The following is a 57671-nucleotide window of genomic DNA, read 5'->3' on the forward strand; positions in this document are numbered from 1 at the left end:
TCTGATAAGTACAAAAATCAATAAAACATCTTTCTAAATTGACTTAGTCATTTCGAACGATAGTGAGAAATCTCATTAAAATGAGTAAGTTTTTTTCTTAAGATTAAACACTACTGGAACTTAAGATTTCTCCTTTCGTTACACTTCAGTTCGAAATGACAACTAACAAAACAAAAAAGCTCGGATATCCGAGCTTTTTTTAATCGCAGGGCGATAGCCAAGGATTTAATTTTCTGAGACTTGTATTTAAATCGTTTCTTTTCAATACCTCATGGACTTCTCCCTTGGTAGCTGATAAAGTCTATATTCGTACTTTTGCAAAGATGAAACAGATTAGCAGTACACAAAACGCTTATATAAAAGAGCTTTTAAAGCTTCAAGAAAAATCGCGTGAACGTAAGAAAAAAGGGCTTTTTTTGGTAGAAGGGCAACGTGAAATCTCGTTAGTTCTCAAAGGTGGATATGAAATTGACACTGTGCTTTTTGTGCCTGAACTTTTCTCAGAAGAAAATCTAACTGAAATAAAAAATCAAACAGCTAATTGCATCGAAATTACGAAAGAGGTATACCAAAAGCTTGCCTATCGTGATACTACCGAAGGCATTATTGCTGTGGTAAAAACTAAAAATTTTGAGGTGGAAACTATTGAGTTCTCTACCACTACTCCACTCGTTTTAGTAATGGAAGGTATTGAAAAACCAGGAAATATAGGTGCTATGTTACGTACTGCCGATGCTGCCAACGTGGACGCCGTTTTTATTGCGAATCCAAAATCGGATATATTCAATCCAAACATCATTCGCTCTAGTGTAGGCTGTGTGTTTACCAATCAAATTGGTATAGGAACTTCTGAAGAAATTATTGCTTTCTTACAAAAGCACAACATCAATATTTATAGCGCTACCCTACAAAACTCAAACGAATACCATAAAAACGACTATACAAAAGCTACGGCTTTAGTAGTAGGTACCGAAGCTACAGGCTTAACACAAATTTGGCGAGACGAAGCAACCCAAAACATCAACATCCCTATGCAAGGGGAAATAGACTCTATGAATGTATCGGTTGCCTCAGCTATCTTAACTTTTGAGGCGAAACGTCAACGTGATTTTATATAGTAAGTTTACTTATTAAACCTGAAAAACAATATTATAACCGTACATTTTTGTACGGTTTTTTATTTTGTTTTATATTGGCTAGCGCCAAATAAAAAGAACAAAAATTGCTAAAAACTTCCTTTTTATATTTCCCAAACAAGAAGCTTAGCTATAAAAATAAAAGAACAGTAAAGTACTCTTATACTTCTCTTTTGGTTGTATAACGATGTATTTTATGCTTATATAAACAAGTTGGCAATAATTAAAATAAGAAATGAATTTAAATACAAACACAGGACAAGTAAGTATCACAGGTTTACCAGACAAATGTCCCTTTTGTCATAAATCAATTAGACCAAATCCATTATTCGGATATAAAAACGGGAGAGATTTGGATGTTTTAATGTATTGTCCTGATTCTACTTGCGAATCAGCATTTATTGCTTACTACTATCTTAATTCAAATAATGGGGTTTACAGTTTTTTTGACAAAGTTAGTCAAGGAAAATTAATAGGAAGGGATTTTACAAATACTATATCTGAAATATCACCAATGTTTGTTGAAATTTATAATCAATCCTATACAGCAGAACAACAGAATTTGACAGAGATTTGCGGAGTTGGATACCGAAAAGCTCTGGAATTTTTAATAAAAGATTATAGTATATTGAACCATCCCAGCGAAAAAGAAAAAATTGAAAAGAAATTATTGGGAGCTTGTATAAATGATTATGTTACAGATAGTCGCATTAAATCTGTTGCTAAAAGAGCCGTTTGGATTGGGAATGATGAAACTCATTACATAAGAAAATGGGAAGGAAAAAATTTGAGCGACCTAAAAAAATTAATTGACTTGACGTTGCACTGGGTAGAAATGGAAAAGCTAACGGAAAGTTTTGAAACCGAAATGCCTGATTAAAAACTATTGCCAACACCGGCTATAGTTCATTGCTTCTGACTTTCCTCTCGGAAAGTCCTCGCGGATTTTCACGCAACGAAACCATAGCCAAACACGTAACAATGAGTAAAAAATCATGAAGAAGAGTATTTATATATTAATTATATCCTCAATATTAAGTTGTAGTAAAAATGAAAATTCTAACTTTTCACTAAATGGAAAAACAAAAGGATTTATAGATGGAACTTATGTTTATTTGCAAATAGAAAATGAAACCATAGATTCTACAAGGATTAAAAATGATTCATTTAATTTTAAAACAAAGTTTTCAAATTTACCCATAAAAGCTCACTTAAAAATAAAACAACCTCCACAGTATAAATCAATATGGATAGAAAATAATAAAATGTTATTTGATGCTTCAAATACAGAATTTATAAGATATGCTAAAATAACTGGATCTGAAACTCAGAAAATTGAAGAAAATTTTTACAAAAAAATTCAAAATCTTTCTTATAAAGAATCAGTAGATAAAGAAATGGATTTTGTAAAAAATAATCCAAATAGTATTTTAAGTGCTTATACTCTATCATTTTATTCAACTACTTTTGGAAAAGCAAAAACAGAAGAATTATTTAATCTGTTTTCTCCTGAGAATAAAAAATCTATATACGGCAAACAAATTGTTAATTATTTAAGCTTAAACAAAGATCCAAAAATAGGAGAAGAATTTACCGACTTTGAGATGAAGAATCAGTATGGGCTTAAAAAAAGGTTGTCTGATCTTAGAGGAAAAATCATCTTACTTGAATTCTGGTCTTCATGGTGTGGACCTTGTCGTCAAGAAAACCCAAACCTAGTTAAGACTTATAACAAATTCAAAGATAAAGGCTTTGAAATATTTGCTGTTTCTGTAGATAATAATAGAAGTAGTTGGATTAACGCAATAGAAACAGATAGCTTAAGTTGGGTTCACGTAAACGATCATTTAAAAGGCGATAGAAATATAGCATCATTGATATATGGAATCAATTCAATACCTGATAATTTTTTAATCTCAACTGATGGAAAAATTATTAGTCGAAACTTAAGAGGTAAAGAATTAGATAAGAAACTGAATCAAATTTTTAAGTAATATTCGTTTTGTTGCTAATAGTATATAACCACAATTACGGTGGGTTTAAAATTCACTTATCAAATCTTAAATATATTTTTAAACCGTACATTTTTGTACGGTTTTTTATTTTGTTTTATATTGGCTAGCGCTAAATAAAAAGAACAAAAATTGCTAAAAACTTCCTTTTTATATTTCCTAAACAAGAAGCTTAGCTACAAAATAATAGAATAATAAAGATACACTTATACCTCCTTTTTGGCTGTATAACGACGTATTTTATGCATATATAAACAAGTTAGCACCAATATAAACGAACAATTAACCTAATGAACGAAAATTTAGAAAAGAAATACCTTTTATCAAGTAGAAAAAGACGAATAGCTGCATTTATAATTGACCATTTTACATTCACATTTCTCATAGTAGGAATTGTATTCTTGTCACTTGGAACAAATTTTATGGATGAAAATAATTTCAGTAATCTGACAAGTAAAATGTTACCGACAATGTTAATTGGTTTTCTCATATACTTTGCTAAAGATTCAATAAAAGGTATTAGTCCAGGAAAGTGGGTTATGGGAATTATGGTTAGAGATGAGAATAATCCGTATAAAGTTCCTTCTATTGGCAAATTATTTATTCGAAATCTATTTTTAATAATTTGGCCAATAGAATTTATAGTTCTTGCTTCAAGTCAAGAGAAAAAAAGGCTCGGAGATAAAACTGCAAATGCAATTGTGGTCAAGAATCCTAACAAACCGACAAAACTTCCGAGAGTTTTGGCATTAGTTGGAATTGGAATTGCCTTTTTTGCATTTACATTTTTATTTGCTGGTTCAGCAATGAAAAATTCCGATGCTTACAAAGTTGCTATTTCAGAAATTGAACAAAATGAGGAAATAATATCAGAAATTGGCGGAATAAAAGATTATGGAATGATGCCTACTGGTAGTGTCAATATTTCAAATGGATATGGAGAAGCTCAATTGAGCATAAAAGTTATCGGAAATGAAAAGGATTTAAATATTGGAGTTTATCTAACAAAAGAATCGAATGGAGAATGGAAATTAATAGAACTGAATAAATAAAATACTGGTGCTAACAATGGCTATAAGTAATTACTAGTTATAGCCTACTTACGAAAATCCTCGTAGTTTTTCAGTTTGGTGTGTACTTGCAAAGTCAAACTTTAAATCATGTAACCACTTGTAAAACATATTTTTGTCCGTGATTTAAAACAACATATATAAAATTAAAAATGAGTAAAATAATTTTCGATAGTGGAATATCTCTTGACGGTTTTTTTGCAGGAGATAATAGAAGTCCAAAAAATCCTATGGGTGGTGTGTCAGGGCAAATTCATTCGTGGATGTTTAATCAAAAAGCGTTCTGGGAATATCTAGGAATTGAAGGAGGTAAAGAAGATGGAGATGATGGAAAATTTATTAGAGGCACTATTGATAGAACTGGTGCTTTTATTATGGGAAAACGAATGTTTGAGGAAGGAGAGGTAAGTTGGCCAAATAATCTCTATAAAGCAGACGTTTATGTTTTAACACACGAAAAACGAGAACCTTGGATTCAAGAAGGTACGACAACTTTTTATTTTATTAACGACGGAATAGAGAGTGCACTTGAGAAAGCAATACAATCTGCAAAAGGAAAGGATGTTAGAATACAAGGTGGAGCAAATACCATTCAGCAATTTCTAAACGCAGGACTTGTTGATGAATTTTTTATTCATATCGCACCTGTTTTCTTAGGTAGTGGAATACGATTATTTGACGGAATAGAGAAAAACAAGTATGATCTTAAAATCGCAGAAGTAATTCCTTCTGACTTAACTACTCATTTGAAATATAAACTGATAAAAAAATAAAAAACACCAATAACATTGGCTATAAGTAATTGCTTGTTCTCACCTACTTCCGAAAAATCCTCACGGATTTTCAGTTTAGTCTTTACTTACTAAACTAACTGCTAAACCACGCAACTACTCATAACCTACACCGTTATAAAATTACTATGAAATTAATTCTAAAAACACTCAAATGGATCGCTAAGTTTTTAGCTGTAGTTATACTATTACTAATAATATCAGGAGTATGTTACCGATTGTTTAGCTCAAAGCCAATACCTCCAGGAAAATTAGTTGATGTTAACGGAACAAAACTTCATATAAGAGCTGAAGGTGTAAAAAATGATTTACCAACACTTATTCTTGAAGCAGGTGCAAATAGTCATACAGATATGTTTCATTGGCTTTCGGAAGGATTGATAAAAAACATGAGAGTCATACGCTATGATAGAGAGGGAAAATGGTTTAGCGAATCAAGTAAAGACAGTATTACACCAGAATTTTACGCCCACCAATTACACGAATTACTTGAAAAAAGTGGAGAAAATCCACCTTATATATTGGTAGGTCATTCTATGGGTGGTCCCTACAATCAAATATTCAGAGATCTATACCCTAATGAAGTAAAAGGAATGGCATTTCTAGATTCGAGCCACCCTGAACAATGGGAACGATTAGCTCAAAAAGAATTGATTCCCAAAGGACAAATTAACTTACTAAAATTTATCGCTGTTCTTTCAGATTTGGGAATAAGAGGACTCTATAATACCATAATCAATCCAAAAGCTACTAATGATGGCTTACCTAAAGATTGCCATACACGTAATTTTAATCTTGCTTCTAATTCAGGTAAGGTTTATCGCAGGTATCTAAAAGAAAATAGCATCAACAATGATATTCTTAAACGAGCGAGTCAAGCTAAAAGTTTAGATTCATTACCTGTTTTGGTTTTCACCGCAACTGAGCAATATAGCGAATCTCAAAAAGAAAGATACCGAAAAAAAGGTATTGATCCCGACAAACAAATTCAATTATGGTTCGATATGCAACAAGAACTGAAAGAACTATCTACTAACAGTAAACAAGTTGTTATTGATGGAAATCATGGTTCTATAATTACAAAAAAAAAGAACGCAGAAATAATTAATAAAGAAATACTATTAATGGTTGAAAAAATTGAAAATAAAAATCATCAATAAATATTATACAGCTACGTATAACCGCAATTACGGTGGGTTCTAAACTGATCTATCAAACCTAAAACATCTCTTTTAGCCATACACCATTGTATGGTTTTTATTTTGTTTTATATTAGCTGCCGCTAATAAAAAGAACAAAAATTGCTAAAAACACCCTTTTTATATTTTCTAAACAAGAAACTTAGCTACAAAATAAAAGAATAATAAAGACACGCTTATACCTCCTTTTTGGTTGTATAAGGACGTATTTTATGCATAAATAAACAAGTTATAAGCTATTTTAATAAAAAAAGAGATGGAAAATCAAAATGACAATCAACAAAATGTAGTAAACCAAATTTATGAGTATGCTGCAAGCCTTATGGTAAATGAAAAAAAAAATGCTTTTGAAACCAAAAAGACACTTATTGAACAAGGACTTGATGAAGAAAGTGCTTCAACTGTTGTTAATAATCTTGAACAGCAAATTAAGGATGCGAAAAAGGAAGGAGCTAACAAGGATATGCTCTATGGAGCATTATGGTGTATTGGAGGAATAGTTGCCACTGCTGCCGACATTGGCTTTATATTTTGGGGAGCAATAGTCTTTGGTGGAATCCAGTTCTTTAAAGGTGTTGCTAATTCGTCAAATTGACCTGAATAAGAAAAATGACCTATAACAATGTATACCCCATTAAGGAAAATTAGAAACGCTCCTATAAAACCTGAAAAACAACATTTTAACCGTACATTTTTGTACGGTTTTTTATTTTATTCTATCTTAGACATTCATGAATAAAAATAAAATTGCTACTACTTCCTTTTTTTAGTTCATTAACAAGAAAAATAGCGATAAAACAAAATCCTTGTGGGTTCAAACACAACGAAATTATAACCAAAATCGTTCTACATAATATTGGAATATGAAATACCTAAGAATCATCATCATACTGTCTATAATTACTGGTTGTTCCAGAAAAATAGAGCGTAAACAAATTCAACGAATAGACGGCTCATCAATAGCAAGAGCTAAATTAGACTCTAGTATTAAAACTCTTGTGGATACAGCAAATGTAACAGGACTAACAGTTACCATTTTTAACCAAGACACTGTTACTTATCAAAAAGCATTTGGTTACTCAAATCTTACCCAAAAAGATAGTTTAAGTATTAATCACGTGTTTTATGGGGCTTCTTTAAGTAAAGCTGTTTTTGGTTATTTAGTAACACAGTTGGCTAACGAGGGAATTATTGACTTAGATAAACCTTTACAAGAATATTTTGACGTTCCTATTCCTGAATTACAATTTGAGAAAGAATGGAGAGGTTTTAAAAATCTCACAAACGATGAACGATATAAGAAAATAACAGCAAGAATGTGTTTATCACATACTACAGGCTTTCCTAATTGGCGATGGTTAAGTAGAACTGGAAAATTTACTCCAGAAGGAGATATTCTGTTTTTCTTTGATCCTGGAACTGAATACAGCTATTCTGGAGAAGGAATGATGTTACTACAGTATGCTATAGAACATATAACTGGTAAAGGATTGGAACAGTTAGCAAGAGAGCGTGTTTTTAATCCTATAGGAATGGATATGAGCAGCTATTTATGGCAACAACGTTTTGAAAACAACTTTTGCTATGGGCATACAACCAAACAAAATGTAATTGATAAAGACAAGGCTGATGAAACAGCTGCAGCAGGTTCTATGTCTACAACACCTGTAGATTACTCAAAATTTTTGACTAAAATATTTGATTTATACACTAACAATTCTTCCGTTACCCAGTTGATGTTTTCACCAAACATTCGGATTAATTCAAAAAAGCAATTTGGGCCTCTTTTACTAGAAAAAACAAATGCAAATGATAGTATCAATTTGAATTATGGCCTAGGATGGGGTATTTTAAAATCACCATATGGATACGGATATTTTAAGGAGGGACACGGAGAAGGCTTTCAGCACTATTCTATCCTATTTCCTGAAAAGCATATTGGGATTCTCTTAATGTCGAACAGTGATAATGCAGAAAGTATTTTTAAAGAAGTTCTTAAAATAGGAATCGGAGATATTTACACACCTTGGTACTGGGAAGACTACATTCCGTATGATATAAAATAGAAAAAATCTATCCTCCTATTAACAAAAATTGAAATGGGTATAAATATCCGGAGAGATGCTATTGTAGCAATTAAATATAGGCCATTTGGCAGATAATGTTAATCTTAAAAATGTGTACATTTAGCAAATATAAACGCTAGTCAGGACTAAGATTAAAATGAATAAGCTTACAAGAAAAAGAAAAAAAGACCTCGGATTAGGAGAACTTATTGCGATTGCTTTAGGAGGAATGGTTGGAGGTGGTATTTTTTCCATTTTGGGTATTGCTACAGAAAATATAGGTAATGCAACTCCAATTGCCATCCTGATTGGTGGTTTCTTAGCTCTATTTTCAGCTTATTCTTATGTGAAACTTGCGCTGCTATACAAGGATGAAGGCGCTACTTATTCATTTTTCAAAAAAACTTTTCCAAATAGTGAGCTTGCCTCATCCTTAATTGGATGGTTAATTGTTTTTGGATACATCAGTACCCTAGCTCTGTATGCATTTACCTTCGCATCCTATTTCTGTAGTCAAATTGAAGCGCTAAATAATCCGATTTGGCAAAAAATAATAGCAGGACTTATTATTTCTTTTTTTGCTATCGTCAATTTAGTTAGCGTAAAAGGAATGGGTAAATTGGAGGATATCTTAGTCTATTCAAAGATTATAATTTTATTGTTCATGTCAGGCTTTCTTGCCGGTAAAGGAGAAATTCAGAATCTATTTCCAGTATTTACAACTCAAACCACACTTACAAAAATATTAATTGTTTCAGCCATTACTTTTGTAGCCTATGAAGGGTTTCAATTGGTCATTCACGCTTATAATGAAATGGATGATCCTCAAAAAAATATTCCACGAGCAATTTATTCATCTATTGGAATTGCAACATTGCTATATGTAACTCTTTCAATTGCTGCCTTATCTACCATTCCAAAAGAATTGATAATTGCCGATAAAGAATATGCTTTAGCTGCCGGGGCTAAAACCTATCTAGGAAAATTTGGGCAATTCATAGTCATCTTTGGTGCTTTGTTAGCAACATCAAGTGCAATAAGCGGAACTCTTTTTGGGGCTTCTCGACTAATGGCCGTGATAGCCAATGATGGATTCTTTCCCAAAGCTTTAGGAAAAAAAATTAAAACTCATATTCCGAATAGAGCTATTATAACTATGAGCATTTTTGCTTTTGTGTTATTGGTAACTGGAGGCTTGCAAGTCATATTGGAATTTGGAAGTATTACTTTTATTGTTGTTTCATTTTTAATGGCTTATACCAATTACAAAAAAAGACTTGAGACAAACTCCTCTCTCCTATTTACAATCATCGCTTTATTAGGATTATTTGTAGCCGGCTTACTAATTATATACTTTGAATTCACAGAAAATAAAGAACAGTTTATATATATAATTACCATTTATATACTACTTGGTATAGGAGCTTATTTATATTCTAAAAGAAAAGAACGAATTCCTAACAATATGTAAATTACATTAAAATGAAGAAAATGAAAGCTATTGTTCTTGAAAAAAAAGGATTAGAAGAAAAAACGGATTATTACAAACCTGTAATAACCAAACCATCGCAAATATTAATAAAAATAAAAGCTGCAGCTGTTAATCCGATAGATTTACAGATGTTTCAAGGGAAAAATGAAGCAAAATCTTTAAAATCTGATATTCTAGGAAGAGAACTCTCTGGTATTGTTGAACAGGTAGGTAAAAATGTCAAAAAATTCAGTGCAGGTGACGAGGTTTATTTAGCCGTTTTAGATATGGGTAGTAATGGTGCTTTTGCTGAATATGTAGTTATTGAAGATGAAATAGCTGCTCTAAAACCTTCAAACATAAGTTTTTTGCAAGCTGCTACTCTACCTGTTTCATATGTTACAGCATGGCAAATAGCTACAAGATTAAATCAGCCTAAAACATGTTCTATTTTTATTTTAGGAGCATCTGGAAGTGTTGGAAAAGCTCTAATTAATTTATTACACCACTTTGGCTATCAAAACATCAAAGGTACAGCTGGCAATGAAGAGAGTGTTAAACAATTAATGAAGCAACAGCTCAAAAAAGAAAGTTTAATTTCTTACAAATCAAATAATTTAAAAGATCAGATAATAAAGGCTAACAGAGAGAATCTTTACGATGTTGTTATTGATTGTATTGGCAATGAAATGACAGAAATAGGTGCTCAAATTTTAAAAAGAGAGGGATTATATGTTGATGTAACCAATATGAAAACAACTAACGCTTCTTATATGCTATTTCGTAAAGGAGCCGTTATCATGAATATATCAAGGTATTCAGAACCCGAATTATTTTATAAGTATGGAGAAATTTTAGAGAGCCTTTCAAAATTTATAAGTGAGAATAATTGGTATTTACAAGAATTCATGAATTTAGGAGAGTTGTCCTCAGATAATCTGTACGAAGCATTTAACCTAATAGAAACAAACAGAACCTATGGAAAAAAGATTATTTTAGGTTCTTTAAAATAAAAAGGAAAGTATCCCCTACTAAACACTAAGTCAAAAATACTTATCATAGCTATTTAATGAACTTTATTATAAACCATCCGTATATATCAATAACTATAATTCTACTTATTGTGAATTCTATAATTAAAAAAATTACCCGAGCTGAACATTCCCCACTTGCAAAAGTGTTCTTATTTATAATGGCAATTATTGCCCAAGCCTGTAGTCCTTTTGCGGGTCCGGTTGATAAGTCTGTTTCAGATTCTTTTTATTATTCAAAAACTAAAAGTAACATCTGTTATTCTCCCATGGGAAATTGGTTTGAATTGGGCAACACCAAACTAAATGCCGATGTTAAAAGTTTTAAAGTTTTAGGAAGAAACTTTGGTAAAGATAAAAACCACCTGTACTTTAAAAGCAATATTATAGACAACGAAGTAGATATCGCTACTTTTTATGTTGATAAAGACAATTATATCTGTTTTGATAAAGATCATGTATACATAGCTTTTAACTATTTATCATACGATTTTAACAAAGCCCATCAAGAAAAAAATCTTCTATGGAAAATAGCGAAAGCCAACCCAGAAACATTTCAAAAGATTGATCATAACTGGTCAAAAGATGATAAACATTTTTTTTATAATTATGTTCCAATAGATGTAGATTATACCTCTTTCGAGGTTTTAAATGAAAACTTTGCTAAAGACAAGAACAAAGTTTATTCATTAAAAACGTATGAATTACTACCTGCCTTGACAATAGATCCTGCCACAACCAAAAAAATCAACGATCGGTATATTGCAGATAAAAATAACATTTATGATTTTCAAGAGTATCAAAATAGTGAATTAGTAGATTCACTAATCTCAATACCTTACCAAAATATTGATGATTTAAAAATTTTAGAAGACAAATTTTTGTTGTTTGACAACAATGTTATTTATGATGCGGCTAAAATTGAGAATGCTGATGTTTCGTCTTTTCAAATCATTCAGTTTCCATATTCTAAAGACAAAAACCATGTATTCTATAATGGAGATATTATAGAAAAAGCAGATCCTAAAACCTTCAGTATCTTTGAAACATCTTTTTATTCAAAAGACAAAAACTATGTATTTGTTTATGGAAAACTTTTGAAAGAAGCTGATGTAGCTACTTTTGGTCCTACTAATGAAAAACACTCATTGCTACATAAAGATAAAAATCACACCTATCGAGGCGGTGAAATTGTAGAAGATAACTAACGTTTTTATAAGTTAATTCATTAAAATTTAAAACGAGAACTTACTACCCCTTACAGGATTGAACGATTTTAAAGTAATAAAAGCATAGTAATTATCAATAATTACGGAATCTAAATTTCAACGTATATCATAACTTTACTCTACCCTTTTTCTTCCTTACTTTTTTTACATTCGTCTATAAGTGGTTGAACTAAAATCATATATGATGTTACAACTACAAACAGTAGAAATGTAACTCCAACCAAGGTATAGAGAGTTTTCATCTTACCATTTTTTAAACTTACATTAAAGTTACTAAATAGTTCAGAAACTTTTGCAAAACAGCAGAACCATTTCTTTTGAGGGAAAAACTATACTTTTAAGAATAGCTCTTCTTGATTGCTGAAACAAATTGAAAAAAGGAAAATAAAACCCATGTCGCATAGCACCTTTAAAAAGGCGTAATCATACCCTATAAAACTTTATTTTACAAGCTATCTTTGTTTAAAACCAAATGACAATGAGAAAATTAAAGTTACAAATGCAGATGACCATTAACGGATATGTCGCGCAACGCAATGGAAAAAACGACTGGATGACTTGGAATCCTGATGAAGAACTTATAAGCTTCATGAATTCTATGCTTGATACCTCAGACACTCTTTTACTTGGTAGAAAAACGGCTGAAAGCATTATAAAATTTTGGGAGGATACCGCTAATGAAAACCCTACACATCCTTTTGCAAAAAAAATAGCTTCTATTCCTAAAATTGTTTTTACCGAAACTCTCAATAAATCAAACTGGAACAACACTGCCTTAGCAAAAGAGAATCTTGTAGAAAAAATTACCAACCTAAAAAAACAAAAAGGTAAAGATATCCTTGTTTTTGGTGGTGCTAGTTTTGTTTCATCCCTAATAAAAGAAAATCTTATTGACGAGTATTACCTTATTGTAAACCCAACTGCTATTAGCAATGGTATGACTATTTTTAATTCATTTGACAACGTGCGAAAATTCACCCCCACACAAGCAAAATTATACTCTGGAGGAAAAATTGTATTGAGTTACAAGCCAAATAATGAGTGATCAGATATTTTTTTTACATATAAACAGGTACTAACCATTTTAAAAATCAATACAACAAATAACAAACGAGCTATAAAGTGAAACGACTAATTATAATTTTTGTATTAATGCTTCTCAGTTTGATTTCGTGCAATGAGAAAACACCAACTACTAAAAAAATGAAAACAGCAGCGTCAGAAAAAATGGCTTTTGACAGCGGATATTCCAAAGTAAATCAGCTAAAAATGTATTATGAAATTCATGGGCAAGGGAAACCACTTGTATTAATTCATGGTGGAGGTTCTACAATTCAATCAAACTTTGCTAAAGTTATTCCATTATTCGCTAAAAACAGACAACTTATTGCTGTTGAATTACAAGCTCATGGGCGAACGAACGACAGAAACACAGATTTATCATTTGAACAGGATGCTGACGACATCGCAACACTTCTTAAAAACTTAAACATTGACAAAGCCGACTTTTTCGGTTTCAGCAATGGTGCAACAACAACTTTACAAATTGCTATTAGGCATCCAAAAATAGTTGAAAAAATTGTTCTTGGTTCTGTTCTTGCTAAACGCAGTGGAGTTCCTGGATGGTTTTGGAACTTTATGGGACAAGCAAAATTAGAAAATATGCCAGAACAACTCAAAACAGCTTACAAACAGGTTGCAGCAGACACTAGCGGATTGCAAATTATGCATGACAAAGATGTTAAACGAATGGTAAATTTCAAAGACATTCCAAACAAGCAAATTGAATCTATAAAAGCACCTGCTTTAATTATTATCGGTGACAAAGATATTATTACACCTGAACACGCTATCGAATTACATAGACAAATACCTAATTCTGAATTAGCAATAATTCCAGGCGGTCACGGAGAGTATATTGGAGAAATAACCACAATAAAACCTGATTTTAAAGAAAGTGACCTTTCAATCTCTTTAATTGAGAAATTTCTTAACAAAAAAGAGGAATAAAAACAATATTTATAAAAAAATACATTTTATAGTTTTAGTTTTTGCTCTCTTTTACTTTGATTGTAAAGTTACTCCTATACTAACTTTGCAAACTGCTATTTATCTAAATAGATTAAATAATTATAAAAACTGTTAATACAAAAAAATTATCTTTAATCTCAAGACTAACAACCACATAAGACCCTTACCAACATTATAAACTAACAAAAATGACTCATTTTAGAAAAATACAACGTCCAGAGAAAAATGAATACCCAAACTATTCTCAATATTATTTTGACCTAATCCATACCAACGATGATATTTTAAAATTGCTACACGACAATTTTTTTAAGATTAAGGATTTTATCTACTCGTTACCAGAAGACAAACTAACTTACAGATACGATATAGATAAATGGACAATTAAAGAGATTTTAGTACATAATATTGATGATGAAAGAATTTATTCATACCGAGCTATGAGATATGCAAGAAATGACAGTACTCCTTTAATGGCTTTTGAACAGGATGATTATGTTAAGTACTCAAATGCTAATGAAAGAACCTTAGAAAACATTTTTGAAGAATATTGGTGTGTTAGAGATTCTACCTTGAAATTATTTCAAAATTTACCTGAAGAAGCACTCATAAGAACAGGTAAAAACAGAAACCCAGACAATTCTATTGATAATGAGAGATCTGTTAGAGCTCTTGCTTATCATATTACAGGTCATGAATTACGACATATAAAGATTATAAAAGAACGATATCTTAATATGCAAACCGATGATAAATGCATCATATAGAAAACAAAATAAAGTCAAATACAAGATGGGTTAATTTCAACACTCAATTAGAATGTTGGAATTAACCCCTACTTATCACAATCTAACCTTCTATACATTATAATATATCTTGTTGATTTCTAAACAAGAACGCATAAACTACTTCAAAAGGGTTCCAAGATTTACCTTTAGCAAAATTTATAAAACTACACTATACCAAATCTTACATCATAAACTCAAGATTTTCCATTTTATAGATTTTCATTGTTTTTCAACTTTGCTTTATCAAATTTTTAAACATGAAATCAACTTTAATAAGGTTGTTATGTCTGGCATTTATATCCTGTCAAAATTCTCAACCTAAAATTCAAAACAACATGAAAAATCAAGAGACAAATCAACTTCCAAAAATTGGTATTTTAATCTTTGAAGGCTTTATTGCCAACGAAGTAATCGCTCCTTTAGATGTATTCACCAAAGCTAATGAGCACAAAAAACCCATGTTCAATGTATTTCTAATCGCGGAAACTAATGCCCCATGTGTGAGTGAAGAAGGCTTAACTGTCATTCCTAACATTACCATAGAAGACTGTCCGGATTTGGATGTTTTAGTTGTCCCTAGTTCAATGAATCCGGACAAGCAAAAACAAAACCAAACTTTAATTGATTTTATCCAACGACAAGATCAAAAAACAGACTATATCGCCAGTCATTGTGCAGGTGCTTTCTTGTTAGGTGAAGCTGAAGTAGCTGAAGGAAAACAAATCGTGACGTATTGTGGTGGAAGCGAAACACTTCAAAAAGAGTATCCGTCTCTTTTAGTTCAAGATGATCAAGTTAATTCGGTAGTTTCCGACGGAAAAATTATTTCATCCAATGGTAATCTTGTAAGCTATTTAGCTTCATTAGAACTTTTAGAAAAAATGGCTGGAACTGAGCAAAGAAAACAAGTTGAAAGCGAGTTATTAATCCATAAGCTTTATCAAAATGTACATTAAAAGCTATGCTGAGAAAGAAGTAAAATTATGTGCTACTTGTGGCACTGCGTACCCAACAAATATGGCATCTACAACTTGCATGATTTGTTTAGATGAGAGACAATGGGTACCTCAAAATGGTCAAATATGGATTCCACATTCTGAATTACTAAAAACTCACAGTGTAAAACTAAACCGCATTCAAGAAAACTTTTATGAATTAATAATTAATCCCAAATTTGCTATAGGGCAAAGGGCTTTATTGGTGTTAAGTGAACATGGAAACATTTTATGGGACTGCATACCTTTATTAGATGAATTGACCATAGAGTTTATCAAAGCTAAAGGTGGTTTAAAAGCAATTGCCTTTTCACATCCTCATTTTTATAGTAATATGAACGAATGGGCAGATATATTTGACTGCCCTATTTTAATTCACAAAAACGATGCTGAACATATTATGGTTAAAGAAAAACATCTCATTTTATGGGAAGGCGATGAATTGGAGCTTTGGGACGGAATGAAATTATATTTAATAGGAGGGCATTTTGCAGGAAGTAGTATTTTACATGTTCCTCATTTATCTAAAAAAGGGGCTATCTTATGCGGAGACACCCTTTACCTTTCTCCTAACAAACAACATTTTTCAGTAGTTTGGAGTTCTCCTAATAGAATGCCCTTACCGTTAAGCGAAATACGAAGAATTCAAAATCGTTTTGAACAAATCACATTTGATACCTTTTATGGGTTTGTTAGTATTCAGAACCTTACCAAAAACGTAAAAGAAATTCTTAAGAAGTCGTTTGATAGGTATAAGTAAAACACCTATTGACTACATATATCAAAGTAGCAGATTAAGAATTTAATCTGCTACTTTTTATGTACAAAACTGTGATCTATCATCCCGAATAAATTTCCTAAATTAGATATCCAAATCATGTTACTACAAATAACAATAAATAGCATATGAAATACGGTTATACTATACTTTATGTTGAAAAAGTAAAAGAAACAATTCAATTTTATGAAAAAGCTTTTGGTTTTACTCCCAAATTTATAACACCTGAAGAGGATTATGGAGAACTAATTTCAGGAGAAACCACTATAGCTTTTGCTTCAACCAAATTGGGAAAATCAAATTTTAAAGCAGAGTTTGAAGTTACCAGCAATACAAGAAAGCCTTTTGGGGTAGAAATGGCTTTTGTATCTGAAAACATAGAAATAGATTTCAAAAAAGCACTCGATATGGGAGCGATAGAATTTGAACCACTCACAGAAAAACCTTGGGGACAAAAAGTTGGCTATGTAAGAGATAATAATGGTTTTTTAATAGAAATCTGTACTCCTATTAAAACAGAATAATTTAAGAGTCTAGATATAGAACAACAACCCCCTATTATACACAAGTAGATTAACCATTTATCACTAATTCATCTATTCTTAAATTCTTTCAAACACAAAACTAAGCTATTCTTACACCTTTAACTATATTCGGTAAAATTGTCCATGCATTAACGAAAATAGTCCATTTTATACCGTTTGAATACGTGCCAATTTTGTATTGTCATATTGACAAACAATTTTTAAAACAATTTAAAATGGAAAGTTTAGTTAAAACGGAATTCAGTGTTCCTACAAAGAATGAAGTATCTTCAGTAAACCAAGAAATTTTTGATAACCTAGACAAAGCTTTAGGCTTTGTTCCTAACCTTTATGCTACGATAGCCTATTCTGATAACGGACTTAAAAGGTATTTAGACTATCAAAATGCCAAAACATCGTTATCGAATAAAGAAAAAGAAGCTGTAAACTTAGTTGTTAGCCAAGTAAATGGTTGTATTTATTGCCAAAGTGCACATCTTGTATTGGGAAAAATGAATGGATTTAATGAGCAACAATTGTTAAACATTCGAAATGGAAAAAGTGATAATTTAAAATTAAACTCTTTAGTAAAATTAGCAGCAGATATTACCAATAATAAAGGTAATACCAGTGATGAAAATGTAAAAGATTTTTTTGCTCAAGGCTATACCAAAGAAAATCTTGTTGATTTAATCCTTCAAATAAGCGATAAAACGGCAATGAACTATTTACATAATCTAACAAAAATTCCAGTTGATTTTCCTTTAGCTGAAAGTCTATAATTCTAAAAAAATCAAAGCAGGAATTTTAGAATTATAATTCCTGTTTTGATTTTACTAAAACCACAAATAAATGAATCAAGAAGAAAAAAGACATCCACTTCCTCCTTTTACAATGGATACTGCTCTTGAAAAAGTGCAGAAAGCAGAAGATGCTTGGAATAGTAAAGACCCTGTAAATGTTTCAAAAGCATATACTATAAATTCTGAATGGAGAAATAGAACCCAGTTTATTAATGGACGTGAAGAGATTGTTCAGTTTTTAACCGAAAAATGGAAAAAAGAAAAACATTATAAACTAAAGAAAGAACTTTGGGGATTTAGAGAAAATAGAATGGCTGTTAGATTTGAGTATGAATATCAAGATGAAAACGACCAATGGTACAGAGCCTACGGAAATGAACTTTGGGAGTTTGACAAAAATGGGCTGATGCAAAAACGTTTTGCAAGTATTAATGACTTGAAGATAGACTATAACGACAGAAAACTAACTTGATAAACTATGCTACAAAACAACAAATTAACATTAATGAACCCAAAAACAGGAAACTTGGCTTTCAGAATATACTGTTTTGAAAAAGAAAATCCTTTTGACCAAGTTCAACGCTTAAGCCACTATTCGTTAATTTGGGTGAAAAATGGAACTGGAAAAGTAAAAGCTGATTTTTCTAATTATACTTTTAAAGACAATACATTGTTTTCTTTCTCACCGTATCAACCTTTTAAACTCAATACCGAATCCGAAATAAGTGGTTCAGTAATAAATTTTCATCCAGATTTCTTTTGCATCCACAAACATCATAAAGAGGTAGCTTGTAATGGCGTATTGTTCAATAATATTTACTCCCCTCCTTTTATTCATGTAAATGAGGAAGTTAAAACAACTTTTGACATGGTAATTGATCAATTCAGAATTGAAATGCAAAAACCAGATTTGGCTCAATACGAATTACTAGTTTCATACTTGAAAATATTTTTGATTTCAGCATCTAGATTGAAAACAGAACAGCAAATGGAAATGCAAAAAGAAACTAAAGAAAATGGGATGCCATTTATATTACAAAACCTAAAAAATTACATAGAAGCCAATTACAAAACTAAACACACCGCTAGTGACTATGCCGAAATGCTATCCATTACCCCAAAAGCTTTGACCAAACTAACCAAAACACATTACAACAAAACATTGACTGATTTAATTTCTGAACGCATCGTTATAGAAGCTAAAAGAGAACTATACTTAACTAATAAGACCGTGAAAGAAATAGCCTATGAATTAGGTTATAATGATGAGTATTATTTTAGTAGATTCTTCAAAAAGAATGCAGATGTATCTCCACAACATTATAGAGAAACAGTTGGTTTTGATAAAATTTCATCTGTTTAAAAAAGAACTAAATTCTAAGCATCTAACTAAAAACTAGAAAATAATAAATAAATTTTAGCTATAATCAGTGACTTTGTTTCAAATAAAGTAAAAGTTATGTAAATTTACTAGGCTTCATTAAAAAACAATACTTATGAGTTTATTATCAGAAAATGTAATTCCAGGAAACCACGGAAAAATATTTGGAACCGATGCCAAAGATCTTAGAGACTTAGAAAGAATAAAAGACAGAATTTTATCTGTACACGGAGTGAAAGATGTTATTATTAATTCTGAAGTTTTCCCTAGAGAATTAACAGTACAAACAACAGAATTGATTAATGTAAAAGAAATTGAAGATGCGGTAAAATCTACTGGTTTTCACGCAATACCAAAAGGTTTGTTTGAGTTGTAATCGTTGAAATACAACACCTTAATCTAACTTTTTAATTGGGTTAACAACCCTACTATCGTACTTAATTATAAATCAAAAATTAAGTGAATAAAACAATATTTGAAATTACCAAAATGGACTGTCCTTCTGAGGAAAACTTAATCCGAATGAAATTAGATGGGATTTCAAGTATTGCTAATTTAGATTTTGACATTCCAAACCGTAAGTTGACTGTTTTTCATAGCGGACAAATTCATCAAATTGAAAAATCAATCCTCGAATTAAATTTAGGAAGTAAAAAAATATCAACCGAACAAACTGAGCAAACAAATTTCAACGAAAATACCAACCAAAAGAAGTTACTGTGGACAGTTCTTGCCATCAACTTTGTTTTTTTCATTATTGAAATGACTACTGGAATAATTTCTAAATCGATGGGTTTGGTTGCTGATAGTTTAGATATGCTTGCCGATTCTTTTGTTTATGGCATTAGTATTTTTGCTGTTGGTGGTACCATCATTAGAAAAAGAAGAATAGCCAAACTTGCAGGATATTTTCAAATTACATTGGCTATTATTGGATTTGTAGAAGTACTAAGACGATTTTTGGGAGCTGAAAAACTTCCCAATTTTTCGACTATGATTATTGTTTCTCTTTTTGCGCTTATCGCTAATGGAATATGTCTTTATATTTTACAAAAATCAAAAAGTCAAAAAGAAGCTCATATAAAAGCGAGTATGATCTTTACTTCAAATGACGTTATTATCAATTTGGGAGTAATAACTGCTGGTTTTTTGGTTCACTGGTTAAATTCTAACAAACCAGATTTGATTATAGGAACCATTGTTTTTGTTTTAGTAATACAAGGCGCTTTAAGAATATTAAAACTCAAATAATATTTTCCGAACATTTCTTTATCTTGGCTATCCTTAAACTAAAAAAATAAAATTGCTAATACTTCCGTTTTATTTTTTGACAACTAACTTAAAAAAGCTAAAAATGAATAATAAACTAATTACCAATGCTATTACTCAACTAAAAAATAATCAAGATGGAAGCAATTGGTTAGATGAAAACTTCAAGAAAAAACTTGAAAATGTAACCGAAAAAAATGCTTTTATAAGACCTATTCCTGAAATTCATAGTGTTGCAGAACTAGTTGCTCATATTCTAATTTGGCGTATTGAAGGGATTAAAAAACTTCAAGGTATCAAATCTAACGTAACTATGAATAGCCCTGAAAATTGGAGAACCAATGATGAGCTTGAAAAAATTGGTTGGGAAACATTAAAAACGGATTTATTCAATAGTCAAACAGAACTGATTAATTTACTTGAGAATAAATCAGATGATTATTTGGAAAATAACGACTACGTTCCTGGATACTCCTATAAATATTTAGTTGACGGATTAATTCATCACGATATTTATCATATGGGACAAATAGGAATCACTCTAAAACTACTAAACAAGAATTAATAGATTTTTATTATTAATTATGACAAAATCTAACCTTAACAACTATTTTCATTCCTTATTTCCTATTGAAACGAAAACTGTTGAAAAAATTACTGAAACCTTTTCAAATTTTACTCTTTCAAAAAACACGATACTTCTTAATACAAATACGATTAGTACAAAAACATATTTTTTAGAAGAAGGTTATATGCGCTCGTACATTATTAATGAAGATAATGAAGAAGTAACTACAAACATTTATGCTGCTCCTTGCTTTGTGAATGATTTTTTGTCTTTTTTTAAAAAACAACCTTCCAAAGAAATTTATGAAACTCTAACAGATTGTTCATTCTGGGCTACAGGTTTAGAAAATGTACAAGAAAACTTTCATACCATTCCTGAGTTTAGAGAATTTAGCCGTCTTTTATTTGTCATCAACTATTACAAACTGAATGATCGATTAATTGAAACCGTAAGTCAAAAAGCAGAAACTAGATATTTAAATCTTCTAAAAAAGCAGCCTCATATTTTTCAACACGTACCTTTAAAAATTATTGCTTCCTATCTTGGTATTACTGACAGCTCTTTAAGTAGAATAAGAAAAGATATTAGCAAAATGTAATTTCTTGTCATTTGTCAAGTGCCCTTTTATTCTGATTAGCTCATTTTTGTAAAAAAATAAAAATGATGAATAAAAAACATATTGCAATTGTAGGGCTTGGAGGCGTTGGTGGTTATTTTGGATTTAAAATAAACCAATGTAACGAATCGAATAGTCTTTATAATATTTCCTTCGTAGCCAGAGGCAAAACTTATGAGACTATAAAAACCAACGGCTTAACCCTACTCTCTCCCGAACACTCAAATAATACAACAAAACCTAACGCGGTATACTCTACTATTAAAGAGATTAAAAACCCTGATTTAGTAATTATCTGTGTTAAAGAGTACGATTTAGAAAATGTATGTCTTCAATTATCTGAGGTTATTACTAGTGAAACCATTTTGTTACCAATGATGAATGGAGCTGACATCTATGATAGAATTCGTAAACTAATTCCTACCAATACCATTTTACCTTCTTGTGTTTATGTAGCATCACATATTAAGGAAAAAGGAATTATAGAACACAAAGGAAAAGCTGGAAAGTTAATTTTTTCAAAAGATCCTCAAAACCCTACTTCTCAAATTGACTGGATTGTAGATTTGATGAAGAATAGTAAAATAGACTTTGATTTTAAAGAAAATGCTTTAACAGATATCTGGACTAAATTTATTTTTATAGCAAGTTTTGGGCTGGTAACAGCAAAGCACAATTCGTCAATAGGAACAGTTTGCAATGATGAGTTTCAAAAAGAAGAAGCAGTAAAAATTATGGAAGAAATTAAAAGTATTGCTGAACAAAAAGATATTGTATTACAAGACAATATTATTCAAAATACTTTTGAAAAAGCAGCTACTTTTCCTCCTGAAACACCAACTTCGTTACAACTAGACATTAATGCTAATAAAGGCAATAATGAGTTAGAATTATTTGCTGGAGCTATTATAACCTATGGAGAAAACTTAAACATAAAAACACCTTTTACAAGAAAAATATATCACGAAATTAAAGTCTTATAATTTGAGGTTTATGCTACATTAATAACAATTTCCTCTACTCTTATATTTTTAACCATACATATTTTGTACGGTTTTTTATTTTGTTTTATCTTGGCTACCTTTGAATGAAAAAGAACAAAAAACACTTAAAACATCCATTTATCACATCTTCTATGAAGGTAAATAGACGTTTTAACCATTACTGTACTCAAAAACTATGAAAAAAATTATACTAATTCTTATTTTTATCATTAATACAATTGCTTATTCTCAAGACAAGGAATACGTAGATGATTTTGGAAATACACTTTCTAAAACCGAGTTTAAGAAACTAAAAGAAGAAGGAGGAGCTGTTATTCGTCTTAAAAAAAACAAACGTTTTAATAAAGGAATTATCCCTAGAGAATATCATGGGCAAATATCCGATTCCCTTAAATCTAGCATATTCAACTTTTTAGAATCTAATTTTAAAGTTAATACTAACGATAAAATAATTATCGATTATGCTATAGATCATAAATGTAATGTTATTAACAATTCTAATTTTAAGCTATACCTCAAGACCATTACTGAATTTGGAAATGAATTTCTTGAATTTATCAAGGGAAATGAAAAATAACTATGGACAACAATATATAACCGCAATTACGGAGGATTCGACCACGTCCAAATCCACTCGGAATTGCTAAGACCAGTGTTAAACCGAAAAACAAAGTAAAACAAACCGATAACTGACGGTTATACGAACCGTTAATTGCATGAAAATGAAAATTTATTTATTATTATTTTTAACATACTTTACTTGTAATGCTCAAGTTGATAGTTTTTTTAAAGACTTTAAAGAATGTAATTGTTATAACATAAAGGACTCTATTACTCTATCCGATAAGCATAGAAATTTCACTTTAAGATTACCAGAGAAATGGAAAGGAAAATTTGAAGGCGATAATAATAGTTTAAATATCTATAAAACACCTGATTCTTCTATATTCAAATTACAGGGAAATTCAGCCTATGATGTTCAGGGTAACAGAATTAAAAACGAAAAGAAAAATCCAAATATCATAGGGATAGATTATATTGAATCTCAAGAGATAGTGATTTTAAATCACCCAAAAGGATTTTATAAAGAAAAATTACTTCATAAATATACACTTCACTTTGAAACTAAAAACAATCCTTGGGTCTGGATGTTTTACTTAGTTGCTGACAGAGTACCGACAAAAAAAGATATTTGTGAAATTAAATATATCATAAAACAGTACATACAAGAACTTAAAAACTAACTACAACAAGGTGTATAATTAATTGCTACTGAATTTCCTCAGCGGAAATTCAATCTTATTAATTATCTTTCCCCAACATCGGAAAACGATTCACGTCCTTTTCCCGCAAAAAAATCATACACAAACACGTTACCAAACATTATGAAAATCATCCCGTCAGAAAAAGTAGAATTTAAAACAACGCTCTCAGTTACTGAGGTGGATAATAAATTAAGGGAAAATATTCAGCCAAAAAGAGGTGGCAGACTTGGATTTTCGAAAAAAGAAAAAGACAAAGTTTTCGAGGGAAATCATACAAACAGAAAATTTGAAATTCAAAGAGTTATCTATCATCGAAATTCATTTTTGCCTCAAATAAAAGGATCTTATCAAAGTACAGTTAATGGTACGAAAGTTATAGCGGAATTGAAATTACACGGATTTGTTGTTGTTTTTATGATTTTTTGGTTAAGTGGAGTTTCTTTAGCTTTAATTGCCACAATAATTGGAATAATTACGCAAGAAACTAATCCGATAGCTATAATAATCCCTCTTATTATGTTAGCTTTTGGATTTGGATTAAGTCATTATGGATTTTATATGGAAAAAGAAAAATCTATTAATGAACTAAAAAAAGTTTTAAAATAATGCTTAAATAATAACGATTTGCCAACAACGTATAAAATTAATTGCTAGTGCAAGCCTACTTATGAAAATCCTCGCGGATTTTCAGTTTCGTGTGTACTTGCAAAGTTAACCGCTAAACCACTCAACTACTCATAGCCGAGACCGTTGTAACACATTAACCAAAAAGCTCTGGCAATAGATTTTGAAATTCCTTTTTTCCTTGAGGAGTAAGAAAAGGAAATAAAATACTTAATAAAGTATTTACATGATAATCTATCTTATCGGAATGTAATTTCTTTGAATAAAGACAACTAGAATATAACCAAGTATTACCATAATCAATCATTCTTTCTGCTAGAAAACAATATTCAAATTCAAAAAGTGAATCTATCATTAAGTTTTTTTCTTTCATTTTTTCAAATAATAAGAAACACCCTTCAATTCTTTTTTTATAAACCTCCTGAAAATGCTTTTGTACTTTATCATTTAGAGAAAGAAGATTATATAAATCAGTCCAAAAAAATCTATAATCTAGCATTCTCTTCATACTTCTCTCAATATCCATCTTAATTTGTGTAATCGATATTTCAATATTAGCTAATAAATCAAGTCTCTCATCGAATTCAGAAACCATTTCAAAATACAAAGCCTCTAAAATATCTTCTCGCTTTTTGTAATGATAATTTAAATTTCCAGAACTCATTTTCATTTTTAAGGCAATCATTCTTATTGTTACATCGTGATACCCTTTTTCGTTGAATAAAGTTCTAGCTACTTCTAAAATTAACTTCTTTTTTTTATCCATTAGTAAACATGTCCTATTTTTTTAGTAAACTTGTCCTAAAATTACTAAAATGAAATCATTATACAAATCAGAATTAGCAAAAAAAGAAATTCTAAATCTTTATGAGCAAAAATTAAAGAACTTAAATATTGACTATAAATACAAACTCGTAAATACTAGTTATGGAAAAACCAATATTATCATAATTGGAGATTCAACGAAACCACCTCTATTAATAATCCACGGCTCAAATGGATGTGCTCCAATTTCATTAGAAACCTATCCAAATCTTTACAAAAATTTTCAAGTATTCGCTATAGATGTCCTTGCACAGCCTAATAAAAGTGACGAAAACAGATTGAGTATGAAAGACAACAGTTACGGTTTGTGGATGAATGAGGTTATAAATAAACTAAACCTAAAAAATGTAACTATGGCTGGTTTTTCATTTGGAGGACTAGTTATACTCAAAACATTAATCCAAGATGAAAAAAACATCAAAGAAGTGTTTTTATCTGCTCCAGCATTTATTGTAAATGGAAACCCTATAGTTTTATTATTTAAAGTGTTTATTCCAATGAAACGTTATATAAAAACTAAAAAAGCAAAATATCTTGAGAAATTCTTAAACACTCTTTTTACGGAGTCAGACACATTTGCTCTTGAGTATTTATCAAAAGTCTTTTTGTATTTTAACATGGACTTCACACCAGTTCCTGTAATAAAAAAAGCAGAAGCTAATTTGATAACAACTCCAATAAATTTATTTGCCGCAAAGAAAGATATTATGTTTCCAGGAATAAAAATGCTTAAACGGGCTAGCAAAATTTTTCCATCTCTAAAAGAAAGTATTTTATTAAAAAACTCCAAACACGTCCAAAACAGAATTGACAATGATAAGATTGAAAAAATAATATTGAGCAAATAACGTGTTACAACAATGACTATAAGTAATTGCTTAGGTAAGGTAAGTACACATTGGAAAATTCTCGAATTTTCCTCACTCTGTGCCTTTTTGCTATCTTAGTAACTTTAAGCAACTACTCATAGTTGAGATTCTTGTTTACAACGCAAAAAAACTGAATAAGAATGCAAATAATTCTAATCTTGACCTTTATAGTTTCGAGTTATTCTGGTAACATCAAGCTATCAAAGGAGAAACTAATATCTAAATATAGCACTCATTTAAATTCACCTGTGTATTTAAATAAGCTAACAGACATTTATTTAAGAGAAAAAAAAGGTAAAAAAACTAAAGAAAGCTATAAAAAATCATTGGAGTTAAAACTGGAAAACTACGATTGTTTCTGGTACGAAAATTCTAATGAACAATTGAAAAAAATAAATACTATGCAAAATTCAAATTCAACAATCAAACCCGGGTTTTGGCAATCTACTGGTAAAAATCCGTTTTGGATAAACATTATAGATAATCAGGTATTTTGGTTGGGAATGAACCAAAATTCAGACAATGCCAATCTTGGTGAAAACTGGTGTCACGTAGGTCATGGTAAAATAAAAGACAATAAAATAGAACTCACTTGGGCTGATATTCCTGTCGGTAAAGATCAATTGTATGGTAAAATAATTATCGAAATAATTGACGAAACACATATGAAAGTAATTGAAGATTCCGGTAATTTCGGGAAATCTGAATGGGTTTGGGTTTCTGGGAATATGAGTTTTTCAGAATTAAAAAGAAAATAAAAACTGCACATAAAATTTTGTATAAGTATTGGCATACCATGCGCTAAATATAAAGGGTTTACAGTTCGCTCAAGCTACGTAGTAGTTTAACAGAAAAGTACCACACAATCTACCATTACTCATACAATTTATCGTTGGTTGATAGTAATGTATACTAAACCGAAACAAACATCTTTTTGAATTTAGAAACCAGAAGAAACTTAAATGAATAAAGTAACAACAGAAGAAAATAAGCGTGTAGTATTAAGATTTAATAAAGAGTTTATAGAGAGAGGAAATATTGAAATTCTTGAAGAAATTGTAGCAGATGATTTTATTAATCAAACAGCAGTAGGTTCAGTTCCAAAAAATGTAGACGGACTTATACAATTCGTTACGATGCTTCATAAAGGATTTTCAGGTTTTAAAATTGACATTCACGAACAAATTGCTGAAAAAGATATTGTTGCAACCAGAAAAACAATACATGCCACTCATACGGGAAAAATTATGGGACATCAGGCAACAAACAAGCAAGTAACTTTTAATGTAATGGACTTTGTTCGTCTCCGTGACGGAAAATATATTGAACATTGGGGGCAAAACAACATAATGCAAGTAATTGAACAATTGTGATTCGAGTTTTGAGAAAAGAATAGAAAGAACTCTACCCTCTACATGATATAAATACAATAGCAGATTTAGAGCCTAAAACAGAGATTGCTACCTGAAATAGAAATTGTAAATTAGCTAAAAAGAAGTGAGTTAAAAACCACTCCTGCGTTTATACAAAACCATTGTGTGTAATTGAAAAATTGAACTAAATGAAATTAAAATGTTTAGACATCAAGGTAAAAGCAGAACTTTAAAGCACAATCTGCGAATTGCCACTATTTTATCTTTTATAGCTGGTATTGTAAATGTTACGGGCTTTTTAGAATTTAAACAACTAACAACGAATGTAACAGGTCATTTTGCTCTTTTTATAAATGATGTCGCCGATTTTGAAATTTGGAAAGGAACAATTTATTTCCTTTATATTTTTTCGTTTCTCTTTGGTTCATTTTTATCAAGTTTCTTAATTGAAAAATTTAGAGAAAATAAAAAATTAAATGTTTTTGTCTTACCAACTATAATTGAGTCCTTAATATTAATCTCAATTCCAATAGTGTATAACGTTTACCATATAGAACATTTTGATTTTATTGTTTGTACACTTTTATTTGCGATGGGGCTTCAGAACTCATTTGTAACAAAAATATCCAACGCAATCGTCAGAACAACACATTTAACTGGCTTATTTACAGATTTAGGAATCGAATTATCTCAATTGTTTTTTCCAAAAACTCATCCGCATAAAGACAAAATTAAAGCAACTATAAAATTACGGATTTTCATTATTTCATTTTTCTTTCTGGGTGGATTAGTTGGCGGATTTTTATATTCAAGACAGGGACTTAAGCTTAATACGTTAATTTTCCCAGCTATTATTTTAATAACAAGTTTACTTTTCGATGATTTGAGATTTAGAATAATTAAGACCAGAAGAAAATATAAACAACGAAAAACTACACACAACAACGTATAACCACAATTATGGCAAATTCAACGTAATTACTAAACGATTAATTTAAAACCTATAACTTACGACTATACAAAACCGCTGGTAACAATTTAGAACAATATAGATAATGCATATGAAAAAAATTATAATCTTAATCTTCATATTTTTTGGATTCTCCTTATTTGGACAAGAAAAAAACATTAAAAAACCTGAGTACATCATTATTGCCAATAATGAAATTATAACAAAAGAAAAGCTTACTGAATTAGCTCAAAAAGGACTCTTAAAATCCATGAATAAAGGAGTTACTGAGGAGGAACGAGATAAGCTTGCAGAAAAGTTTGGCGACAGAATTGGAGATAGGGAGTTTATTATGAAAATAGATGTACTTACCGAAAAGGAAAGAGAAGAACGTTTAAATAATAAATCTTCAAAGGCCGAAGAAGTTGTTAAAATGAGCAACGGTAATGAGGATTTATATTTGAACATTAACGACAATGCGAGCAATTTTGAAGTCCAAATGCTAGATGGAAAAAAAATTACACTTTCAGATTTGAAAGGTAAAGTAGTGCTGGTTAATTATTGGGCAACTTGGTGTGCACCTTGCTTAATAGAATTTGGTGAATTTCCCGAAAAAATCCTTGAACCATTTAAAAATGAAAGCTTCATTTTGTTAGCTATATCTATTGGTGAGAGTAAAGAAAAAGTTCAGCAAAAAATGAACAGAATGAAAAAGTATGGAGTTCTCTTTAATGTTGGGATTGACCCTAAGAAAAAAATATGGAATCAATATGCAACGGGCTCAATTCCTAAAAGTTTTGTAATAGATAAAAAAGGAGTTATCAAATACATTTCCTCAGGTAATTCAGAAGACAATGTTGATAAATTAGCACTGGAAATAAAAAAATTACTTGCCGAATAAAAATATCGCTAGAATACATAACAATGGTTATAACGGATTTGGCTATGTCCAAACCCTCTTGAAATTGCTAATACAGTGGTAACACTAAAAACAAAAAAATAAACCAATAACTGACGGTTATATGAGATTGTTGGCTACAAATGAAAAAATATCATCTCCAATTCAAATACCTCTGATAAATTTTGGCAAGGAGAAAATAATAGCTATAATCGATGGAGTCACTTTTCCGAACCTTCATTTCAAAATTTGTTACAAATAGAAAAACCAATATTTGCTGCCATTGATACTAAAGATCAAGCTGTGGCTTTAGAATCGGCTTATTTAATCCCTATTGAATTTATAAGACATCGAAAAAACAATCTTACATTCAAAGTTTATCCTGATTTAGATCATGGATTTGGAAAAGAAATAAAAAGCGGAAAGTTTGAAGAACATTGGGATGATATTTTTCAAGATTTTCTAAATTGGGTAAATCAAACAGAGTAAAAAAGCATGCTAAAACGGTAGGTATATAAGTAATGTTGGTTAAAGTGATAAAACCAAGGTTAATGCCAAACCGAAAGGTTCATCAGTAGAAATTCGCTACTACTTTAAAAACCGCCATAAAATAAAATACTCAGACAAAACATAGCAAGTTTCGGATTTTATAAACGCAAAACCATTCGGACTTTTGTAGTATAAAATTCAGAAAAAATAAAATCAATTATAATCTAAAATGAAAACTAAACTGCTTTGTCTTATCTTTTTATGTAATTGTTTTAACCTTGTGGCTTCTAAAGTAGATACTTTAGTGGTTATAAGCTCATCAATGAACAAACCCGTAAAAAATGTTGTAATACTACCAAACAATTATACAAACAATCAGAAAGATAAATTTCCGGTATTGTATTTACTTCATGGGGCCACAGATGATTATTCAGGATGGATTATTAATGTTCCCATTCTAAAAGAACTTGCAGATAAGCATAATATGATCGTTGTTTGCCCTGATGGAGGTTATACAAGCTGGTATATTGATAGCCCTATAAATAGCGAGATGAAATATGAAACCTATATTTCTAAAGAGCTTATAACTGCTATAGATAAGAAATACAATACTATTCCCAGCAAAGAAGGGAGAGCTATAACCGGATTAAGTATGGGAGGTCACGGAGCGTTATTTTTATCATTTAAACATCAAGATATTTGGGGAGCCGCAGGGAGCATGAGTGGCTGTGTTGATATTCGCCCATTTCCAAACGGTTGGGATCTTAGTAAAAGATTAGGTAAGTATGCTGACAATAAAGAGCAATGGGAAAATAATACTGTAATTAACCTCATTCATTTACTGAATGGCAACTTAAAGCTTATAATAGATTGTGGTTATGGTGATTTCTTTTTCGATTCTAATCAAAGGCTACATAAAAAATTATTAGAAAGAAATATTGCCCACGATTATATAGAACGCTCCGGCAGGCATAACTGGGAATATTGGACTAACTCTATTAAGTACCAAATGATTTTCTTCGAAGATTATTTTAAGAAAAATAAATTGCCTCTAAATTCGAAATAAATAAATTTGTCCGATTAAATGGGAACCATATAAAGTTTTGTTTTTTTATAAGGGCAATGCAAGCTATTTTGAGGTTCAAACACTAGATGGAAAACAATAAGCGCAATTCCTAAAAGTTTTGTAATAGATAAAAAAGGAGTTATCAAATACATTTCCTCAGGTAATTCAGAAAACAATGTTGATAAATTAGCACTGGAAATAAAAAAATTACTTGTTGAAAATTAAAATATATTTAACTCAATAACAACAATTTAACGCAATGAAAAAAATTACATTATTAATACTAACATTAACAATACTACTTTCTTGTAAAACAGAAAAACCTACTGAAATAATTATTATTGGAACTTTACATAAGCCTGAGCCTAATTTTAATTCAGAAATTCTCTTTAAAATATTAGAAGATATAAAACCCGATTTTATTTTACATGAAAGAGATTCAGCAGCTTTCGACACCAATTTTAGATTTGTAGAAACTCCTACCGAAAATGAAGGGATGGCTTCTACAAAGTACATCAATAAATATCCTTCTACTCAATTAAGACCTTATGAATTTGAAGGACGAAACGAATACAGAATAAACATTGGCTCTCGTCCTACTGATGGGTTAACCACAAAGCTCTTAGATAGTTTAAATAAAGCCAATTTGTTATCTCCCTCAGAAGCTGAAATTCATAATAAATATAACGCTCTAATAGAACCACTAATCGTATTAGCTTCTAAATCACCAGAAAACTTTAACAATCCAAAAACAGATAGTATCTGTGCCGAAAGACAATATTATCAATATAAAATGTTACCTAAAATAACCAGTGTAAGAGATGAATTTGCTTCTCATTTTCATACCAAACCAAATGGAGAAAAAATAAGCTACCGTGACGGTTTTCAGTTAGCTTCTGATTTTTGGGATTTAAGAAACCAAACAATGGCAAAAAATATAATGCGAATTTCAGAGCAAAACAAAGGGAAAAAGCTTGTTGTGTTGTGTGGATTTATGCATAGATATTATCTTTTAAGTGAGTTAAAAAATTTAACTAAAGAAAAAGGTATTGTTTTAAAAGAGTTTTATGATTACTAAATATAATCCTACTCACCTACTCTTAACTTATAAGACGGAAAATTATATGGCTATTCTGATAACTAATAAACTCTAAAATTAAATTCGAAAGAATAATACCTCGGTCTTAATTTTATGAAATGAAGAAATTTATAATAATAAACATACTTTTAATATCATTCCTTTCCTTTGGACAGCATATACCTTCAGTATTAAAAGAAAAAGGAAATACTCTTGAAGAAATCATTCCTAATGATTGGAGAGAATATTAGATTCAAAAACAGGAGATTTTAACCAAGATGGTATCTTGGATATTGTTTTTGCTATTCAGAATACTGATAAAAATAACATTAAAACAAATAATGGGCTAGGGTTTGAATCCGTTGATTTAAACCCTAGAGTTTTGGGAATTTACTTTGGTACAAAGTCAGGAATATTTGAACAAAAGTTAGTTTCCTATGATTTTATTATTCTTTGTGATTCTCCTACAATGGACGAACCTTTTGAAGGTTTTGATATCAATAAAAAAGGAGTGCTAACTATTAACTTTAAATTCTGGTTTAGTGCTGGAAGTTGGATGATGTCTAACCACAAATATAAATTCCGTTTTCAAAACAATGACTTTGTATTAATTGGTTATGATTCAAGTGAAGCTCATAGAGCTAGCGGAGAAACAACTGATTACAGTATCAACTTCCTGTCACAAAAAATGAAAATAACTAAAGGAAATTTTTCAAACGACAATCCAGAATCTATTGTCTGGAAAAAATTCAAATTGAAAAAAGCCATCACTATAAAAATGATTAAAAAGCCTTTTACATTAGAATTTGAAGGTCTCTTTTTATAAGTAGCTAATGTTAAAATAGCTTATCATAGCTTTACTTCTTCTATAACCTCATTATATGAAAAAATTTATCACAAAACAAAAAGACAGACTTGTCTGTTTGTTTTGTATTCTGTACTTTTGTAAAAAATAAGAGTATGAGTTCTCCAAAAGAAAGAATATTAGAAACAACAGCACACCTGTTCCATCAACAAGGCTATAACAGTACTGGGATTAATCAAATTATAAAAGAAGCAAAGGTCGCAAAAGCCAGTTTTTATCAACATTTTGAGTCAAAAGACAAACTATGTCTTGAATACCTAAATAATAGACATACTTTTTGGTTCAATCAATTATCAGAATTCACGGCAACAGCAAAGAATTCAAAAGAGAAAATAGTTCTTGCTTTCGATTTTATAATACATATGAATAAAAAAGAGAATTATAGAGGCTGTAGCTTTCTGAATATCTTATCGGAAATATCAAAAGAACAAAAGGACATTTTAAACGTCATTCAATTGCATAAAAACGATTTAAGAAATTTCTTTCGAGAATTGATAAATGACGAACTATTGGCTACCCATGTTTATTTACTATTTGAAAGTTCTATCATCGAAAGCCAATTATTTAAATCTGACGAGATGGTAACGAAATCAAAAATGATTGTAATCAATTTAATTTAATAATAAGATGGAAAAAAAACACCCATTACCTCCATTCACTTTAGAAACTGCAAAACAAAAAATTCAACTAGCAGAAGATGCTTGGAACTCTCAAGATCCTGAAAAGGTTTCATTAGCATATACTGTAAATAGCGAATGGAGGAACAGAAATTTATTTGTAAATGGTAGAGAAGAAATAGTGCAATTTCTTTCTAAAAAATGGCAAACCGAACTAGACTATAAGCTCAAAAAAGAATATTGGGCACATGGAGAAAATCGAATAGCTGTTAGATTTGAATACGAGTACAGAACAAAGGAAGGAAAATGGTTTAGAGCTTATGGAAATGAAAACTGGGAATTTGACGAAAATGGGCTAATGAAAAAAAGATTTGCTAGTATTAATGACCTTGAAATTGATAAATCGGAAAGACATTTATAAGATTTAACAATAACAGATTAAAAAACAAATAGTTATATTAGTGACTATTAGATCAACCTAACTGTCACTAATATGTCTAAAAAAATTGGATTAAAAGAAGCTATATCTATAGGTATTGGAGGTATGGTTGGCGGTGGAATTTTCGCCGTTTTAGGTCTCGCTGTTTTACTTGCAAAGGGTGGAACTCCAATTGCTTTTCTACTTGCTGGAACAGTCGCTTTAATTACTTCTTACAGCTATGTACATCTTTCCAAAAAATTTCCCGACAGAGGCGGAACTGTAAAATTCATCAATCAAGGGTTTGGTAAAACCATTTTTAGTGGAGCAATCAGTAATCTTTTATGGATAAGCTATATTGTAATGCTTTCACTCTATGCTTCTGCTTTTGGTTCCTACGCTCCTAACCTATGGGATATTACTCAGAATAAAACCATTAACTTCCACATATATGCAAGTGCTATTATTCTTCTAGCTACTGCTATTAATTATTATAGTATTGCTGTTGTTGGAAAAATAGAATCGTATGCGGTGATAATCAAACTTATTATTCTTATTGGATTTATTGCGATTGGTGCTTACGGATTAATTGGTAATCCAAACTTAACACAGTTAGCGGTTTCCGATTGGGAAAATCCTATCAAATTATTTGCTGGTGGAATGGTTATTTTTGTTGCCTACGAAGGCTTTGAACTAATTGCCAATGCAGCACCTGATATTCTAAATCCAGAAAAAAATATTGCAAGAGCCTATTATATTTCGGTCATTTTTGTAATCTTCTTGTATATAATTATAGCCTTGGTTACAGTTGGTTCACTTCCTTTTAATCAAATTGCTAAAGCACAAGATTATGTACTTGCAGAAGCTGCTAAACCTATGCTTGGACAACTTGGTTTTACCATTATAACCATTGCTGCCTTAATTTCCACATTTTCCGCTATCAATGCTTCTTTATACGGAGGTAGCAAAGTAAACTATGAAATCGCTGAAGATGATGAGCTGCCTCATCACTTCTTATCTAAACTTTGGGGTCAGCCTATCGGACTATTAATTACCTCGGTAGCAACGCTAGTATTAGTAAATATTTTAAATTTAGAAAGTATTTCTACCGCAGGAAGTGTTGGGTTTATTCTCATATTTGGAATTGTAAATTACGTAGGATTTAAGCTTTCAAATCAAACAAACTCTAATAAAATAATACCTCTATTAGGGTGTATTTTATGTCTTATAGCATTGGTTATCTTAATAAAACAACAATTTCAATCCAACCGAATTGGTGTATTTGTCTCTCTAGGAATCATTCTCTTTTGCTTTATGATTGAATGGTTATATAAGAAAAATGAAACAAAAAATTAAGCTATGAAAAAAATGACTGATAACATTATAAATCTTTGGCAAGAGTTTCAACAAAACATTTTAGACCATTTACCAAAAGTTGTACTCGCCTTGATAACTGTCGTTATTTTTGCTTTTATAGCTAACACTGCTAAAAAAATATGTGTTAGGATTTATAGAAGAGCTTTTAAAGAAAACTATTTAAATATTGAACAAACTATAGCTTCTTTATTTTATGCTTTATTTGTTACTTCAGGTGTTCTATTAGCTCTTCATATACTTGGTTTAGACAAACCTTTTGAAAAATTATTGGCTGGGGCTGGTGTTATTGGAATCATCGCTGGTTTTGCCTTAAAAGATATTGCTTCTAATATGTTTTCTGGACTTTTAGTCGATTTACAACGTCCTTATAAAGTTGGAGACTGGGTAGAAATTGATGGGAAATATGGCGTTGTGTTAGAGATAAGTTGGCTAACAACCAAAATAAAAACGGTTCCTGGTCAAGAAGTTTTTGTTCCCAATCAAATTATTTACAATGCTACCTTTACAAACTATTCTACTTGGGGTAAACGACGTATTATCTTAAAAAGCGGAGTGTCTTATGGAGATAATTTAGAACACGTTAAAACTGTTGCTTTGGATGAAGTCCAAAAAATAAAAGAATACCTTCCAGAAGAAGGTATCGATTTTTATTTTACTGATATTGGTGGTTCTACCTATAATTTTATGTTACGCTATTGGGTAAATTTTGAATCTAATGATGATTTCTGTAGAGGCATGAACGATGTAATTATGCGCATTAAAAAACGTTTTGAACAAGAAAACATTTCTATTGCCTACCCTGTAACAACCTTAGACTTTGGAGTAAAAGGAGGTGTAAACTTATTTGATAAAGAAATAAAAGTTCAGAAATACTGAAACCTTTCTACTCTTCTTCAAATTTGGAATTTTCAGAATAAGTACGCCATTTTGCTAAACAAGCTTCAATATCTTCAGGAATTTCAGAATCAAACTTTAAAAATTTCCCTGTAGTTGGATGGGTAAATCCTAACGTTTTAGCATGCAATGCTTGTCTTGGTAATACCTTAAAACAATTGTCTACAAACTGTTTGTACTTAGTAAATGTGGTTCCTTTTAAAATAGTATTCCCTCCATAACGCTCATCATTAAATAAGGTATGTCCAATGTGCTTAAAGTGGGCTCTAATTTGATGTGTTCTACCTGTTTCTAATTTACACTGTACTAAAGTTACATACGTTAATCGTTCAATAACTTTATAATGAGTCACCGCATGTTTTCCGTGGTCTCCTTCTGGGAAAACATCCATTTGCAAACGATTTTTTAAGCTACGTCCTATATTTCCTTCAATAGTACCTTCATCTTCCTCTATATTTCCCCAAACTAAGGCATAATATAAACGTTCAGTTGTACGGTCAAAAAACTGCTTAGATAAATGTGCCATCGCATATTCTGTCTTGGCAACTACTAGTAATCCACTGGTATCTTTATCGATACGATGTACTAAACCTGGGCGTTCGTTTGAATTTTTAGGTAAGTTTTCTATATGATGAATTAATCCATTTACCAAAGTTCCTGAATAATTTCCATGACCTGGATGTACTACCATACCTGCTGGTTTGTTAACTACAATAACCTCGTCATCTTCATACACTATATCAATTGGAATATCTTCAGCAACTAATAAATTTTCGTGCGGCGGATATGCTAACACAACTCTAACCACATCTTTAGGCTTTACTTTGTAGTTTGGTTTTACTACTACATCGTTTACCAAAACATTTCCTGCTTTCGCTGCTTGCTGTATTTTATTTCGAGTAGCATTTTCAATAAAATTCATTAAAAATTTATCTACTCGTAAAGGTACTTGACCATCGGTTGCTACAAACCGATGATGTTCGTATAAATCGTCGTTCTCAAAATCTGGAGTCGTATCTTCCTGCATCAATCAATAATAAAAATTAGTATCCATTTCCATCTCCTAAAATCAAGTCGATGGTTGTTTGTTTTGGTAATTTTGTCCCTGGTTCTATTTTCTTGCCGTTATGCTTTAATCCACGAACAACATCTTTTCCTATATCATGAACCCAAGTAACATCTTTTCCTACTTTAAAACCTATAGAACGTAAATGTGTCGTTGCTTGTCTTCTTGTACGTCCATTCAAATCTGGTATTACAACATCACGATACTTAGACGGATTCAAAGTAAGGTATATTTTACGCTTTTCTTTTACAAAATCTCCAGCTTCTGGATCCTGTTCAATAATCGATTTTTTCGGGTACTCTGGATTATAATTAGCACTATCAACTACTACAAAATCTAGGTTTAATTCATCTAATTTTTGCGTTACTTCCGTTAAAGACATTTTGTGCAAGTTAGGTACTTGTATTTTTTGATTATGGTTTGTAGTAACTCCTAACCACCATTGTAAAGTAAATACAAAAACTAGTAGTAAAACTACTGCTATTCCAATATTTTTTACAAATGTTTTACTTTTAATAAATTGAAATAATCCTTTAAGATTTTCTGAAAAATTACTCATATCGGTTTTTTGTAAAGAGGCACAAATTTACAGTAAAAATATTACTATTTTAAATTCCACAAGCCTTTAACGAGTTTTTTTGGTAAGTTTGTATAATCCGACAGTCGGATTTTGATTAAACAATGATAAAATACCAATAGAAATACGTTTAAAGTGAAAAAAAACATCGCTATTATTATGGGAGGATATTCTTCTGAAGTAGGAATATCTTTAAAAAGTGGTAATGTAGTTTACAAACATCTTAATAAAGAAAAATACAATCCATATAGAGTACATATTTTAAAAGACAAATGGGTTTTAGTTGATGATAACGAAGTAGAATACCCTATTAATAAGCATGATTTTTCTGCTGAAATTGAAGGAATCAAGATCACTTTTGACGCTGTTTTTAATGCGATTCATGGTACTCCGGGTGAAAACGGAGTTATCTTAGCTTATTTTAACCTTATCGGATTAAAACATACCTCTGCCCCATTCTATCAAATGGCATTGACTTTTAACAAACGAGATACCTTAAGCGTAGTAAAAGAATATGGAATTCCTGCTGCAATTTCTGTCTATTTAAATAAAGGAGATAAAATTAACACCGATACTATCATCGAAAAAGTAGGACTCCCTTGTTTTGTAAAACCTAATAATGCGGGATCTAGCTTCGGAATCTCTAAAGTATATACACAAGAAGAATTAATTCCTGCTATTGAAAAAGCATATGAGGAAGATTCTGAAATATTAATCGAAAGCTTTTTGGATGGAACTGAAGTTTCTGTAGGTGTAATCCAGTACAAAGGAGAAACCACAGTATTACCAATTACCGAAATTGTTTCTGATAACGATTTCTTTGATTATAAAGCTAAATATGAAGGTGAGTCGCAAGAAATCACTCCTGCTCGTTTAACTGAATCGCAAGAAAAGAGTGTGAATGAGATTGCTAAACGTGTATATGAAATTTTAAATATGAGGGGATTTTCACGTTCTGAATATATTTTAGTAAACGATGTTCCTCATTTCTTAGAAATGAATACTGTTCCTGGCTTAACAGAAGCTAGTATTTTACCACAACAAGCTAATCATGCAGGCATTTCATTAACAGAATTGTTTGGAAATGCTATTGAAATGGCGTTAAATAATTAAACTACAATGAAAAGAGCAATTTTCCCCGGATCGTTTGATCCAATTACATTAGGTCATGTAGATATTATTGAGCGTGGTGTTACACTATTTGACGAACTAATTATTGCTATTGGTATAAACGCGGATAAAAAATATATGTTTTCTTTAGAAGAACGTAAGCGTTTTATTGAAGAAACTTTTAAGCATGAACCTAAAATAAAGGTACTAACTTATAGCGGACTTACCGTAAACTTCTGTAAAGAGCAAGAGGCTCAATTTATTTTAAGAGGTTTACGAAATCCTGCCGATTTTGAGTTCGAAAAAGCCATTGCACATACTAACAGAAAACTTTCTGAAATTGAAACTGTTTTCTTACTTACCTCTTCAGGTAAGAGTTATATTTCGTCTTCTATCGTGCGTGATGTAATTCGAAATGAAGGAGATTATACTGGTTTGGTTCCAGACGCTGTTAGAATTTAACCTTTTAAACATATTCTATTGAAAAAGCTAGTTGTACTATTGCTAATAATTACTGTTGCTTGCAAACCAACTTCAACAAAGAAAACAAAAGATTTCACGACACTGTTTGAAACATCAAACGGTACGGAAACACCTACCTATAAAGAGGTAATTTCTTTTTATGAAGAGTTAGCTAACACTTATCCTGAAATTTCCTTGTTTGAGATTGGTACTACTGATATTGGCAACCCCTTACACGTAGCTGTTTTTAATACAGATGGAAAAACAGACATCAGTCAAATTAAAAGCTCTTCAAAAAATAGAGTTTTAATCAACAACGGAATTCATCCTGGAGAATCTGACGGAATAGATGCTTCAATGTTATTGTTACGAAATATTACTCAAAATGATTCTCTAAAAAACAAGTATAAAAACTCGTTAATTTGTGTTATTCCCGTATACAATATTGGTGGAGCTTTAAATAGAAACTCACATACTAGAGCCAATCAAAATGGACCAAAAGAGTATGGTTTTAGAGGAAATGCCCGTAACTATGACTTAAATCGTGATTTTATTAAACAAGACTCTAAAAATGCTGCTGCCTTTGCTGAAATATTTCATACTATAAATCCAGATGTTTTTATTGATAATCATGTTAGTAATGGCGCCGATTATCAATATGCTATTACCCACCTCTTTACACAACACAATAAGTTAGGAGGAAAATTAGGTGAGTTTATTGAAAAAGAAATGCGTCCAAGGATAGAACAATCCCTAGCTAAAAAAGATATCATCATTACTCCATATGTAAATGTATGGGGAACCACTCCTGAAAGCGGTTGGTCTCAGTTTTTTGATTCTCCAAGATACTCTACAGGATACACTACCCTGTTCAATACTTTAGGGTTAATGGTAGAAACTCATATGCTTAAACCTTATAAAATACGTGTTGAACAAACTTATGAGCTACTATTTTCTACTTTAGATTTTTCAGAAGAGAATAGTTCTGCCATTAAAGATTTACGTAAAAATGCTGTACAGGAAATCATTAATAAGAAAACATATCCTATTGCTTTTGAAGTTGATAAAAACAATCCATCTTCTTTAGAATTCAAAGGATATGAAGGTACATTTATAGATAGTAAAGTTACCAATGGTAAACGCTTATTTTACAACAGGTCAAAGCCTTATATTAAAAACATTTTATACTACAATAATTTCGCTCCAACACAAGAAATTACTATACCTAAAGCCTATATTTTACAACGAGGTTGGCATAAGATTATTAAACGTTTAGAAGATAATAAGATTGAATTTACTCGCTTTAAAAAAGATACTATCTTAACCGTTGAAGTACAGCACATCAAAGATTTTAAAACTCGAAAAGAGGCATACGAAGGTCATTATTTGCATTACAATACCACTATTGCTAAAACTAAAAGTCAAGTTCCATTTTCTAAAGGAGATATATACATTCCTACAAATCAAACAGGAATACGTTATATTATTGAAACTTTAGAGGCTGAGGCGCCTGATTCGTTTTTTAACTGGAACTTCTTCGATACCGTTTTACAACAAAAAGAAGGGTATTCTTCATATGTATTTGAAGATATTGCCGAAAGATTCTTAAAAGAAAACCCACCTGTAAAACAACTATTTGAAGAAAAACTTAAAAATGAGGAGGACTTTGCTAAAAATCCACAAGCGCAATTATACTGGGTGTATCAAAAGACACCTTATTATGAAACAGCACATAAGAAACTACCTATTTTTAAGTTATATTAACAATAAGATAATCTTCAAGATACATTTTTATACATTTGCACTGATTTAGAAAAGAATCTAATGAATAAAGAACCCTTAAAATCGGTTTGTGAACAAAAAAATTTCGAAACAATTTTTAATCAGCATTCACAAACATTAAGAAATTATATATACTACAAGTGTGGCGATCTTCAACAAGCGGAAGATATCGTTCAGGAAGCCTATATAAAATTATGGGGAAATTGTGCTAAAGTAATTTATGAGAAAGCTAAGTCCTTTTTATATACTGTAGCAAATAACCATTTTTTAAATGAAGTTGCTCACAAAAAAGTGGTTCTTGAACACCAAAAACTAAGTGTTAATACCAATACAACCAATGAAACTCCACAATTTATTTTGGAAGAAGAAGAGTTTCATAAAAAACTAAAAGAAGCAATTGCTAATTTGCCAGAAAAACAACGTGAGGTGTTTTTATTAAGTAGAATTGACAAGAAAAAATATTCTGAAATTGCTGACATTGTTGGAGTTTCGGTAAAAGCAGTAGAAAAGAGAATGAGTAAAGCATTACTTGCTTTAAAAGAACAGATAGGTAAAATTTAATAAAAAACAATATTTGTAGTAGGGTAATTAGTCTTTTAATTGTTCTTATAACAAATAGCACGAACAATAGAAAATGAAAATAGATTATACAGATGAAACTTTTTTAGCTAGATGGATAGCTAATGAACTATCTTCTGAAGAGTTGAAAGCATTTCAACAGTCGGAAGCTTATCATCAATTCAAAGCAATTGATGAGGCTTCTCTGTTATTAAAGGCTCCTGATTATAATCAGGAAGAAACTTTTAATAAAATACAAGAAAAATTATTTTCTAAAAAACAAGAGAAAAAAGTTGTTAAGTTAATTCCAGCATGGATGTACGGAGCAGTTGCTTCAATCGCCTTATTAATTAGCTTCTTTTATTTCAATAACAGTACGACTATTTCAACAACTTATGGAGAACAAATTACTATAACCTTACCAGATAATTCTTTAGTTCATTTATCGCCAAATACTACTATCAAATACAAAGAACGTAATTGGAATAAAAAAAGAAGTCTATCTCTAGAGGGTAAAGCTTTTTTTGAAGTTGAAAAAGGAAAATCCTTTACTGTAAAAACAGAAGAAGGTAATGTTACCGTATTAGGAACTAAATTTACTGTAGATGCTTCAAAAAATTATTTTGAAGTTCTTTGCTTTGAAGGAAAAGTTAAAACTACATCAAAAAATAATGATGAAACAATTTTAACAAAAGGAAAAGCCTACAGAAATTATAACAACGTTAGTGAAAACTGGAATTTTATTAACAGTTCTCCTTCTTGGTTATTGGGTGAAAGCACTTTTAACAACACTCCTTTATACCAGGTTATAAAAGCATTAGAAAACCAATTCAACTTAAAATTTGATACTTCTAAAATAGACCTTAATCAAAGGTTTACAGGTACTTTTACACATGAAGATGTTAATATAGCATTGAAAACTGTTTTTGCTCCTATGAAAATTTCTTATAAATTAGCAAAAAATAGTTCAGTTATATTAACATATCGTAAATGAAGATAAAATTAAGTATACTTTTTATATGCTTAGCTATGTCTATTTTTTCTCAAGAAAAGGTAGACATTTCTTTTATTGATGCACCTTTACTGACTGTTTTAAAAAAAGCAGAAGCTAGTTTTGATGTAAAATTTTCATTTAATACTGAGGTTATTGAAAAAAAGAACTTTTCTTTCAAAAAAAAGAAATGTCTACTAATTCATCTTATTACTGAGATTGAACGTCAAACTCCATTAATTTTTAATCAAATTAATGAACGCTATTATTATATTACTGTAAACAAAGATCATACTCCTATAGACTTCAACTTATTAAATGAAGTTCAAGTTACAAGTTATGTTACATCTGCAATTAATAAAAAGAAAAATAGTGCTATCTCAATCAACCCTCAACAATTAGGTCCTTTACCTGGACTTACAGAGCCTGATGTTTTAGAAAGTTTAAAAATTATTCCAGGAGTACAAAGTCCTAATGAGACCGCTTCGGGCATATACATAAGAGGTGGTACACCTAATCAAAACTTAGTTTTATGGGATGGAATAAAAATGTATTCTTATGGTCATTTTTTTGGAATGCTATCTGCATTTAATCCTTATACAACAAAAGAAATTATTTTATCAAAAAGTGGTACGGAAGCTAGATATGGAAATCGAGTTTCTGGGGTAATAGATATTAAAACTAAAGAGAATATTCCTGAAAAGATTACAGGAAATTTTGGTTTTAATATGACACATGCTGATGCTTTTTTAAATGTTCCTTTTTCTGATAAAACTTCTGTCTCTATCTCCGCCAGAAGATCTTTTTCAGATATTATAAAGACTTTTACTTTTAATAAGTTATTTACTCGTGTGTTCAGTACATTTGACAGCAATCAAAAAGACCAAAATATTATAGATAAAGAAATTAATTTTAGTAGAGTTAATAAGCTCGACTTTTATGACTATACTACTAAATTTGTTTATAAACCTTCCGAAAACGAGTCTTTTCATCTTAGTTTCTTACATACTGGCAATAAAATGTATAATGATTTGATTGTTCCTGAATATGAAGATCATTATAATGACAAACTGAATATAAAAAATACTGGTATTAGTGTTAATTGGGAAAGAAAAGTAAATGAGACCACCACGCATAATGTAAAAAGTTATTACTCTAATTTTAATTTGACATATAAAGGAGTCTATAACTACTTAGATAATTACCTTGATCTTTTTTCCTCTAAAAATAATTCTATAAATGATTTTGGTCTTACATATAATGTGAATTACTCTTTTAATAAGCAATCAGATTTATTTTTAGGATATGATTTTTCATCTACTAAAGCTAAATATGATTTAGACTATTCTTATGCTATAGAGGGAGAGAACAGATATTCATCAATTGAAAAAGATAAAGGAACCAATAATACACACTCTATTTTTGGTGAATATCAATATGATGATAATGATTGGAATATTAATACAGGTGTAAGATTTAACTATTTTTCTAAAATTGATAAGTTTGTATTAGAACCTCGCTTATACTTTGAAAAAAAGCTTAATAAAAATTTTAATTTCAAAGCATCTTTTGAGCAAAAACACCAAGCTTTAATTCAATTAATAGAGTTTCAAACTTCTAGCTTAGGTTTCGACTTAGAAAATGAAATATGGACACAGGTAAACAATGATAACATTCCTCTCCAAAAAAGTTTACAGACTTCTTATGGAGTTCTTTTCAATCAAAAAAATTGGACTATAGATATAGAATCTTATTATAAGATGGTAAGTGGTATGACATCACTAACAAGTGGTTATAATGATCAAACAGATGATTTTTCAAATGGAAAAGGGAAAGTCTTTGGAGTAGATCTTCTTATTAGCAAACATTTTAATAATTATAAAACTTGGATTAATTACTCTTACACAAAAAATAGATTCAAATTTTTAGATTTAGAAAACACATATTTTCCTGCTAATCATGATATTACCCACTATTTTTCTTGGTCTCAAGCCTATAAACTAAAGAATTATGAGTTTTCTTTAGGGTGGATTTATAGAACAGGTAACCCGTATACAGCTGTAAAAGAATTTTATACCGATAGTGATGGTAATCCCTTTATTGATTTAGACTCGGATAATATTAATGCGCATCGATTACCTAATTATCATCGTTTAGATGCATCTATGTCCTATTCCTTTAATTTTTCCCAAAAGTGGAAAGGTAAATTGGGCTTTTCCATTTTAAACATATACAACCAGAAAAATATTTTTAATAGATATTATACTGCAGTTCCTATGAGAAATTCAAATAATGAAATAAAATATCAACTCAAACAAGTCGATAAAATTTCTTTAGGAATTACACCTAACATTGTTTTTAGAGTTAGCTTTTAAATAAAAAGATCTTACAAATTTGTAAGATCTTTTTATTTTAATAGTTTCTATATTGTTTCGTTTCTTCAAAAACGTGCTCTAAAATCTGTTTTTCTCTTTCATCAAAATCAACACCTCTTCGTTCCATTACTACTTCAGCAACTTCAAAAACTTTATTGGTTTTATATTCAGTAAACCCGGAAGCTCCTCCCCAACTAAACGATGGAACAAAATTTCTTGGAAATCCACTACCAAAAATATTAGCTGATACACCAACAACTGTACCTGTATTAAACATGGTGTTAATTCCACATTTTGAATGATCTCCCATCATTAATCCACAAAACTGTAAGCCTGTTTTAGCAAAGCGCCCAGTTTCATAGTTCCATAATCTAACTTCTGCATAGTTGTTTTTAAGGTTTGAATTATTACTATCTGCTCCAATATTACACCATTCTCCTAATACTGAATTACCTAAAAATCCGTCATGTCCTTTGTTAGAGTATCCAAATAAAACAGAATTATTAACCTCTCCTCCTACTTTACAGTATGGTCCTAGAGTAGTTGCTCCGTATATTTTTGCTCCTAGTTTTAACACTGAATGTTCGCACATTGCTAACGCCCCTCTTACCACAACACCTTCCATAATTTCGGCATGCTTACCTATATAAATTGGTCCTGTAGAAGCATTCAAAGTAGCAAATGTTAGCTTAGCTCCTTTTTCAACAAAAATATCTTCTCTATTGATACAATTAACTGTTTCGGGGATTGGTTGTGACTTTCTTCCTTCAGTAATTAAATCAAAGTCCGCTCGAATAGCTTTATCATTCAGTGAAAAAATATCCCAAGTATTTCTAATTTGAATAATATCATCTTCAAATTCTATTTGTTCATATACAGAAAAATCTACTTTTTCTTGAGTATCTTCTGTATAAAAAGCAATTACATCTTCTTCTTTAAAAATAGCTTGATTAGGTTGTAAATTCTTTACCATTTCAACCAAAGGTTTGGTTGGTAAAAAAGAAGCATTTAGTAATACGTTTTCTTCCATTTCAACCATTGGATATTTTTCTTCTAAATATTCTTCGGTTACCGTCGTGGTGGTTAACCCTAGATGCTTTTCCCATTTTTCTCTAATGGTTAAAATACCTACTCTAATGTCTGCAACTGGTCTTGTATATGTAAATGGTAATAAGGCGGTACGTACATCACCATCAAATAAAATATAATTCATTTTAATTATTTTTTTGAAGCAACACAAACTTACCACTTTCAATTCATTTTACAAGTCAAAATATAAACCTTACTTTTGTTATTATACATTCTTCAAATTTTTACTATGAAAAAAATCTTAGCTTTAATTTTAATTGGTATAGCTTTACTTGCTGCCTTATATTATGCTTTTATTTATTTTGTTCCTTATAGTGAAGGTGTTCGCTCAGGAGAATTGATAAAAATTAGCTACAAAGGAGTATTGGTAAAAACTTGGGAAGGAGAAATTAGTCAAGGTATTTCTGGGGCTCAAATTTTTGCTTTTTCTGTAGAAAATAATCAAAAAGAAGTGATAGATAAACTTCAAAAATACCAAGGTCGTTATGTAAAGGTTACTTACAAAGAACGATTTGGTACTTTTTTTTGGCTAGGTGATACTAAATATTTTATAACAGATGTTCAAGAAGAACAATCTCCTCATTTTAGAGGAATAACAAATGATAATGAACAATAATACATACAGAAATATAGAAGATACCTGCATTACTATTTCAGAGTTAATGCTTCCTTCTCACGCGAATTTTAGTGGTAAAATTCATGGAGGTTACATTTTGAACCTAATGGATCAAATTGCTTTTGCTTGTGCTTCAAAACACTCAACAAACTATTGTGTTACCGCATCAGTTGATACTGTTAATTTTATCAATCCTATTGAAGTTGGTGAGCTAGTCACCATGAAAGCTTCTATAAATTATGTAGGAAAAACATCTATGGTTGTTGGTATACGAGTTGAAGCTCAAAACATCCAAACTGGTCATACCAAACATTGTAATTCTTCTTATTTTACAATGGTTGCTAAAGATGAAAAAGGAAATAATTCGAAAGTTCCTGGAATAATTATTCGAAATCATAATGAAATGCGTCGATTTTTAGAGGCTATTCATAGAATTGAAATGAAAAAGAATAGACAAGAACAATTTGACAGTGATAACTTTACTTCTCAAGATTATATGAAAAGTTTAGAAAATCATAATGTAAAAATTGAATTATAAAACATGCCAGAAATTATAGATTTAAGTCAGGAAATCTTCCATGGAATGCCTGTATACAAAAGTCTTCCACAAGTTAAAATATCGGTTCATAACACTCATGAAGAATGGGATAACATAGAAAATCCTACTACTCAAACACCTGCTGTCTATAAATTAGAAATGGGAGAGCACACAGGAACTCATGTGGACGCTTTAAATCATATGGCTGCTAAGCACAAAGAAAAGTCTATAGATACCATGCCGCTTTCTATGTTTTATACAGAAGGTATATGTTTAGATTTTTCTCATAAAAACTTACAAGAATTAATTACTTCAGAAGAAGTTAAAGAACAGTTACAAAAAGAAGAACTTTACATAAAAGAAGGAGATACCGTTCTTTTTTGTACCAATCATTTCGCTAAACATTTTAATACAGAAAACTGGGGAAAAGGACCTGGTATTACTGCTGAATGTGCTACTTGGTTGGGTGAACAAAAAATTGCTGCTTTTGGTGTAGAAACTATGTCTCCTGGTGTTCCTAAAATTTCCAATAAAGAGGTACATCACATTTGTGGTGATATGGGGTTTACCCACTATGAAAATATGATAAACTTAGATAAATTAATAGGACGAGGACGGTTTCGCTTCATTGCTCTACCTCTAAAAATAAGAGGAGGAACAGGGTCTCCTGTTAGAGCTGTTGCTATTTTTGAATAGTAGCCGTTTATACATATAAAGTCTTTTTCTTTCTTAAAAGTTGATATTTCTCTTCAATATATTACTGTATTTGTAAAACTCACTAGCTTTTTACATATAGTTAAACTTTCCTCTAAATCTATTTTTTTTACATCTTCTCAAGGAAAAAATATAGTAATTACATAATAGATATCCTGTTAAAAAAAAGGGAAAACCCCTACGGTAATTTAGATCTTTTACATCCTGATAAACCTTTCTTCTGAAGCTAATTTTACACATTCAAAATCAACATATTAACCAAAACTAATGTAATGAAAAAATTAGCCCTCTTGTTTATTAGCGTGTTTATGAGTAGTAACTTGTTTTCTCAGCAAGCAGACATTAAATACCATGTTAATAATCACTCCTTAACCGGAAAGTTAAACAAAACCCCTATTTCTTTAGTTGTAAAAGAACTTTCAAAACAAAACTTCCTTTTGTTTATCATTGGGGACAATCAAGAATTTAACGTCACAGGACAATTATCTAATACTCCTGTTGACGAGGCCCTTGCTGAAATTATCCCGCCTAATATCCGATACTTCTATAAAGTAGATTCGGAGGAAGGTGAAAAAAATATGATTTCAAAATCTACAGAAAGTAATCGTATTCATTTAACAGCTTCTACCTCTAAACTGATGCTATTAAAACAAACGAACGATAAAAATGAAAATGCAGACAAGAACAAACCAAAATTAGGAGTTACTTCTAATTTAATGAATGTTAAAAGTCTAAAAACATTCAGAAACCTTAACATAGTAAAAGATCCCGTACAACCAAAAAACATAAAATTTGGTGGTACTTCTGCTATGGCTAGTACTACTAAAATAAAATCTGCATCTGCAAGAAGCGTAAGAAGAATTGACAATTTATCACCTGACCTAAATTTACAAAGGAATAAAACTGCCAAAAAACATCTAGTAGTAACCTATAAAATAACTAAAAACGGAATATCTCCAGTTTCCAAAACTGAAGAAGATGGTGATTACACTTTATCTACAGAAGAATCTGGAGATTGGGCTATTATAGGCTTAGAAGGAGATAATGCTGTATTAGCAGAAACCTTTGAAAATCCGCTTAGTTATAGAACAATTTTTGACCCAAAGAAAAGTGATCACAAAGAGTTTACTGCTGATGAAGCCTATGTTTCTGTAAAAATGCCAATAAAATACAAGTCGAAAGTGGCTTCTGAAAAATTAGATCTTAAGTTAGTTAAGTTCAAAGATGCTTCAAAAGCTGAAAACATTTTACAAAAAGTAAAAAGTAAGCAACTACGAAAAAGTGATTTGAATACATCTTTTCAAATCTTAAAGACAGCTTCTAGAGTTGACTTTTCTAAACTAAAAAAAATTACTAACCAATAACGAAGAAAATGAAAAATCTAAATAAAGCATTAATTTTATTAATGTGCCTTGTAACTATTGCTACTTTTTCACAAACTAAGACTACTTTATTGTACAATGGAAGTTCAGCTTCAAAGTTTGATATTGTATTTATGGGTGATGGTTTTACTTCATCTAATCAAAGTGAATTTAACACTTTAGTAGCCGATTACTTTAAAGCCATGTTTACTCACGATAATGGTAATTTAGACAATGTTTTATCCGAACTACAAGATGCTTTTAATATATATAGAGTTAATTTAAATTCTACTCAATCTGGTGTAACACAATATACTTGTAATAATGATGATTGTAGTAATAATCCCGCTAGTAGTAGAAATACTGCTTTAAACTTTAAATATTCAGGATGTTGGAATTGCTGTTGGATGTCAAAATCCAGCAATACTGATAACAAAATTAACAATGCTTTGAGCGCTGTTGGTTTATCAGGAGCTGATTTTGTAGTGGTTATTTTAAATGAACCTGGTTTTGGTGGGTGCTCTTACGGAAAAGTTTTATCCATCACTAAATCTATGGGGAACAATGTATTACTACACGAACTAGGACATTCAGTAGGAAAATTAGCTGATGAATATTCAAAACCTGGTTGCTTTAGTGGAACCAACCCAACTGCTGTAAATGTTGATAAAAATGATGATCCTAGTAAATGGAATAAGTTTGCTAAAAGTACTATTACAACTGGAGCTCCTACTGAATATAATGTTGATGGATTTGAAGGTGGACGTTATAACACAAACTGTATCTATCGTCCTTCTAGTAACAGTACCATGAGAGGAAACACAAACCTATTTAACCCACCAAGTTATAATGAGTTCTGGAAAAGAAACAAATCAAAGAGTGACTATAACTTTAACAAACCAATCATAGGTAACTTTCAAGGAAACAGCTATAATGATGTAGTACTACACTATGGTAATTATATCGCAGCCTATCCTACTGAACATCCAAAAGGTTTTACGGGTAATGGAGCTGGTATTACACGTCCTGCAAATTCATATGTCACCACCAAAAGAGTTAAAGGTCCTGGAGGTACTTGGTATATATCATCAAAAGACAGATTTTATGTAGGAGATTTTACAGGTGATGGTTATGATGACTTGCTTGTTTTTTATCCTAACAATCAATATTCTAGATTAGGAATTTTAAAATCTACCCCTACTGGTTTTGAATGTATTAAAAAGATATACTACAACTTACCTGGATGGCAAATGCGTAATGGAGATGAATTTTTTATTGCAGATTTCAATGGAGACGGAAAAGATGATTTCTACATTTTTAATGCAGTAAACTGGAATCAAGGATATATGGGGATGTTTAAATCAATTGGTAACAATTTCTCTTATGTGAAAAGATACGACAAATATTTACCTGGACATTATATGAGTTCTACTGATAAATATTTTGTAGCAGATTATACGGGAGACAATAAAGAAGAACTTGTATTATTCAATACCAGTTCAAAAGTTACTAGAATGTTTAAGTCCTCAGGAACTTCACTTTCAAAAACTAAAGAATATTTTGCGAGCTTACCAGGTTGGACAAGTAAAGCCGGAGATAAATATCATATAGCAGATATAAATGGAGATGGGAAAGATGATTTATATATTTTCAATGGTACAAACTGGGGACCAGAATACCTATTATTACTTAGATCAGACGGAAATGAATACAAGTACATAAAAAGATATGATGATGCTTTACCTGGTTGGAACATGAATAATCATGATAAATTTTATGTAGCCGATATTAACGGTGATGGAAAAGATGATTTATATGTCTTTAACAATCAAGACTGGTCTACACAATACCTAGGTCGCGTAATAACCAATGGTAGTACTGTAAGTGTAAATTACCAAAGTGATTGGATTGGTGGCTGGAATTTAGGTAGTGCAGATAAATTAATTGTAGACAACCGTAAAACCGGAAGAGATAATCTATTTATACACAACACAGATTGGTTTGCATATATGTGGTCAGGTACTTCCAACATGTACATAAAAGGAATGTATAAAGATTATATTCATGCCTTTAAGTACCATGATTATGGATGGTATTAATATCAAAAATTTCTAAAAAGAAAATAACACGGCTATTTTATAGTCGTGTTTTTCTTAATTTTAAGAACATTATAAAACAAAAGCCACTATTTATTATGAAATATTATGCTTTACCACCTTTAATCTTTCTATTCTTTGCGCTAAACTGTAAAAATTATACTTCAAAAGGCACACAAACCTACCTTCACAAATCAGAGAGTATTTCTAACAATCAAGAGTTTTATTTTACAGTTAATTTTGAGTTTACTAAGGATAATTATGAATTAATTTCAAAACATCAAAATGATGGGAATTTGTCTTATGACATTCAAACTCCCACAGATATATTCTTAGTAGCTTATAAAAATGATGATCTGTTTTTTTATAGCGAACTTACAGATCCTCTAACTATGAGAACTGTTGGCCAAAATGAAATGGAAAAAACCATGGAGAAAGGTTCTTTAAATATTAATCTACCTAAAGAGTTTGCTAATAAAAACAATACTAAAAACCTTAGTATTTATATATACAAAGTAAACGAATATATTGAAGATTTTGAATCTTCAGTTACTCAGAAAGAAAAACTAGAAGAATTAGAACAACAACAGTTTATTCAAAAAAGATATACTATTGACGCTAACCAATTAGCTCGTTTTTTAAATCAATAAAAAAATCCGAAGTAAATTACTTCGGATTTTTTCTATCTATTCTCGACTATAAAAGTATTGAACTCCTATTTACTCAAATACATTTTACGTCTTGCATATAGTTCGTAAAACTGATCATCTCTTAAGCTTTCAATAAATAAGATGCTTTCTCCTGTCGACTTCATTTCTGGTCCTAGCTTCTTATTTACATTTGGGAATTTATTAAAAGAGAATACAGGCTGCTTAATTGCAAATCCTTCTAACTGTGGATTGAAATCAAAATCAGTTACTTTTTTCTCTCCTAACATTACCTTAGTCGCATAGTTTACATAAGGTTCTTTATATGCTTTTGCAATAAATGGAACGGTACGAGACGCACGTGGATTCGCTTCAATGATAAATACTTTATCATCCTTAATAGCAAACTGAATGTTAATTAATCCAACTGTATCAAGTGCTAAAGCAATAGTTTTGGTATATTCTCTAATTTGCTCTAGTACTAATTCTCCTAAATTAAATGCTGGTAATGTTGCATTTGAATCTCCAGAGTGAATTCCACAAGGCTCAATGTGCTCCATAATTCCTATAATGTACACATTTTCACCATCACAAATAGCATCTGCTTCTGCTTCAATAGCTCCTTCTAAATAGTGGTCTAATAATAATTTGTTATTAGGAATCTTACGTAATAAATCTACTACATGTTCTAATAACTCCTCTTTATTGATTACAATTTTCATTCCTTGTCCTCCTAATACGTAAGATGGGCGTACTAAAATTGGGAAGTCTAACTCGTCTGCTAAAGCTAACGCTTCATCTGCATTTTCTGCAACTCCAAACTCTGGATAAGGAATACTATTTTCTTTTAATAAAGTTGAAAAACTTCCTCTATCTTCAGCTAAGTCTAAAGCTTTAAAGCTTGTTCCTAAGATAGGGATTCCGTAACGCTCAAGTTTTTCAGCTAATTTTAAAGCTGTTTGTCCTCCTAACTGAACGATAACTCCTTCTGGTTTCTCATGCTTGATAATATCGTAAATATGTTCCCAAAAAACTGGCTCAAAGTATAACTTATCAGCCGTATCAAAATCAGTAGAAACTGTTTCTGGGTTACAGTTAATCATAATGGTTTCGTAACCACATTCTTTAGCTGCATATACTCCGTGAACACAACAGTAATCAAACTCGATTCCTTGTCCTATTCGGTTAGGCCCAGAACCTAATACGATTACTTTTTTCTTATCTGTAACTACACTTTCATTTGATACAGAAATCTCTCCATCAGCAGTTTCTATTTCACTTTCAAATGTTGAATAGTAATAAGGAGTTTGCGCTTTAAACTCTGCCGCACATGTATCAACTAATTTGTAAACACGCTTTATTTTTAACTCCTCACGCTTTTTATATACTTGACTTTCTAAACATCCTAACATATGTGCGATTTGACGATCACCATATCCTTTTTGTTTAGCTTCTAATAACAATTCTCTATCAAGTGTATCAATGGTATATTTAGAAATTTCTTTTTCTAATTCGTATAATTCTTCATATTGACGTAAATACCACATATCAATCTTAGTGATTTCGTGAATTTTACTCAATGGCATTCCTATTTGAATAGCATCATAAATAGCAAAAACACGATCCCAAGAAGCATACTTTAGCTTCTCTTTAATTTGATTGTAGTCTCTGTAACTCTTACCGTCAGCTCCAATTCCATTACGTTTAATTTCTAACGACTGCGTAGCCTTATGTAAAGCTTCTTGGAACGAACGTCCAATTCCCATTACTTCCCCAACCGCTTTCATTTGTAAACCTAAAGTTCTATCAGAACCTTCAAACTTATCAAAATTCCAACGTGGTATTTTTACGATTACATAATCTAAAGTTGGTTCAAATAACGCAGAAGTAGACTTGGTAATTTGGTTATCTAACTCATCTAACGTATACCCAGTAGCTAATTTAGCTGCAATTTTTGCGATAGGATATCCCGTTGCTTTTGATGCTAATGCTGATGAACGAGATACACGCGGATTGATTTCAATCGCAATAATATCTTCTTTCTCATCTGGAGAAACTGCAAACTGGACATTACATCCTCCTGCAAACTCTCCGATAGAACGCATCATTTTAATTGCCATATCACGCATCTTCTGGAACGTTTTGTCCGAAAGTGTCATCGCTGGAGCCACTGTAATAGAATCTCCAGTGTGGATTCCCATTGGATCCATATTTTCGATAGAACAGATAATTACAACGTTATCATTATCATCACGTAATAACTCTAATTCATACTCTTTCCATCCCATCATCGCTTTATCAATCATTACCTCATGAATTGGAGAAATCTCTAATCCTCTTGATAATAATTCTTCAAACTCTTCTTCATTATAAACGATAGAAGCTCCTGCTCCACCCAAGGTAAACGAAGCTCTAATACATAATGGAAAACCAAATTCTTGAGCAATTTCTTTACCTTTTAAGAATGAAGTTGCTGTAGCTTGAGGTGCCATTGGCACTCCTATTTTTTCCATTAATAAACGGAACTTATCTCTATCTTCCGTGATATTAATAGCATCAATGTCTACTCCAATAATCTCTACATCAAAATCTTTCCAAATTCCTTTCTCATCAGCTTCAATACAAAGATTTAATGCCGTTTGTCCTCCCATAGTAGGTAAAACTGCATCAATTTGTGGATGTTCTTTTAAAATTTGAACAATCGACTTTGTATTCAAAGGCAACAAGTATACATGATCTGCCATTGATGGATCAGTCATAATTGTTGCAGGGTTTGAATTAATTAAGATGGTTTCAATTCCATCTTCTCTCAAAGATCTTAACGCTTGAGATCCTGAATAATCAAATTCACATGCTTGACCAATAACAATTGGTCCAGATCCAATAATTAAAATCGATTTAAGGTCTTGTCTTTTAGGCATTTTAATTCGTGTTGTGTTGTATGTAAAAATAAAAAAATGTTTAGTTATAAAAAAAGGCGATACTAAATAGTAACGCCTTTAAATATTAACAATAGTTAATCATTATTTCTTTGGTCTAGATTCAGATGAAACAGACAATTTCTTTCTTCCCTTTGCTCTTCTTCTAGCTAATACTTTACGTCCATTAGCAGAAGCCATTCTTTCGCGGAAACCGTGTTTGTTTCTTCTTTTTCTCTTCGATGGTTGGTACGTTCTTTTACTCATTACAGTATATCTTAAATATCGTCTTTAAAAAATGTTTTGCTTTTGTGAAATTCCGTCTGCTAAAAGCGTGGGCAAATATACAACAGTTTTTCAGTCTGACAAACCCTAATTTTATTTTTTTTTAAAAAAAGGTCGTTTGGCAAAAATACATAAACTTTCGCTATGTTTTTTCTCTTTTTTATTTGCTGTAATTGTCAGACTTCTTACTTTTGCGCAAACCTAACGACACCATGAATAACACAAAATACGTTTTTGTAACCGGAGGCGTAACTTCATCACTAGGGAAAGGAATTATAGCCGCTTCTTTAGCCAAATTATTACAAGAAAGAGGATACTCTGTAACCATTCAAAAATTAGATCCTTATATTAATATCGATCCAGGAACATTAAACCCATACGAACATGGAGAATGTTATGTTACTGATGATGGTGCCGAAACCGACTTAGATTTAGGACATTATGAGCGTTACTTAAATATTCCTACTTCACAAGCTAATAACGTTACTACTGGTAGAATTTATCAATCTGTAATTAACAAAGAACGTAAAGGTGAGTTCTTAGGAAAGACTGTGCAAGTAATTCCTCATATTACTGATGAAATTAAACATAGAATCCAAATTTTAGGAAATACTGGTGATTTTGATATTGTAATTACTGAAATTGGAGGAACTGTAGGTGATATTGAATCGTTACCTTATATAGAAGCTGTTCGTCAATTACAATGGGATTTAGGAGAAGATAATGCTATTGTTATTCACTTAACATTAGTCCCATATTTAGCCGCAGCTGGTGAGTTAAAAACAAAACCTACGCAACACTCTGTAAAAATGTTAATGCAAAGTGGTGTGAGTCCTGATATCTTAGTTTGTCGTTCAGAACACGAAATTTCTGATGATATCAAACGTAAATTAGCATTATTCTGTAATGTTAAAAAACAAAACGTAATTCAGTCATTAGATGCTGAAACTATCTACGATGTACCTAATTTAATGTTTAAAGAAGGGTTAGATTATGTCGTTTTAGATAAGTTACGTTTGTCTACTCGTAAGCAACCTAAATTAGCAGCTTGGAATCGCTTTTTAGATCGTCATAAAAACCCTACTTCTACTATTGAAATTGGTTTAGTGGGTAAATATGTAGAATTACACGATTCTTACAAGTCGATAACAGAAGCATTTATTCATGCTGGCGCTGCCAATAAAACTAAAGTTAATGTTCGTTGGATTCACTCCGAAGAGTTAACTCCAGAAAATGCTATACAACAGTTAGAAGGTGTAGACGGAGTTTTAGTTGCTCCAGGATTTGGTGACAGAGGTATTGAAGGTAAAATAGCAGCAGTACAATATGTTCGTGAAAACAATATTCCGTTTTTAGGAATTTGCTTAGGTATGCAAATGGCTGTAATTGAATTTGCTAGAAACGTATTAAACTTGAAAGATGCAAACTCTACAGAAATGAACCCTAAAGTTACTCATCCTGTTATCAACTTAATGGAAGAACAAAAAGGAGTTACTAATAAAGGAGGTACTATGCGTTTAGGTGCTTGGGATTGTCAATTAACACAAGACTCAAAAGTTTTTGAAGCCTATAAACAAGAGTTAATTAGCGAACGTCACCGTCACAGATATGAGTATAACAACGAATATAAAGAACAATTAGAAACTGCAGGTATGAAAACTGCAGGTATCAACCCAAAAACAGGTCTAGTAGAAATTATTGAAATACCTACTCACCCATGGTTTGTTGGTGTGCAATATCATCCTGAATATAAGAGTACGGTGTTAAATCCACATCCTTTATTTGTGAATTTTATCAAAGCCGCATTAAAACATTCAAAAAAATAAATTTAAAAATCCTGTAAATAAATTACAGGATTTTTTCTTTTATATCTCAATTTGGAACATAGTTTGAGCTACTATAAGCTTCAAAATTAATCACAGTAAAACCCTTAAAAATCTGTATGGTTTTACTACATTTGTCGGGTTTTTCTATAATTAGAAAACATTTAATGACAAGTTGACATTATAACATATATCGATGGAACAAAAAAAATTTGATTTCAATTCCTTTATAGGAATGCTTTTATTAGGGGGAATAATGCTTTGGTGGATGAACACTCAAAAGCCAGAAGAAAC

The 57671-nt window shown here is 30.8% G+C and carries 64 protein-coding genes (2 of these 64 cut by a window edge); 57 read left to right on the forward strand and 7 right to left on the reverse strand.

What is annotated here, in order from left to right:
- The 12 genes from ACQY6M_RS03615 to ACQY6M_RS03670 form a co-directional block, all read left to right on the forward strand.
- Nucleotides 1-24: the final stretch of an amidohydrolase family protein gene (locus ACQY6M_RS03615; protein ID WP_428740443.1), read on the forward strand. It extends 1233 nt beyond the left edge of the window; 24 of the gene's 1257 nt are visible here — the last part of the coding sequence; its start codon lies off the left edge, out of view; its stop codon occupies nucleotides 22-24.
- Between the two features lie 299 nt (nucleotides 25-323).
- A complete protein-coding gene (locus tag ACQY6M_RS03620; RefSeq protein WP_428740444.1) occupies nucleotides 324-1118 on the forward strand; it encodes a TrmH family RNA methyltransferase in 795 nt (264 codons plus the stop codon).
- 253 nt (nucleotides 1119-1371) lie between these two features.
- The gene (locus tag ACQY6M_RS03625) at nucleotides 1372-2016 is read left to right on the forward strand and encodes a hypothetical protein (RefSeq protein WP_428740445.1); all 645 of its coding nucleotides are present in this window, start codon (nucleotides 1372-1374) and stop codon (nucleotides 2014-2016) included.
- A 115-nt stretch (nucleotides 2017-2131) separates the two neighbouring features.
- Nucleotides 2132-3130: a redoxin domain-containing protein gene (locus ACQY6M_RS03630; protein WP_428740446.1), complete on the forward strand. Its 999-nt coding sequence runs from the start codon at nucleotides 2132-2134 to the stop codon at nucleotides 3128-3130.
- Between the two features lie 308 nt (nucleotides 3131-3438).
- Nucleotides 3439-4200 (forward strand): RDD family protein, encoded by a 762-nt coding sequence (locus ACQY6M_RS03635; protein ID WP_428740447.1) that lies wholly within the window; start codon nucleotides 3439-3441, stop codon nucleotides 4198-4200.
- A gap of 170 nt (nucleotides 4201-4370) precedes the next feature.
- Nucleotides 4371-4991 (forward strand): dihydrofolate reductase family protein, encoded by a 621-nt coding sequence (locus tag ACQY6M_RS03640; RefSeq protein WP_428740448.1) that lies wholly within the window; start codon nucleotides 4371-4373, stop codon nucleotides 4989-4991.
- 146 nt (nucleotides 4992-5137) lie between these two features.
- Nucleotides 5138-6169, forward strand: coding sequence for an alpha/beta fold hydrolase (locus ACQY6M_RS03645; protein WP_428740449.1), 1032 nt, complete (start codon nucleotides 5138-5140; stop codon nucleotides 6167-6169).
- A gap of 295 nt (nucleotides 6170-6464) precedes the next feature.
- Nucleotides 6465-6803, forward strand: coding sequence for a hypothetical protein (locus ACQY6M_RS03650; RefSeq protein ID WP_428740450.1), 339 nt, complete (start codon nucleotides 6465-6467; stop codon nucleotides 6801-6803).
- A gap of 268 nt (nucleotides 6804-7071) precedes the next feature.
- Nucleotides 7072-8274, forward strand: a complete 1203-nt coding sequence (locus ACQY6M_RS03655) for a serine hydrolase domain-containing protein (RefSeq protein WP_428740451.1) — start codon at nucleotides 7072-7074, stop codon at nucleotides 8272-8274.
- A gap of 157 nt (nucleotides 8275-8431) precedes the next feature.
- On the forward strand, nucleotides 8432-9745 hold the full coding sequence (locus tag ACQY6M_RS03660) for an APC family permease (RefSeq protein ID WP_428740452.1): 1314 nt from the start codon (nucleotides 8432-8434) through the stop codon (nucleotides 9743-9745).
- 11 nt (nucleotides 9746-9756) lie between these two features.
- Nucleotides 9757-10758 (forward strand): NADP-dependent oxidoreductase, encoded by a 1002-nt coding sequence (locus ACQY6M_RS03665; protein ID WP_428740453.1) that lies wholly within the window; start codon nucleotides 9757-9759, stop codon nucleotides 10756-10758.
- 56 nt (nucleotides 10759-10814) lie between these two features.
- The gene (locus ACQY6M_RS03670; protein WP_428740454.1) at nucleotides 10815-11984 is read left to right on the forward strand and encodes a DKNYY domain-containing protein; all 1170 of its coding nucleotides are present in this window, start codon (nucleotides 10815-10817) and stop codon (nucleotides 11982-11984) included.
- 140 nt (nucleotides 11985-12124) lie between these two features.
- Here the strand turns inward: ACQY6M_RS03670 and ACQY6M_RS03675 are convergent, their stop codons facing one another.
- Nucleotides 12125-12247, reverse strand: a complete 123-nt coding sequence (locus ACQY6M_RS03675) for a hypothetical protein (RefSeq protein ID WP_428740455.1) — start codon at nucleotides 12245-12247, stop codon at nucleotides 12125-12127.
- Between the two features lie 236 nt (nucleotides 12248-12483).
- Here ACQY6M_RS03675 and ACQY6M_RS03680 point away from each other — a divergent pair, with 236 nt between their 5' ends.
- The 17 genes from ACQY6M_RS03680 (at nucleotide 12484) to ACQY6M_RS03760 (ending at nucleotide 24633) form a co-directional block, all read left to right on the forward strand.
- Nucleotides 12484-13050: a dihydrofolate reductase family protein gene (locus ACQY6M_RS03680; protein ID WP_428740456.1), complete on the forward strand. Its 567-nt coding sequence runs from the start codon at nucleotides 12484-12486 to the stop codon at nucleotides 13048-13050.
- A 158-nt stretch (nucleotides 13051-13208) separates the two neighbouring features.
- Nucleotides 13209-14015, forward strand: a complete 807-nt coding sequence (locus ACQY6M_RS03685; protein WP_428740457.1) for an alpha/beta fold hydrolase — start codon at nucleotides 13209-13211, stop codon at nucleotides 14013-14015.
- 209 nt (nucleotides 14016-14224) lie between these two features.
- Nucleotides 14225-14803: a DinB family protein gene (locus ACQY6M_RS03690; RefSeq protein ID WP_428740458.1), complete on the forward strand. Its 579-nt coding sequence runs from the start codon at nucleotides 14225-14227 to the stop codon at nucleotides 14801-14803.
- Nucleotides 14804-15102: 299 nt separating this feature from the next.
- Nucleotides 15103-15780, forward strand: coding sequence for a DJ-1/PfpI family protein (locus ACQY6M_RS03695; protein WP_428744911.1), 678 nt, complete (start codon nucleotides 15103-15105; stop codon nucleotides 15778-15780).
- Nucleotides 15770-16579 carry a hypothetical protein gene (locus ACQY6M_RS03700; RefSeq protein ID WP_428740460.1) on the forward strand — a complete coding sequence of 270 codons (810 nt, stop codon included), beginning with the start codon at nucleotides 15770-15772 and terminating at the stop codon, nucleotides 16577-16579. Before ACQY6M_RS03695 ends, ACQY6M_RS03700 begins: the two co-directional genes overlap by 11 nt.
- Nucleotides 16580-16725: 146 nt before the next feature.
- Nucleotides 16726-17121 (forward strand): VOC family protein, encoded by a 396-nt coding sequence (locus ACQY6M_RS03705; RefSeq protein ID WP_428740461.1) that lies wholly within the window; start codon nucleotides 16726-16728, stop codon nucleotides 17119-17121.
- A gap of 236 nt (nucleotides 17122-17357) precedes the next feature.
- Nucleotides 17358-17903: a carboxymuconolactone decarboxylase family protein gene (locus ACQY6M_RS03710; protein ID WP_428740462.1), complete on the forward strand. Its 546-nt coding sequence runs from the start codon at nucleotides 17358-17360 to the stop codon at nucleotides 17901-17903.
- Nucleotides 17904-17973: 70 nt separating this feature from the next.
- Complete coding sequence (locus tag ACQY6M_RS03715) at nucleotides 17974-18396, forward strand: DUF1348 family protein (protein WP_428740463.1); 423 nt, start codon at nucleotides 17974-17976, stop codon at nucleotides 18394-18396.
- Between the two features lie 6 nt (nucleotides 18397-18402).
- Nucleotides 18403-19287: a helix-turn-helix domain-containing protein gene (locus ACQY6M_RS03720; RefSeq protein ID WP_428740464.1), complete on the forward strand. Its 885-nt coding sequence runs from the start codon at nucleotides 18403-18405 to the stop codon at nucleotides 19285-19287.
- A gap of 133 nt (nucleotides 19288-19420) precedes the next feature.
- Nucleotides 19421-19681 (forward strand): heavy-metal-associated domain-containing protein, encoded by a 261-nt coding sequence (locus ACQY6M_RS03725; RefSeq protein ID WP_428740465.1) that lies wholly within the window; start codon nucleotides 19421-19423, stop codon nucleotides 19679-19681.
- A gap of 83 nt (nucleotides 19682-19764) precedes the next feature.
- Nucleotides 19765-20556 (forward strand): cation transporter, encoded by a 792-nt coding sequence (locus ACQY6M_RS03730; protein ID WP_428740466.1) that lies wholly within the window; start codon nucleotides 19765-19767, stop codon nucleotides 20554-20556.
- 103 nt (nucleotides 20557-20659) lie between these two features.
- Nucleotides 20660-21139, forward strand: coding sequence for a DinB family protein (locus ACQY6M_RS03735; protein ID WP_428740467.1), 480 nt, complete (start codon nucleotides 20660-20662; stop codon nucleotides 21137-21139).
- A 19-nt stretch (nucleotides 21140-21158) separates the two neighbouring features.
- Complete coding sequence (locus ACQY6M_RS03740; protein ID WP_428740468.1) at nucleotides 21159-21740, forward strand: Crp/Fnr family transcriptional regulator; 582 nt, start codon at nucleotides 21159-21161, stop codon at nucleotides 21738-21740.
- 62 nt (nucleotides 21741-21802) lie between these two features.
- The gene (locus tag ACQY6M_RS03745; RefSeq protein WP_428740469.1) at nucleotides 21803-22741 is read left to right on the forward strand and encodes a ketopantoate reductase family protein; all 939 of its coding nucleotides are present in this window, start codon (nucleotides 21803-21805) and stop codon (nucleotides 22739-22741) included.
- A gap of 196 nt (nucleotides 22742-22937) precedes the next feature.
- Nucleotides 22938-23339: a hypothetical protein gene (locus ACQY6M_RS03750; RefSeq protein ID WP_428740470.1), complete on the forward strand. Its 402-nt coding sequence runs from the start codon at nucleotides 22938-22940 to the stop codon at nucleotides 23337-23339.
- Between the two features lie 139 nt (nucleotides 23340-23478).
- Nucleotides 23479-24006, forward strand: a complete 528-nt coding sequence (locus ACQY6M_RS03755) for a hypothetical protein (protein WP_428744912.1) — start codon at nucleotides 23479-23481, stop codon at nucleotides 24004-24006.
- A gap of 141 nt (nucleotides 24007-24147) precedes the next feature.
- Nucleotides 24148-24633 carry a hypothetical protein gene (locus tag ACQY6M_RS03760; protein ID WP_428740472.1) on the forward strand — a complete coding sequence of 162 codons (486 nt, stop codon included), beginning with the start codon at nucleotides 24148-24150 and terminating at the stop codon, nucleotides 24631-24633.
- Between the two features lie 154 nt (nucleotides 24634-24787).
- On the opposite strand, the gene ACQY6M_RS03765 is transcribed toward ACQY6M_RS03760, so the two are convergent.
- The gene (locus ACQY6M_RS03765) at nucleotides 24788-25417 is read right to left on the reverse strand and encodes a TetR/AcrR family transcriptional regulator (RefSeq protein ID WP_428740473.1); all 630 of its coding nucleotides are present in this window, start codon (nucleotides 25415-25417) and stop codon (nucleotides 24788-24790) included.
- Between the two features lie 49 nt (nucleotides 25418-25466).
- Here ACQY6M_RS03765 and ACQY6M_RS03770 point away from each other — a divergent pair, with 49 nt between their 5' ends.
- From ACQY6M_RS03770 to ACQY6M_RS03835, 14 genes are all read left to right on the forward strand, one after another.
- Nucleotides 25467-26324 carry an alpha/beta fold hydrolase gene (locus ACQY6M_RS03770; protein WP_428740474.1) on the forward strand — a complete coding sequence of 286 codons (858 nt, stop codon included), beginning with the start codon at nucleotides 25467-25469 and terminating at the stop codon, nucleotides 26322-26324.
- Between the two features lie 161 nt (nucleotides 26325-26485).
- Nucleotides 26486-27103, forward strand: a complete 618-nt coding sequence (locus ACQY6M_RS03775; protein ID WP_428740475.1) for a hypothetical protein — start codon at nucleotides 26486-26488, stop codon at nucleotides 27101-27103.
- A 204-nt stretch (nucleotides 27104-27307) separates the two neighbouring features.
- Nucleotides 27308-27718, forward strand: coding sequence for an ester cyclase (locus tag ACQY6M_RS03780; RefSeq protein WP_428740476.1), 411 nt, complete (start codon nucleotides 27308-27310; stop codon nucleotides 27716-27718).
- A gap of 199 nt (nucleotides 27719-27917) precedes the next feature.
- On the forward strand, nucleotides 27918-28670 hold the full coding sequence (locus ACQY6M_RS03785) for a YoaK family protein (protein ID WP_428740477.1): 753 nt from the start codon (nucleotides 27918-27920) through the stop codon (nucleotides 28668-28670).
- A gap of 109 nt (nucleotides 28671-28779) precedes the next feature.
- On the forward strand, nucleotides 28780-29568 hold the full coding sequence (locus ACQY6M_RS03790) for a TlpA family protein disulfide reductase (protein ID WP_428740478.1): 789 nt from the start codon (nucleotides 28780-28782) through the stop codon (nucleotides 29566-29568).
- 153 nt (nucleotides 29569-29721) lie between these two features.
- A complete protein-coding gene (locus ACQY6M_RS03795; RefSeq protein ID WP_428740617.1) occupies nucleotides 29722-30054 on the forward strand; it encodes a dienelactone hydrolase family protein in 333 nt (110 codons plus the stop codon).
- Nucleotides 30055-30376: 322 nt separating this feature from the next.
- A complete protein-coding gene (locus ACQY6M_RS03800; protein WP_428740479.1) occupies nucleotides 30377-31120 on the forward strand; it encodes an alpha/beta hydrolase in 744 nt (247 codons plus the stop codon).
- A gap of 259 nt (nucleotides 31121-31379) precedes the next feature.
- Nucleotides 31380-32198: a hypothetical protein gene (locus ACQY6M_RS03805; RefSeq protein WP_428744913.1), complete on the forward strand. Its 819-nt coding sequence runs from the start codon at nucleotides 31380-31382 to the stop codon at nucleotides 32196-32198.
- Between the two features lie 119 nt (nucleotides 32199-32317).
- On the forward strand, nucleotides 32318-32449 hold the full coding sequence (locus ACQY6M_RS03810; RefSeq protein WP_428744914.1) for a hypothetical protein: 132 nt from the start codon (nucleotides 32318-32320) through the stop codon (nucleotides 32447-32449).
- Nucleotides 32434-33024: a hypothetical protein gene (locus tag ACQY6M_RS03815; protein ID WP_428740481.1), complete on the forward strand. Its 591-nt coding sequence runs from the start codon at nucleotides 32434-32436 to the stop codon at nucleotides 33022-33024. Before ACQY6M_RS03810 ends, ACQY6M_RS03815 begins: the two co-directional genes overlap by 16 nt.
- Nucleotides 33025-33158: 134 nt before the next feature.
- Nucleotides 33159-33683, forward strand: coding sequence for a TetR/AcrR family transcriptional regulator (locus ACQY6M_RS03820; RefSeq protein ID WP_428740482.1), 525 nt, complete (start codon nucleotides 33159-33161; stop codon nucleotides 33681-33683).
- A 7-nt stretch (nucleotides 33684-33690) separates the two neighbouring features.
- Complete coding sequence (locus ACQY6M_RS03825; protein WP_428740483.1) at nucleotides 33691-34101, forward strand: DUF1348 family protein; 411 nt, start codon at nucleotides 33691-33693, stop codon at nucleotides 34099-34101.
- Nucleotides 34102-34173: 72 nt separating this feature from the next.
- Nucleotides 34174-35454 (forward strand): APC family permease, encoded by a 1281-nt coding sequence (locus tag ACQY6M_RS03830; RefSeq protein WP_428740484.1) that lies wholly within the window; start codon nucleotides 34174-34176, stop codon nucleotides 35452-35454.
- A gap of 3 nt (nucleotides 35455-35457) precedes the next feature.
- The gene (locus ACQY6M_RS03835) at nucleotides 35458-36351 is read left to right on the forward strand and encodes a mechanosensitive ion channel family protein (RefSeq protein ID WP_428740485.1); all 894 of its coding nucleotides are present in this window, start codon (nucleotides 35458-35460) and stop codon (nucleotides 36349-36351) included.
- Between the two features lie 7 nt (nucleotides 36352-36358).
- Here the strand turns inward: ACQY6M_RS03835 and ACQY6M_RS03840 are convergent, their stop codons facing one another.
- Together ACQY6M_RS03840 and ACQY6M_RS03845 are read right to left on the reverse strand one after the other, a co-directional pair.
- Nucleotides 36359-37396, reverse strand: a complete 1038-nt coding sequence (locus ACQY6M_RS03840) for an RluA family pseudouridine synthase (RefSeq protein ID WP_428740486.1) — start codon at nucleotides 37394-37396, stop codon at nucleotides 36359-36361.
- 16 nt (nucleotides 37397-37412) lie between these two features.
- Nucleotides 37413-37994, reverse strand: a complete 582-nt coding sequence (locus tag ACQY6M_RS03845) for a PASTA domain-containing protein (protein WP_428740487.1) — start codon at nucleotides 37992-37994, stop codon at nucleotides 37413-37415.
- A 153-nt stretch (nucleotides 37995-38147) separates the two neighbouring features.
- On the opposite strand from ACQY6M_RS03845, the gene ACQY6M_RS03850 reads away from it, so the two are divergent.
- From ACQY6M_RS03850 to ACQY6M_RS03875, 6 genes are all read left to right on the forward strand, one after another.
- A complete protein-coding gene (locus ACQY6M_RS03850; RefSeq protein ID WP_428740488.1) occupies nucleotides 38148-39125 on the forward strand; it encodes a D-alanine--D-alanine ligase in 978 nt (325 codons plus the stop codon).
- A gap of 6 nt (nucleotides 39126-39131) precedes the next feature.
- Nucleotides 39132-39584, forward strand: coding sequence for a pantetheine-phosphate adenylyltransferase (gene coaD / locus ACQY6M_RS03855; RefSeq protein WP_428740489.1), 453 nt, complete (start codon nucleotides 39132-39134; stop codon nucleotides 39582-39584).
- A gap of 18 nt (nucleotides 39585-39602) precedes the next feature.
- A complete protein-coding gene (locus tag ACQY6M_RS03860) occupies nucleotides 39603-41348 on the forward strand; it encodes a M14 family metallopeptidase (protein WP_428740490.1) in 1746 nt (581 codons plus the stop codon).
- A 60-nt stretch (nucleotides 41349-41408) separates the two neighbouring features.
- Nucleotides 41409-41927 (forward strand): RNA polymerase sigma factor, encoded by a 519-nt coding sequence (locus ACQY6M_RS03865; protein WP_428740491.1) that lies wholly within the window; start codon nucleotides 41409-41411, stop codon nucleotides 41925-41927.
- A gap of 73 nt (nucleotides 41928-42000) precedes the next feature.
- Nucleotides 42001-42918: a FecR family protein gene (locus ACQY6M_RS03870; protein WP_428740492.1), complete on the forward strand. Its 918-nt coding sequence runs from the start codon at nucleotides 42001-42003 to the stop codon at nucleotides 42916-42918.
- On the forward strand, nucleotides 42915-45290 hold the full coding sequence (locus ACQY6M_RS03875) for a TonB-dependent receptor plug domain-containing protein (protein WP_428740493.1): 2376 nt from the start codon (nucleotides 42915-42917) through the stop codon (nucleotides 45288-45290). Before ACQY6M_RS03870 ends, ACQY6M_RS03875 begins: the two co-directional genes overlap by 4 nt.
- Before the next feature lie 37 nt (nucleotides 45291-45327).
- Here the strand turns inward: ACQY6M_RS03875 and ACQY6M_RS03880 are convergent, their stop codons facing one another.
- Nucleotides 45328-46503, reverse strand: a complete 1176-nt coding sequence (locus tag ACQY6M_RS03880) for a GlmU family protein (protein WP_428740494.1) — start codon at nucleotides 46501-46503, stop codon at nucleotides 45328-45330.
- Between the two features lie 105 nt (nucleotides 46504-46608).
- Here ACQY6M_RS03880 and ACQY6M_RS03885 point away from each other — a divergent pair, with 105 nt between their 5' ends.
- The 6 genes from ACQY6M_RS03885 (at nucleotide 46609) to ACQY6M_RS03910 (ending at nucleotide 52354) form a co-directional block, all read left to right on the forward strand.
- Nucleotides 46609-46995, forward strand: a complete 387-nt coding sequence (locus ACQY6M_RS03885; RefSeq protein ID WP_428740495.1) for a 6-phosphogluconate dehydrogenase — start codon at nucleotides 46609-46611, stop codon at nucleotides 46993-46995.
- Nucleotides 46985-47533: an acyl-CoA thioesterase gene (locus ACQY6M_RS03890; protein ID WP_428740496.1), complete on the forward strand. Its 549-nt coding sequence runs from the start codon at nucleotides 46985-46987 to the stop codon at nucleotides 47531-47533. Before ACQY6M_RS03885 ends, ACQY6M_RS03890 begins: the two co-directional genes overlap by 11 nt.
- A gap of 3 nt (nucleotides 47534-47536) precedes the next feature.
- Nucleotides 47537-48229: a cyclase family protein gene (locus ACQY6M_RS03895; protein ID WP_428740497.1), complete on the forward strand. Its 693-nt coding sequence runs from the start codon at nucleotides 47537-47539 to the stop codon at nucleotides 48227-48229.
- Nucleotides 48230-48519: 290 nt separating this feature from the next.
- Nucleotides 48520-49611 carry a hypothetical protein gene (locus ACQY6M_RS03900; RefSeq protein WP_428740498.1) on the forward strand — a complete coding sequence of 364 codons (1092 nt, stop codon included), beginning with the start codon at nucleotides 48520-48522 and terminating at the stop codon, nucleotides 49609-49611.
- Between the two features lie 8 nt (nucleotides 49612-49619).
- Nucleotides 49620-51707 (forward strand): M64 family metallopeptidase, encoded by a 2088-nt coding sequence (locus ACQY6M_RS03905; protein WP_428740499.1) that lies wholly within the window; start codon nucleotides 49620-49622, stop codon nucleotides 51705-51707.
- 95 nt (nucleotides 51708-51802) lie between these two features.
- Nucleotides 51803-52354, forward strand: a complete 552-nt coding sequence (locus ACQY6M_RS03910) for a hypothetical protein (RefSeq protein WP_428740500.1) — start codon at nucleotides 51803-51805, stop codon at nucleotides 52352-52354.
- Between the two features lie 65 nt (nucleotides 52355-52419).
- Here the strand turns inward: ACQY6M_RS03910 and carB are convergent, their stop codons facing one another.
- Together carB and rpmH are read right to left on the reverse strand one after the other, a co-directional pair.
- The gene (carB, locus tag ACQY6M_RS03915) at nucleotides 52420-55272 is read right to left on the reverse strand and encodes a carbamoyl-phosphate synthase large subunit (RefSeq protein ID WP_428740501.1); all 2853 of its coding nucleotides are present in this window, start codon (nucleotides 55270-55272) and stop codon (nucleotides 52420-52422) included.
- Nucleotides 55273-55374: 102 nt separating this feature from the next.
- Nucleotides 55375-55536 (reverse strand): 50S ribosomal protein L34, encoded by a 162-nt coding sequence (gene rpmH / locus ACQY6M_RS03920; RefSeq protein WP_028891113.1) that lies wholly within the window; start codon nucleotides 55534-55536, stop codon nucleotides 55375-55377.
- A gap of 230 nt (nucleotides 55537-55766) precedes the next feature.
- Here rpmH and ACQY6M_RS03925 point away from each other — a divergent pair, with 230 nt between their 5' ends.
- Nucleotides 55767-57380 (forward strand): CTP synthase, encoded by a 1614-nt coding sequence (locus ACQY6M_RS03925; RefSeq protein ID WP_428740502.1) that lies wholly within the window; start codon nucleotides 55767-55769, stop codon nucleotides 57378-57380.
- 193 nt (nucleotides 57381-57573) lie between these two features.
- On the forward strand, nucleotides 57574-57671 hold the start of the coding sequence (yidC, locus tag ACQY6M_RS03930; protein WP_428740503.1) for a membrane protein insertase YidC. 1774 nt of this gene lie beyond the right edge of the window; the window shows 98 of its 1872 coding nt (coding positions 1-98); the start codon lies at nucleotides 57574-57576; its stop codon lies off the right edge, out of view.

The organism is Tenacibaculum sp. (assembly GCF_050290165.1).
Classification (GTDB): Bacteria; Bacteroidota; Bacteroidia; order Flavobacteriales; family Flavobacteriaceae; genus Polaribacter.

What these genes read in the sequence shown, in the direction of transcription:
- ACQY6M_RS03620 (WP_428740444.1), top strand. Translation starts at nt 324, where the DNA reads ATGAAACAGATTAGCAGTACACAAAACGCTTATATAAAAGAGCTTTTA.
- ACQY6M_RS03625 (WP_428740445.1), top strand. Translation starts at nt 1,372, where the DNA reads ATGAATTTAAATACAAACACAGGACAAGTAAGTATCACAGGTTTACCA.
- ACQY6M_RS03630 (WP_428740446.1), top strand. Translation starts at nt 2,132, where the DNA reads ATGAAGAAGAGTATTTATATATTAATTATATCCTCAATATTAAGTTGT.
- ACQY6M_RS03635 (WP_428740447.1), top strand. Translation starts at nt 3,439, where the DNA reads ATGAACGAAAATTTAGAAAAGAAATACCTTTTATCAAGTAGAAAAAGA.
- ACQY6M_RS03640 (WP_428740448.1), top strand. Translation starts at nt 4,371, where the DNA reads ATGAGTAAAATAATTTTCGATAGTGGAATATCTCTTGACGGTTTTTTT.
- ACQY6M_RS03645 (WP_428740449.1), top strand. Translation starts at nt 5,138, where the DNA reads ATGAAATTAATTCTAAAAACACTCAAATGGATCGCTAAGTTTTTAGCT.
- ACQY6M_RS03650 (WP_428740450.1), top strand. Translation starts at nt 6,465, where the DNA reads ATGGAAAATCAAAATGACAATCAACAAAATGTAGTAAACCAAATTTAT.
- ACQY6M_RS03655 (WP_428740451.1), top strand. Translation starts at nt 7,072, where the DNA reads ATGAAATACCTAAGAATCATCATCATACTGTCTATAATTACTGGTTGT.
- ACQY6M_RS03660 (WP_428740452.1), top strand. Translation starts at nt 8,432, where the DNA reads ATGAATAAGCTTACAAGAAAAAGAAAAAAAGACCTCGGATTAGGAGAA.
- ACQY6M_RS03665 (WP_428740453.1), top strand. Translation starts at nt 9,757, where the DNA reads ATGAAGAAAATGAAAGCTATTGTTCTTGAAAAAAAAGGATTAGAAGAA.
- ACQY6M_RS03670 (WP_428740454.1), top strand. Translation starts at nt 10,815, where the DNA reads ATGAACTTTATTATAAACCATCCGTATATATCAATAACTATAATTCTA.
- ACQY6M_RS03675 (WP_428740455.1), bottom strand. Translation starts at nt 12,247, where the DNA reads ATGAAAACTCTCTATACCTTGGTTGGAGTTACATTTCTACTGTTTGTA.
- ACQY6M_RS03680 (WP_428740456.1), top strand. Translation starts at nt 12,484, where the DNA reads ATGAGAAAATTAAAGTTACAAATGCAGATGACCATTAACGGATATGTC.
- ACQY6M_RS03685 (WP_428740457.1), top strand. Translation starts at nt 13,209, where the DNA reads ATGAAAACAGCAGCGTCAGAAAAAATGGCTTTTGACAGCGGATATTCC.
- ACQY6M_RS03690 (WP_428740458.1), top strand. Translation starts at nt 14,225, where the DNA reads ATGACTCATTTTAGAAAAATACAACGTCCAGAGAAAAATGAATACCCA.
- ACQY6M_RS03700 (WP_428740460.1), top strand. Translation starts at nt 15,770, where the DNA reads ATGTACATTAAAAGCTATGCTGAGAAAGAAGTAAAATTATGTGCTACT.
- ACQY6M_RS03705 (WP_428740461.1), top strand. Translation starts at nt 16,726, where the DNA reads ATGAAATACGGTTATACTATACTTTATGTTGAAAAAGTAAAAGAAACA.
- ACQY6M_RS03710 (WP_428740462.1), top strand. Translation starts at nt 17,358, where the DNA reads ATGGAAAGTTTAGTTAAAACGGAATTCAGTGTTCCTACAAAGAATGAA.
- ACQY6M_RS03715 (WP_428740463.1), top strand. Translation starts at nt 17,974, where the DNA reads ATGAATCAAGAAGAAAAAAGACATCCACTTCCTCCTTTTACAATGGAT.
- ACQY6M_RS03720 (WP_428740464.1), top strand. Translation starts at nt 18,403, where the DNA reads ATGCTACAAAACAACAAATTAACATTAATGAACCCAAAAACAGGAAAC.
- ACQY6M_RS03725 (WP_428740465.1), top strand. Translation starts at nt 19,421, where the DNA reads ATGAGTTTATTATCAGAAAATGTAATTCCAGGAAACCACGGAAAAATA.
- ACQY6M_RS03735 (WP_428740467.1), top strand. Translation starts at nt 20,660, where the DNA reads ATGAATAATAAACTAATTACCAATGCTATTACTCAACTAAAAAATAAT.
- ACQY6M_RS03740 (WP_428740468.1), top strand. Translation starts at nt 21,159, where the DNA reads ATGACAAAATCTAACCTTAACAACTATTTTCATTCCTTATTTCCTATT.
- ACQY6M_RS03745 (WP_428740469.1), top strand. Translation starts at nt 21,803, where the DNA reads ATGATGAATAAAAAACATATTGCAATTGTAGGGCTTGGAGGCGTTGGT.
- ACQY6M_RS03750 (WP_428740470.1), top strand. Translation starts at nt 22,938, where the DNA reads ATGAAAAAAATTATACTAATTCTTATTTTTATCATTAATACAATTGCT.
- ACQY6M_RS03755 (WP_428744912.1), top strand. Translation starts at nt 23,479, where the DNA reads ATGAAAATGAAAATTTATTTATTATTATTTTTAACATACTTTACTTGT.
- ACQY6M_RS03760 (WP_428740472.1), top strand. Translation starts at nt 24,148, where the DNA reads ATGAAAATCATCCCGTCAGAAAAAGTAGAATTTAAAACAACGCTCTCA.
- ACQY6M_RS03765 (WP_428740473.1), bottom strand. Translation starts at nt 25,417, where the DNA reads ATGGATAAAAAAAAGAAGTTAATTTTAGAAGTAGCTAGAACTTTATTC.
- ACQY6M_RS03770 (WP_428740474.1), top strand. Translation starts at nt 25,467, where the DNA reads ATGAAATCATTATACAAATCAGAATTAGCAAAAAAAGAAATTCTAAAT.
- ACQY6M_RS03775 (WP_428740475.1), top strand. Translation starts at nt 26,486, where the DNA reads ATGCAAATAATTCTAATCTTGACCTTTATAGTTTCGAGTTATTCTGGT.
- ACQY6M_RS03780 (WP_428740476.1), top strand. Translation starts at nt 27,308, where the DNA reads ATGAATAAAGTAACAACAGAAGAAAATAAGCGTGTAGTATTAAGATTT.
- ACQY6M_RS03785 (WP_428740477.1), top strand. Translation starts at nt 27,918, where the DNA reads ATGTTTAGACATCAAGGTAAAAGCAGAACTTTAAAGCACAATCTGCGA.
- ACQY6M_RS03790 (WP_428740478.1), top strand. Translation starts at nt 28,780, where the DNA reads ATGAAAAAAATTATAATCTTAATCTTCATATTTTTTGGATTCTCCTTA.
- ACQY6M_RS03800 (WP_428740479.1), top strand. Translation starts at nt 30,377, where the DNA reads ATGAACAAACCCGTAAAAAATGTTGTAATACTACCAAACAATTATACA.
- ACQY6M_RS03805 (WP_428744913.1), top strand. Translation starts at nt 31,380, where the DNA reads ATGAAAAAAATTACATTATTAATACTAACATTAACAATACTACTTTCT.
- ACQY6M_RS03810 (WP_428744914.1), top strand. Translation starts at nt 32,318, where the DNA reads ATGAAGAAATTTATAATAATAAACATACTTTTAATATCATTCCTTTCC.
- ACQY6M_RS03820 (WP_428740482.1), top strand. Translation starts at nt 33,159, where the DNA reads ATGAGTTCTCCAAAAGAAAGAATATTAGAAACAACAGCACACCTGTTC.
- ACQY6M_RS03825 (WP_428740483.1), top strand. Translation starts at nt 33,691, where the DNA reads ATGGAAAAAAAACACCCATTACCTCCATTCACTTTAGAAACTGCAAAA.
- ACQY6M_RS03830 (WP_428740484.1), top strand. Translation starts at nt 34,174, where the DNA reads ATGTCTAAAAAAATTGGATTAAAAGAAGCTATATCTATAGGTATTGGA.
- ACQY6M_RS03835 (WP_428740485.1), top strand. Translation starts at nt 35,458, where the DNA reads ATGAAAAAAATGACTGATAACATTATAAATCTTTGGCAAGAGTTTCAA.
- ACQY6M_RS03840 (WP_428740486.1), bottom strand. Translation starts at nt 37,396, where the DNA reads ATGCAGGAAGATACGACTCCAGATTTTGAGAACGACGATTTATACGAA.
- ACQY6M_RS03845 (WP_428740487.1), bottom strand. Translation starts at nt 37,994, where the DNA reads ATGAGTAATTTTTCAGAAAATCTTAAAGGATTATTTCAATTTATTAAA.
- coaD (WP_428740489.1), top strand. Translation starts at nt 39,132, where the DNA reads ATGAAAAGAGCAATTTTCCCCGGATCGTTTGATCCAATTACATTAGGT.
- ACQY6M_RS03865 (WP_428740491.1), top strand. Translation starts at nt 41,409, where the DNA reads ATGAATAAAGAACCCTTAAAATCGGTTTGTGAACAAAAAAATTTCGAA.
- ACQY6M_RS03870 (WP_428740492.1), top strand. Translation starts at nt 42,001, where the DNA reads ATGAAAATAGATTATACAGATGAAACTTTTTTAGCTAGATGGATAGCT.
- ACQY6M_RS03875 (WP_428740493.1), top strand. Translation starts at nt 42,915, where the DNA reads ATGAAGATAAAATTAAGTATACTTTTTATATGCTTAGCTATGTCTATT.
- ACQY6M_RS03880 (WP_428740494.1), bottom strand. Translation starts at nt 46,503, where the DNA reads ATGAATTATATTTTATTTGATGGTGATGTACGTACCGCCTTATTACCA.
- ACQY6M_RS03885 (WP_428740495.1), top strand. Translation starts at nt 46,609, where the DNA reads ATGAAAAAAATCTTAGCTTTAATTTTAATTGGTATAGCTTTACTTGCT.
- ACQY6M_RS03890 (WP_428740496.1), top strand. Translation starts at nt 46,985, where the DNA reads ATGAACAATAATACATACAGAAATATAGAAGATACCTGCATTACTATT.
- ACQY6M_RS03895 (WP_428740497.1), top strand. Translation starts at nt 47,537, where the DNA reads ATGCCAGAAATTATAGATTTAAGTCAGGAAATCTTCCATGGAATGCCT.
- ACQY6M_RS03900 (WP_428740498.1), top strand. Translation starts at nt 48,520, where the DNA reads ATGAAAAAATTAGCCCTCTTGTTTATTAGCGTGTTTATGAGTAGTAAC.
- ACQY6M_RS03905 (WP_428740499.1), top strand. Translation starts at nt 49,620, where the DNA reads ATGAAAAATCTAAATAAAGCATTAATTTTATTAATGTGCCTTGTAACT.
- ACQY6M_RS03910 (WP_428740500.1), top strand. Translation starts at nt 51,803, where the DNA reads ATGAAATATTATGCTTTACCACCTTTAATCTTTCTATTCTTTGCGCTA.
- carB (WP_428740501.1), bottom strand. Translation starts at nt 55,272, where the DNA reads ATGCCTAAAAGACAAGACCTTAAATCGATTTTAATTATTGGATCTGGA.
- rpmH (WP_028891113.1), bottom strand. Translation starts at nt 55,536, where the DNA reads ATGAGTAAAAGAACGTACCAACCATCGAAGAGAAAAAGAAGAAACAAA.
- ACQY6M_RS03925 (WP_428740502.1), top strand. Translation starts at nt 55,767, where the DNA reads ATGAATAACACAAAATACGTTTTTGTAACCGGAGGCGTAACTTCATCA.